Origin of the sequence: Salinarimonas rosea DSM 21201 (assembly GCF_000429045.1) — a bacterium.
Classification (GTDB): domain Bacteria; phylum Pseudomonadota; class Alphaproteobacteria; order Rhizobiales; family Beijerinckiaceae; genus Salinarimonas; species Salinarimonas rosea.
In genome coordinates this window covers 56,468-111,788 of sequence record NZ_AUBC01000014.1, presented here as the reverse complement: position 1 = coordinate 111,788, position 55,321 = coordinate 56,468, and the positions used below count along the sequence as shown (strand labels likewise).

The window sequence follows — 55,321 nt, the reverse complement described above, 5'->3', positions numbered from 1 at the left end:
GTCGCGTCGTCGATCGAGTCGTCGGCACGAGGTCCACTCCCCTCGACAGTCCGCACAACAACAGCTGCATTGACCCGGCGCATGAGCAGATTTGCCGCAGCGAAGATCAGAATCAGATCCACCAGATTGTAATTTTTGAGCAGTCTCACATAAGTAAATTCGCTGATATCCGACAAATTATACGAGAGATAGTAGTATAGATAATGTAACCGGTCAAGATTTAGACTTATTTGCTAAACCTCGGTCGGGGAAAATTTTGAATATACGTTGGCTTCTTGAATAAGTGCTCATCTCCTGCAGATCGTGTCTATACCGCCGAACTACGGCGGAAACACAAAACTTGCCGGAGCGTGCACAGAAGACCGTCGCAACTTTCATTCAGACGTGAGCGTCCATTCCGCCACCGGAACAACACGCTTCTTCGGCCCGCCGCGCCTTCGGATTCCGGGCCTCCTCGCCCGACGCACCCGCGGAACTCGTTCCCCCGCGACAAGCGTCTGCGCGCGCGCTAGAACCGTCGCCGGTTCGTCGGCAAGGACGTGGAAGATGCCATGCGCGTGATCGGGCTCGCCGGATGGAGCGGTGCGGGCAAGACGACGCTTCTCGCGAAGCTCATCCCGGCCCTCGTCGCCCGCGGCGTCGAGGTGTCGACGGTGAAGCACGCCCACCACGCCTTCGACATCGACCGGCCGGGGAAGGACAGCCACACGCATCGCGCCGCCGGGGCGCGGGAGGTGCTCGTCGCCTCCGGGCGACGCTTCGCCCTGATGCGGGAATACGCGCCGGGCGAGGAGGAGCCGCCGCTCGGGGCGCTGCTCGCGCGGCTCGCGCCGGTCGATCTCGTCGTCGTCGAGGGGTTCAAGGCCTGGGGGCACCCGAAGATCGAGGTCTTCCGGGCGGCGAACGGCAAGCCGCATCTCTACGGGCAGGCGCCTGCCGTGCGCGCGATCGCGAGCGACGTCGCTCTGGCGGATGCGCCCGTGCCGGTGGTGCCGCTCGACGACGTGGAGGCGATCGCCGACATCGCCCTGCGCGAGGCGGTCGATCGCGACGCGCTGTGCGTCGCCCTCGCCGAGGTGCCGCCACCCGCCCGGCTGAAACCGGCCCGCGGCTGAAGGAGCGAGATCGATGGCCCAGCTCTCCGACGATTGCTTCGCCTTCGGCGGCGCGCCGATGCGGGTCGACGAGGCACGCGCGCTCATCGCCGCGCGGATCGCGCCGGTGGCGCGCGTCGAGCGCGTCCCCCTCGTCGCGGCGGACGGCCGCGTGCTCGCCGACGACCTGTCGGCGCCGATCCCGCTGCCGCCCTTCTTCAACGCGGCGGTCGACGGCTACGCCGTGTGCCATGCCGACCTCGCGCCCGGCGGCGAGACGCGCCTGCCGGTGGCGGGGCGCCTGCCCGCCGGCGCGGCGCCCGGCGGGGGCGAATCCGGCGGGACGGCCCTGCGCATCTTCACCGGCGCGGCGATGCCCGACGGCTTCGACACGGTCTTCATGCAGGAGGACACCGTGCGCGAGGAAGGCGACGTGGTGCTGCCGGCGGGCCTGAAGCCCGGCGCCAACGCGCGCCCCGCCGGCGAGGACATCGAGGCCGGCGCGCTGGCGCTGCCGGCCGGCCACCGCATCGGCCCGCGCGACCTCGCGCTCCTCGCCGGGCTCGGGATCGCCGAGGTGGCCGTGCGCGCGCCGCTGACGCTCGGCGTGTTCTCCACGGGCGACGAACTCGTGGCGCCCGGCGAGCCGCTCGGCCCGGCCGCGCTCTACGACGCCAACCGCTTCATGCTGATGGCACTCGCACGCCGCGCCGGCTGCGTCGTGCGCGACCTCGGCATCCTGCCGGACCGGCGCGAGGCGGTCTCTTCGGCGCTGGCCGCGGCGGCGGAGGAGGTCGACATGCTGATCACCTCCGGCGGCGTCTCCACCGGCGAGGAGGACCACGTGAAGGCGGCGGTGGAGGCGGCCGGCGCGCTCACCTTCTGGCGGGTTGGCATCAAGCCGGGCCGGCCGGTGGCGCTGGGCGTGGTCGAGGGCAAGGCCTTCATCGGCCTGCCCGGGAACCCGGCGGCGGTGTTCGTGACCTTCGCGGTGCTGGCGCGCCCGCTGATCGCGCGGCTCGCCGGGGAGGCCTGGCGGCCGCCGACGTCCTTCCCCGTGCGCGCCGGCTTCGCCTACGCCAAGAAGGCGGGCCGGCGCGAGTACGTGCGCTGCACGCTCGCGCCGGACGCGACGGGCGGCCTCGTCGCCCGCAAGCACCCGCGCGAGGGCGCGGGCGTGATCACCTCGCTGACGCAGACGAGCGGGCTCGTCGAGCTCCCCGAGGAGGTGACGCGCGTCGCGCAGGGCGAGACGGTGGCGTTCCTGCCCTACGCCACGCTGGCGTGAGCGTCCTCAGCTGCGGGACGAGTACCAGTCCGTGCCGACGAGGTTGTGGCCCGGATCGCCGACGCGCGCACCGGTCGTCGCATAGGCGTCCGCGGCGGTGGACTGATAGGTAGTCTCGAGCAGCCAGGCGGCGCCGACGGCGACGACGAGGGCGACGACGAGCGAGGAGAGGAAGGCTTTCATCGGGGTGTCCTCCCGGACTTTTTCGGTCCGCCATCCATGCCGCGAAACGGCACCGCTTTCAAGATCTTGCGCCGCCTTTCGGAGCCGTTCCGGCCTGGCCCGCCGCGGCGAGGAGCCGCTCCGCCTCGGCGATGTCCTCGGGAGTGTTGGCGTTGAAGAACGGGTCGATCGGCTCGGCCGACCAGGACGCGTGGGCGATGCCGTGGCGCGCCGTCCAGCGGTCGATCTTGCGCATGTCCTCGACGACGAGCGCATGGCGCAGGTCCTCGCGCAGGTCCACCCGCCAGAGCGCGTTCGTCGGATGCGTGCGCCCGCCGCTCTCGGCGCAGGCGAGCGGCGTGCCCGCGGCCTCCCGCGCCGCGTGGAGCCGCGAGACGAAATCGTGCGGGACGAAGGGCGTATCGGCGGCGAGCGTCGCGACGTAGGCGATCTCCGGCCGGTGCGCCGCCGCCCAGTCGAGCCCGGCGAGCACGCCCGCGAGTGGCCCGGCGAAGCCCTCCACCGTATCTGCCACCACTGTCAGGCCGGTGCCGGCGAAGCGCGCCGGGTCGCCGTTGGCGTTGAGCACGAGCCCGTCGCATTGCGGCGCCAGCCGCTCGATGGCGCGATCGAGGATCGTGCGCCCGCCGATCGTCCGCAGCGGCTTGTCGCCGCCGCCCATGCGCCGCGCCAGCCCGCCGGCGAGGAGGACGCCGAGCGTCGGGGGATGCGTCTCAATCGTCACCGCCGGCTCCCTTGCGCCGCGACTTCGCGCTCTCCTCGCCGACATAGGCGAGGTCCTGGTCGAACACGATCCGCTCCTCGCCCGCGAGCGCCACGAAGCGCTTGCCGCGCGCACGCCCGATCAGTGTCAGACCCGTGCGCCGGGCGAGCTCGACGCCCCAGGCGGTGAAGCCCGAGCGCGAGACCAGGATGGGGATGCCCATGCGCACGGTCTTGATCACCATTTCCGAGGTGAGCCGGCCGGTCGTGTAGAAGATCTTGTCGACGCCGTTCTCGCCTTCGCGGAACATCCAGCCGGCGATCTTGTCCACGGCGTTGTGGCGGCCGACGTCCTCCATGTAGACCAGCGGCTGGTCCTCCCGCGCGAGCACGCAGCCGTGGATCGCCCCCGCCTCGAGGTAGAGCGAGGGCGTCGTGTTGATGGCGTGGGTGAGCCGGTAGAGCCAGGAGGTGCGCAGGGTCGCCTGCGGCAGCACGATCTCGTCGAGCGCCTCCATCAGGTCCCCGAAGGCGGTGCCCTGGGCGCAGCCGGAGGTCTGGGTGCGCTTGCGCAGCTTGTCCTCGAAATCGGTCTCGCGCTCGGTGCGCACGACGACGACCTCGAGATCCTCGTCGTACTCCACCTGCGTGACCACGTCGTCGGGGTGGAGCATGTTCTGGTTGAGAAGGTAGCCGATCGCCAGGTACTCGGGATAGTCGCCGATCGTCATCATCGTGACGATCTCCTGGGCGTTGAGGTACAGCGTCAGCCCGCGCTCCACGGTGACGGCGGTCTCGACCGGGCGGCCGGCCTCGTCGACGCCGGTCACCCTGCGGGTGAGACGCGGGTCGGCGGGGTCGGGGACGATGCGCAGGGGGTGGCTCATCGGGTGCGGATGCTCATGGGGGCTCTATGCCGGTCCCGACGTAAAAGGACCGAACGCTCACGTCCACCGTGTCTATCACCGCCTGCGGCCCTTCGAAATGGCCCTCGAAGCGGGCGGGGAATGCGTCAGTCTCCTCGAACGGATCGTCACCATGCACCTTGAGGATGACGTAGATGTTCATGATGCCGCTGAAGCGATCGCCCTTCAGGATGACGGAGTCGGGGTTTCCGCGAACGCTGTCGACGACCGTTTCCTCGGACAGCTCCGCCAGCTTGGGCCACTCCGGCGTTCCCTCGACACGGTAGGTCTCGGCCGCGTCCAGGATGGCCTCGATCCGGGCGTGCTTCTGCTTGGCCGATCTCAGCGACATGTGCGACACCTCAGTAATTGAACGCGCCGACCGCAACCCCGTTCGTGAACTGCCAGGCCAGGGTGCCGCCGATGCCATCCAGATCGGCCTCGACCGCGCTCGATTCGATCGCGAGCTGGAAGAGCTTACGCTCGAAATATTGCCTGAAGGCGGCATCGATGTCGAAGTGGTCGATCCGCGCGATCGAAGAGGAACGCCTGACCCACGGACGCGTCGGGTCGGGGTGGATCGTGAAGAGACCTCGCTGAGCCACGATCCGTGGCGTGACGGCCGGAGGCACGAAGGTCCGCACGCGCTGCACCAGGAACGGGTCCGGCTCGGTCGCGATGTCGACGAGTCGCGGCGCCTGAGCCGCATAGACCCGGGCAGTCGTGCTTTTCGGATGGCTCGTCACGGCGAAATAGGCGCCGACCAGCGGGTTCGTCGTCCAATCGAGCAGTCTGGTGGGCAGACCGTGGTGCTGCCCGAGGGCGAGGACGTCCCAGTCCGTGAGAACCGAGACGCCGACGAACTGATGGGCACGACGCTTGAAGTTGCGGAAGATCGCGAGCTCCTTCTCTTCCGCGTAGGCGACCGGTTCACGACCGACCTTCGGAACGAGCCGATGCGTCGCCGCATCCGCGACGCCGCGAAAGATCCAGTGATCCTGCCGATGCATGTCGACGAACGCGAGGAACGCCGTCCAGGCCTCGCGCCGCTCGCGCAGCAGCAACGCGGATTGCGTCAATGCCATCGTAGCCCGCTCCCATTGCGAGGCTTCTCGCACGACCGCGATGGCTTCACAAGGCAAACGCTGCCCGTTCGGCGATACGCCGGATGCGCACCCTCACTCCCACACGATCTTCGGCGCGACCCGCGCCCGTCCTCCGGCGAGCCCCGCCCACACCTTCTCCGCGATGCCGCGATAGACCCGCCCGTGCGGCCCGTCCGGGTCGAGCGCCGTCACCGGGCGGCCCGCGTCCGAGGTCTCGCGGATGGTCATGTTCAGCGGCACCTCGCCGAGGAACGGTACGCCGAGCTTGGCCGCTTCCGCCGCGGCGCCGCCGTGGCCGAAGATGTGGCTCGTCTCGCCGCAATGCGGGCAGACGAAGGTCGCCATGTTCTCGACGATGCCGAGGATCGGGATCTGCGTGCGCTGGAACATCGCCACGCCGCGCCGGGCGTCGATCAGCGCCAGGTCCTGCGGCGTCGAGACGATCACGGCGCCCGAGAGCGGTGTGGCCTGCGCCATGGTCAGCTGCGCGTCGCCGGTGCCCGGCGGCATGTCGACGACGAGCACGTCGAGCGAACCCCAGGCGACCTCGCGCAGCATCTGGGTGATGGCCGACATCACCATCGGCCCGCGCCAGATCATCGGCGTCTCCTCCTCGACCATGAAGCCGATCGACATCACCTTGACGCCGTAGCCGTCGAGCGGCTCGAGGATGCGGCCCGAGAGCACGCGGGGCTTGCCGTGCAGGCCGAACAGCTTGGGCATCGAGGGGCCGTAGATGTCGGCGTCGAGGATGCCGACCTTCAGGCCGAGCGCGCGCAGGCCGAGCGCGAGGTTGCAGGCTGTCGTCGACTTGCCGACGCCGCCCTTGCCGGAGGCGACCGCGATGACGTGCGCGACGCCGGGGATCCCTTGCGCCTTCGGCTGCGGCGGGCTCGCGGGACGGCCGGGCTGGACCCCGGCGCGGGAGGGCGGCGTCGCGGAGGGGCCCTTCGGCACGGGACGATCGGCGGTGAGGGTCGCGAGCACGGTCGCGCCGCCGGCGACGGAGCGCGCGGCGTCCTCGGCGGCCTTGCGCACGCCCGCCATCGCCTGCGCCTCGGTCGCGTCGACGGCGATCGAGAACATCACCCGCCCGCCCTCGACGACGACGTCTGAGAGGCGGCCCGACGCCACGAGGCTGCCCCCGCTCGCGGGCAGCGTGACGGCGGCGAGCGCCTGCAGGACCTGTTCTCTCGTCGTCACGGGCGTGCCTCCGGAACTCGTTCGTCTCGGGTTCGTCTCGGGTTCATCTAGTGCGTTCCGCCCCGTCCCCGCAATCGCCGCGGCGCGGCTCAGCGGGCGGCCTCGGCGAGGAACTCGACGAGCGCCTGCCGGTCCTCGGCCGCGAGGATGCGCTGCTCGGGCATCTTCGAGCCCGGCGTGTAGGCCGTCGGGCCATGCTCGAACAGCGCGGCCACCGTCTCCGGCGTCCAGACGATGTCCATCGCCACCAGGGCGGGCGAGTAGTCGTATCCCGCCGCCGTGCCGATGCGCCGCCCGAAGATGCCGGCGAGCGTCGGCCCGGCGCGCTCGCCTTCGGTCGCCGACAGCGTGTGGCAGGCGGCGCAGGCGCGGAACACCTCCGCCCCGCGCGAGCCGGCGAAGCGCGCGAGCGGGTCCTCGGCCGCGTCGAGGATCGGCCCGCCGACCGGCTCGCCGGTACGCGCGTCCCACGCCCGCACCACGGCGTCGCCGCCCCCCGTGTAGAGCGTCTCGCCGTCCGGGGCGAAGGCGGCCGACCAGACCGGAAGACCGGGGCCGACGAGGGTGAACAGCACCGATCGCGCCGCGACGTCGATGATGGCCACCGACCCGCGGATCGTCGCCGCCGCGAGGCGCGTCCCGTCCGGCGACAGGACGAGCGCGATGATCGGCAGCGGCTGCGTCCCGATCTCGGCGCGCGTCTCGCCCGCGGGCGAGAGGAGGCGCACGACGCCGTCGGCGCCGCCCGCCGCGATGGTGCCGTCCGGGGCGATGGCGAGCGCGTTGAGCGGCGTCGGCAGCTGGATCGCCCGCTCCGGGCCGCCATCGTCCGGCCAGATCCGCAGCGTCGCGTCGTAGCCCGCGCTGACGAGCGTGCCGTCCGGCGCGAAGGCGACGGCGTTGACCGGGCCGCCGTGGCCCGCGAGCACGCGTGCGGCACCGTCCGCGAGCGACGTGAGGCGCACGACCCCGTCCCATCCCGCCGAGGCGAGCGTCGCGCCGTCGGGCGAGACCGCGAGGCCGGCGACCGGCGCCTCGTGCGCGCTCTCGACGCGCACCGGGTCCGGCGCGCCGAGGCGCCAGAGGGCGATCCGCCCGTCGGCGCCGCCGGTGGCGATGCCGCCGTCGGGGAGGACCGCGACCGCGTTCACCGAGCCGTCGTGGTGACGCAGCACCTGCGCCGCCGACGCGCGCCCGAGGTCCCAGACGATGGCTCGGTTGTCGAACGAGCCCGACACCGCGAGATCGCCCGCGGGCGCGACCGCGAGGGCGCGGACCGGCCCGCCGTGGCCGCGCATCTCGGCGGACGCGCCGCCGGCGGCGAGGATCAGCGTGAGAGCGACGGCGGCGAGACGCATGGGCGGGTCAGCTCCTCGGAGCGGCGGTGAAGCCGAGCGCGCGCAGGGCGGCGTGCGTCTCGGGCGCATCCAGCGCCGCGAGGAAGGCCGCGACGCCCGGCCGGGTGCGCCGCGCGGCGACGAGGGCGAAGTCGTAGTGCTCTTCCGCGAGCGGCAGGAAGCCGAGCCCGTAGGCCTCCGCGACCGGCGCGATGGCGAGCCCCCAGTCGGCCCGGCCCTGCGCCACGGCGGCGGCGACGGCGTTGTGGGTGTTCGGCTGGTTCCAGTACCCGTCCGGCCGCGCGCCGGCGAGGAGCCCGTCGAGCAGGATGCGCGTCCCGGCGCCCTGGTTGCGGCCCACCATCAGGCAGGCGGGGTCGTCCTTCACGGCCGCCACGGCGTCCCGCGCGTCCGCGCCCTCGAAGCGGGCGTCGCCCACGCGGAAGACGAGTCCCTGCATGCGCCGCCAGCCGGGAACGAGCTCGAGCCCGTCGGCCAGGAAGGGCGTGTTGTAGGTGCCGCTCCTCGGGTCGAGGACGTGGATCGGCGCGAGGTCGCACTCCCCGCGCTTCGCCGCCGCGAGACCGCCGAGGCTGCCGACGGCGATCACGCGGGCCGACATGCCCGGCAGGCGCGCGACGACGGCGTCGAGCCCGGTGCAATGGCTCCCGGCGATCACGAGATCGGGCACCCGCACCTGCGGCGTCAGCAGGCGCACGTCGACCTCGGCCCCCGCGGGGAGGGCGTCCGCCAGAGCCTCGATGGCGAAGAAGCCGTCCGCCCGCGCGAAGGTCGTCACCGAGCCGGAGCCCTTGCCCGTCGGGTAGGCGACGAGCCCACCCTCCCCCGCGACGAGCGCGCTCATGACGTACTCGGTGCGGCCGAGCTCCGAGGGAATGCGCACCGGCACGCGAGCGCGCACCGACGCCTCCGTCCGCGACGGAAGCCCGGCGAGGGTGCGCAGGACCGGCGCGACCATGTCGTGGAAGGTGAACATCGCCGAGGTGGGGAATCCCGGCAGCACCACGACGGCCTTGCCGTCGCACACCGCGAGGCAGAGCGGCTTGCCCGGCTTCAACGCGACGCCGTGCGCGACGATGCCCGGTGCGCCGAGGCCGGCGACGGCGCGGTAGGTCAGATCGCCGGCGCCCTTGGAGGTACCGCCGGAGAGGATCACCGCGTCGCACGCGGCGTGCGCCCGGCGCAGGGCCGCCTCGAGCGCCGCCGCATCGTCGCCGACGATGCCCCAGGGCACGGGCTCGCAGCCGCATTCGGCGACCGCGGCGGCGATCACCGGGCCGTTGGCGTCGTAGATCCGCGCCGGCGCGAGGGGCTCGCCGGGCGCCACGAGCTCGTCGCCCGTGGAGAGCACGGCGACCCGCGGCCTGGCGAAGACGGGCACACGCGCGATGCCGACGGCGGCGAGCATCCCGATCTCGCGCGCGCCGACCACCACACCGGCCCGCAGCAGCATCTCGCCCCGCGCGATGTCGGAGCCCGCGAAGGCGACGAACTGGCCCGGGTTCGCGGCGCGCCGCACGGCGACGGCCGGCCCGTCCGGCGCGTCGAGGGGGCGGGTGTGCTCGATCATCACGACCGCGTCCGCCCCGCGGGGGATCGGCCCGCCGGTGGCGATCGGCGTGGCGCGGCCGGGCGTCACCGCGATCGTGGGCGCCACGCCGCAGGCGATGGTCTCGGCGTTCAGGAGAAGCCGCACCGGCGCCGCCTCGGAGGCGCTCGCGATATCCGCCGCGCGCACGGCGAAGCCGTCGACGCCGGAACGGTCGAAGGGCGGCGCGTCGATGGGGGCGTGCACGTCCGCCGCGAGCGGCAGGCCGATTGCGTCCGCGAGCGCGACCTCGCTCCGCCGCAGGGGCGCGGGGCGAAGCGCCTCGGCGAAGCGCGCGGCGGCGTCCTCGCGCGAGCGCACGGTCAGGAACTGCTCCTGGGAACGGCTCGGGTCGGCGCGGCTCGGGTCGTGCGCGGGGGGGGCGGGCGTATCGGTCATGGCAGCGGCCGGGCGTCGAGGATCGCGCCGCCGGCATAGCCTTCCGCGTCGGGGGGCACCAGCGCATAGGCGTCGGCGCGCGCAAACGCCGCGAGCGTCAGCTCGCCGACGGCGAGTGGGACCCGGCGGCCGTCGCCCTCCGCCGCGAGGAGGACGATCTCCGTGAGACCGACGGTGGAGGTGAGCGGCGCGGCGAGCCGCACGGGGGCCGGCGCGACGGGCACGGCGCCGGCCAGCGCGGCGAGCGCCCCGGGAAGCAGCGCCAGCGCTGCGCCGAGCGCGTCGCTCTCCAGCGCCGGGAGGTGGGCGACGAGCGTGCCCCGCGCGTCGCGGGCGAGACGCGTCGTCGCCCCGGGGCGCAGCGCGAGCCCGTCGGCGACGACCGCCTCCCCTCCCCCGGGCGCGTCCGCTCCGCGCACGAGCACGAGATCCGCCTCGCCGGAGACCACCGCCCCGCCGAGCGCCGAGACGAGCGGCGCCAGCAGTCCCGGGCCGTCGAGCCGCACCCGCGGCCGGCGGATGGCCACGTTCGCGACGCCGATCGCGGCGAGACCGGACGCATCGCTCGCCCGCAGGCGATGCCCCGCGGGCAGGACCACCGCGCCGGCCCGCGCGTCCTCGCCGGCCCGGCGCACGTCGGTGCCGGGCGCGACCTCGGCGAGAACCTCGGGAATCGGCCCCTCCGAGAGCGCCCCCTCGGGCAGGATCGCATCGCATCCGGGCGGCAGCGCCGCGCCCGCAGCGACCCGCGCGGGCGCCGCCGCGCAGGCGGCGGGGGCGTAGGGCGAGGCGCCGATCGTGTCCGCCGCCGCGACGGCGAAGCCGGCTCGCCCGGCGCGCGCCGTCTCCGGCACGTCCGCCGGCGCGACGACGTCCTGCGCGAGCGCGGCGCCGACCGCGTCGCCCGGCGCGCAGGCGATCGGCGCCACCGGGCGCACGCCGGCGAGCCAGCGCGCGAGGGCGACGTCGAGCGGCACGAGCGGGGCTGGCGATGCGGTCGTGGTCACGGCGGATCCGGGCGCCGACGATCGATGCGGCATCCGTATCTCTACAGAGCGTAGCGCTCGAGCGGAAGGGGCGCCGCCGCGCAGGCACGGAGAGCAGCGCGTCCGTCGATGCCGCTGGACTCCCGCCTCGAACGTTGATATCAACCTATATCGGCCGCCTCGTCGAGCGGGACGCCGACCGGCGTCGGGTGCAGACGACGGGGCCGAGGCGGCCTGCGGCTGTCCGACGGATGCCGGGGGCCTGTCCCGGCGGATCGTCCCACGCCGTCCGCCGGCGATGCCGGCGAGCGGCGACCACGCGTCGTCCGCGCTGCAGCGGACGACGACGACCGACATCGCCGCCCTCGAGGCGGCCTGCTTTATCCGAACGGAGGATCGCTCATGTACGTCGATGGTTTCGTCGCCGCCGTCCCGACCGCCAACCGGGAAGCGTATCGCGCCCATGCGCAGGCTGCTTCGGTCGTGTTCCAGGAGCACGGCGCGCTCTCTCTGGTCGAATGCTGGGGCGACGACGTCCCCGAGGGCAAGATCAACTCGCTGCACACGGCGGTGCTGCGCAAGCCCGACGAGACCGTCGTGTTCTCCTGGATCACCTGGCCGGACAAGGCCACCCGCGACGCCGGCCTGCAGAAGGTGTTCGCGGATCCGCGCATGGCGCCGGAGGCGAACCCGATGCCCTTCGACGGATCGCGGATGATCTTCGGCGGGTTCGAGATGATCGTGGGGCCGTGAGATGGTCGGTGAACGAGGAGACGGCCAGATGATCCGGCCGGGCAGGAACATCGCCATCAAGGCACCGCTCTGGCGCTGGGAGGAGACGGTGGCCTTCTACCGCGACCGCGCCGGGCTCGCGGTGGTGAAGGAGCTCGAGAACAGCGTCGCGTTCGCCTTCGGCGAGATGACGCTGTGGGTCGATCGTGTCGCGACGCAGAGCCAGGTCGACGTGTGGCTCGAGCTGTTCACGGACGATCCGGGCTCGGCGCTGGAGACGCTCGGCGGGCCGCGTCGCGACGAGCTGGAGCCGCTGGAGGGCGTGACCGGCCATTGGACATCCGACCCCGCCGGTGTGATTCTCCTGGTGCGCAAGCCGTGAGCATCGCACGGGGCGCCGCCCGCGAGGACACTCCGGCGCGAGCCGTCCCGGGGGGACTCGCGGGCGGCCGAGGCGGCCCCGCTAACGGGAGGCTCGAAGGAGACGTGACCTCATGCCGAAGATCGACGTCCGCTCCGTACCCGAGCGTGTCGGCGTGGGCTACCCGGACCCGTTCGAGTCGACCAGCGCAGGGCGGGGCCGCCGACGCCTCGGCGATGCGGCGGGGCTGACGGCCTTCGGGGTGAACCTGACGCGGCTCCCGCCGGGGCAATGGTCGAGCCAGCGGCATTGGCATTCGCACGAGGACGAGTTCGTCATGGTGCTCGCGGGCGAGCTGGTGCTCGTCGAGGACGGCGGCGAGACCGTTCTGCGTGCGGGCGATTGCGCCGCCTTCCCGAAGGGCTCCGGCGACGGCCACCACATGATCAACCGGTCGGACGCCGAGGCGGTCTACCTCGAGGTCGGCTCGCGCCATCCCGACGACCTGACGACCTGCTCGGATGTCGACATGACGAGCAGCAATGCCGACGGACGGTTCTTCCGCAAGGACGGCACGCCGTATTCCCGCTGACGAGCGGGCCGGCGTCAACGCGAGGGAGCTCGAAGACCATGCTGATCGGCACATGCCACTGCCGGGCGACCGGGTGGGAGCTCGAGGGCGATCCCGGCTCGATCACGGTCTGCAACTGCACGCTCTGCCGACGCTGGGGCGTGCTGTGGGCCTACGACTGGGAGGGCGAGCGCATGCACCTCACGGGCGAGAGCGCGACCTACACGCGGGCGGACCGGAGCGATCCGCATCTCGAGTTCCGCTTCTGCCCGACCTGCGCCTGCGTCCTCGCCTGGCGGGCGCGCCGACCCGACGCCGACGGCCGCCGGCGCATGGCGGTCAACGTGCGGCTCGCGCCGCCCGAGGCCGTCGCGGACCTGAGGATCGACTATTTCGACGGGCTCGACAGCTTCGAGGACCTCCCCGTCGATGGCCGCTGTGTTCGCCACTTCTGGTTTCGCGTCGACGATCCGGAGGCGAGCCGAGCCGCACCCGACGCTCCGACGAAAGGACCCTGACCATGGAACCGACGATCTACCTGTTCTTCGACGGCGACTGCCACGCGGCGATGAGCCGGTACGCGGACGTGCTCGGCGGCCGCATCGAGGGCGTCGTCCGCAACGCCGACGCACCCGATGCGCAGAGCCGGATGCCGGGCGGCGACGATCTCGTGATGAACATGAGCCTGCGGCTCGGCTCCGCCACGATCATGGCGTCGACGCACCGGGCGCCTGGTACGAGGTGCCGCGGGGCTTCCGCGTGCACATCGAGGCGACGTCGCGCGCCGAGTTCGACCGCGTCTACGATGCGCTGAGCGCCGACGCGCGCGAGGTCGCCATGCCACCGGGCGAGACGTTCTGGGCCGAGCGCTTCGCGATGTTCACCGACGGGCACGGCACGCCCTGGATGCTGAGCTACATGGGGGCGAAGGCCCACCGGGGGGCGGGATGATCGGGGCTGGCGACGTGAGGCGATGACGCTCCACGATCCGCAGCGGCGCACCCGACCACGACGCCCGGTCACCCGAACAGCAGGTTCCGCTGGAGCGGCTCGGCCCGGCGACGGACGCCTGATCACCGCGCGACCGCGACGGGCTCGAGCCGGCTCCCCGCCCCGTCGACCACCAGCGCCGCGCCGGCGAAGACGTCGAGCCCCTCGCGGGCGTAGCGCTCCGCGCGGGCGGTGTGGAAGGCGAGGTTGCCGAGCCCCAGCGCCGCGACGCCGCCGGCTTCGCCGGTGAGCAGGCCATGGGCGACGGGCGGCCCGTGGGCGGCGACGACGTCCGCGCCGAGCGCGAGAAGGCGGGCGGCGATCCCGTCGAGCCATTCGGGCGGGCGCGTCCAGTCCGGCGCCCAGTGGTGATGGTGCAGCGAGACGAGGGCGCGGTCGGCCTCGCGCCGCGCGGCGCCGATCGCCGCGGCGAGGCGGTCGACGTCGGCGGGATCGATCGCGTGCTCCTCGCGGGGGCCGTCGCCGGCCACGAGGGCGAGGCCGTAGAAGCTCGCCCCGCCGGGCGGCGCGTCGTAGCCGATCGCGACGCGCCGGGCGGCGCGCTCCGCCTCGCCGGTGGCGCGGGCGATGGCGGCGAAACGGGCGACGTCGGCCGGCGGCAGCACGAGGCGGCGGTGCACCCTCAGCGGGTTGACGCCCGGCCCGTCCCCCGCGATCGCCCAATCCGGGGTCGGCCCGCAATCGGCGGCGATCAGCGCGACGCCCGCCCGGATCGCCGGGCGCGCGGCCTCCGCGGCGTCGCGCCCGGCACCGGCGACCGCGAAGCCCGCCGCCCGCGCGGCATCGCGGGTCGCGACGATGCCGGGATGGCCGTAGTCCCAGACGTGGTTGTTGGCGATCGAGACGTGTGTCACCCCGAGCGCGGCGAGCGCGGCGAGCGCCTCCGGCGGGGCGGGATGCACGGTCTTCGTCTTCATCCGCGTCGCGCCCGGCGGCGGCAGGCAGCCCTCGAGGTTGCAGAACACCGCCGCGGCGCCCCGCGCCAGCGCCAGAGTCGACTCCGGCCAGGCGAGCGGGCGGCGGATCAGCGCCTGCCCGAAGGCGACGAGACGGCTCACGACGCGACGCTCAGGACGAGCCGCGGCGGGCTGCTCGCGCCGCCGAGATGGAACGTCGTCGTCGCGATCCGCCGGCCGAGCGCCCGCCCCTCGGGCTCTCCGGTCTGCGGGTTGACGTCGAAGCGCGGGAAGCTCGAGCCCGCGATGTCGAGGCGGATGCGGTGGCCGGCGCGGAACAGGTTCGCCACCGGCGGCGCCGTGACCACGATGTCGGCGACCTCGCCGGGCGCCATCAGCCGCGGCTCGGCGAAGGAGCGGCGGTAGCGCAGGCGCAGGATGCCGTCCGTCAGGTTCATGGCGAAGCCCTGCGGGTAGTCCGCGGAGGGCGGCGCCCAGTCGACGAGCTTGATGGTGACGTCGATGTCCGGCGCGTCGGTCGAGAGCCGCAGGTGGACGCGTACCGGCCCGGCGATTTCGAGATCGTGCGCCAGCGGCGGCGTGGCGAAGACGAGGACGTCGCGCCGCGCCGCCAGCGGCAGGAAGGGCGCGCGCGCGCCGAAGGTCTCCGGCCCGGGCACCTGGTCGTAGGCGCCGCCCTCCATGATCGGCGCGCCCGAGGTGATCGCGCCGCCGAGGGAGGGCACCGGGTCCGCCGGGTCCGTCTGGATCGTGATCGCGCCCTCCGGCGCGGGATCGGCGGCGAGGAGGCCTCGGGCGTCGAGGAAGAACGGCGTCTCGACGGCGTCCGGCGGCGGGAAGGAGGCCGCCTCGCGCCAGGCGCCGCCGTGCGCGCGCCGGCCGTTCGCGTCGCGTCGCCCGCTGCCGCCGCCCATGCAGAACCAGCGGGCGGCGGGCGGGGACGCGCCGCGCGCGGGACGCGGCCCCATCCAGCGGTCGAACCAGGCCCGGCGCAGGCTCGCGTAGTCCGCCGCGATCGCCGCGTCGAGGGTCGAGCCTTCGCCGAAGTCGACGTCGCCCGCATGCGTCTGGCTGCGCCGACCGTGGAGCCACGGCCCCATCACAATCTCGGCGCGCCCGCCCGCGGCGGTGATGCCGCGGAAGTGCTCGCAGATCGTCTCGGCATAGGGGTCGTACCAGCCGCAGATCAGGAAGGTCGGCACCCGCGCGATGGCGTCGTAGTGGTCGGCCGCGTGGAGCTCCGGCCGGCGCCAGAAGCCGTCGAAGGCGCCGCGCTCCCATTGCTCGAAGAGGTAGTCCTCGTATTCCGGCACGTACCGCAGCGGCGAGTGCCCGCGCTTCCACGGCAGCGCCGCGAACCAGGCCGCGATGTCCTCCGCGTCGAGGGCGGCGGCGACGACGGGATCCGCCATGGCGGCGGGCGAGAGGCGGGCGTGCTTGAAGGCCCAGGTCGCCTGCTTGAGCTCGAAGGCGCCCCCCTTGCGCACGCCTCCCTGGTAGGCGTTCCAGAAGCCGCCGGAATCGAGGAACATCGCGGCGAGCCCGGGCGGGCGCAGCGCCGCCAGCGCGGTCTGGACGTGGGCGGAGTAGGACAGCCCGAACGTGCCGATCCGCCCGTCCGACCAGGGCTGCGCCCCGATCCAGGCGAGCGTGTCGACCCCGTCCTCGCCCTCGCCGAGATATTTGCGGAACACGCCCTCCGATCCGTACCGCCCGCGGCAATCCTGCATCACGACGGCGTAGCCCGCCCGCGCCAGGTCGGCCGCGATCAGGCCGTTGGGGCGCGGGACGGGGTCGGCGACGCTGATCTCGGAGAGCCGCGCCTCCGCCTTGCCGTAGGGCGTGCGGTGCAGGAGCGTCGGGTGCGGCCCGGGGAGCTGCACGCCGTCCCGGGCCGGAAGGGTCACGTCGGTCGAAAGCCGCACGCCGTCGCGCATCGGCACCATGACGTCCGAAAGGACGACGACGTCGCCAGCGGTGCCGTGCGTCTCGGGCGTGCGCGCGTCCATGGCGTCACTCGGCCTCCCGCGCGCCCATGGCGAGCGTGCGCTCGTCGCGCCGCGGCTCGAAGACGATGCCGTCGCGCGCCGCCCAGGCGAGGGACTGGAAGTAGAGCGGCACGAGGCCCGACTCCCCGAAGGCGATCGCCGCCGCCTCCTGCAGCGCCGCCTCGCGCTCCGCAGGATCGAAGATCTGCTTCGCCGCGGTGATGGCCGCGTCGAAATCCGGGTTCGCGTAGCGGAAGCGGTTGAGCGTGCCGCGGTCGTTCTCCTTGTCGTAGGAGTGCAGCACGCTCTCCAGGCCACGCGAGGCCTCGCCCGTGGAGTTGCCGTAGGAGAACAGGAAGGCGCCGTACTGGTTGTCGCCCGCCGCCTTGGCGAAGACGCTGTAGGGCAGCGTCTCGACACCGTTCACGGTGAGCCCGCCCCGTGCGAGGAGCTGGCCCACCGCCTGGGCCACGTCCCCGTCCTGGCTGAAGCGGTCGTTCGAGCCGTGGATGGTGATGCCGAACCCGTCCGGGTAGCCGGCCTCGGCGAGGAGCGCGCGCGCCGCCTCGAGATCCGGCTGCGGCACCCCGATCGCCGGGTTGAAGCCGAAGACGCCCTCGGGCACGATCTGGCTCGCCGGACCGCCGGAGCCGTAGAGCACCCGATCGACCAGCGCCTCGCGGTCGATCATCATCGAGATCGCGTTGCGCACCCGCGCGTCCTGCAGCGGGTTCTCCGGCAGCGGCGCGCCGGCATTGTCCGTGAGGTAGGGCGCGTCCTCGCGCTGGTTGAGCGCGAGATAGACGAGGCGCACGGTCGCCGTCTCGAACACGTCGATGCTCTCGTTGGCGCGCAGCGCCGGCAGGTCGGCGGGCGGGACGAGATCGATCAGGTCCACCGCGCCCGACAGGAGCGCCGCGACGCGGGCGGCGTCGTTGTCGATGAAGCGCATGGTGACGTTGGCGAAATGCGGCTTCTCGCCCCAGTAGTCGTCGTTGCGGGTGAGCTCGAGCCGGTCGCCGGGCGTCCAGGACACGAACTCGTACGGCCCTGTGCCGATCGCGGCCGCGCCGGAATTGAAGTCGGCGCTCTCGCGGCCTTCCGTCGCCGCCTTCGAGACGATGTAGATCGTGCCGATCGTCTCCATGAAGAGCGGCGTCGGCGCCTTGGTGGTGAAGCGGATCGTATGGTCGTCGACGATCTCCATCGCCTCGATGTCCGCCACCGACTGGGCGAAGGAGGCGGGCGAGTTCGGCACGTTCGGCGCGCGCTCGAGCGAGTAGACGACGTCGGCGGCCGTGAAGGGTGATCCGTCGTGGAAGCTGACGCCCTCGCGCAGCTTCACCTCCCAGGTGAGGTCGTCGATCGCCTCCCAGCCGACGGCGAGGCCCGGCCGGGCACGCACGTTGGCGTCCGTCAGCAGCAGCCGGTCGAAGACGTGCAGCGCCGTCATCTGGTTGGGGCCGGTGCGGGAGAATTGCGGGTCGATCGACTGGGGCTCGTTGCCGCGGCCGATGGTGAGGTCCTGCGCGAGCGCGGGCAGGCTCGCGGCGGCCAGCGCGGCCGCCAGGAGCAGGCTGGAAAGGGGCTTCATCCGTTCCTCCGTTATGCTTGGTCGTCGAGGTGGCACGCGGCGGCGCGCCCGGGCGCGACGTCGTCGAGCACGGGGGCCTCCTCCCGGCAGCGGGCGAAGGCGCGGGGGCAGCGCGTGTGGAAGGCGCAGCCCGGGGGCGGCGCCAGCGGAGAGGGGATCTCCCCCGTCAGCGGCGCGTAGACGCGCCGGCCCTGCCCGACCCGCGGCGCCTCGGCGAGGAGGGCGCGGGTATAGGGATGCGCGGGCGCGGCGAAGATCTCGGGCGTCGGACCGATCTCGACGATGCGGCCGAGATACATGATGGCGACCCGGTCGGTGATGTGCTCGACGACGCCGAGGTCGTGCGAGATGAACAGGTAGGTGAGCCCGCGCCGCTCGCGCAGATCCATGAACAGGTTGAGGATCTGCGCCTGGATGGAGACGTCGAGCGCCGCCACCGCCTCGTCGCAGACGAGGGCGGCGGGCGAGACCGCGAGCGCACGGGCGATGCCGATGCGCTGGCGCTGGCCGCCGGAGAACTGGTGCGGGTAGCGGCGCATGTAGCTCGGGTCGAGCCCGACCTCGCGCATCAGCCCCGCCACCAGCTCGTCGCGTTCCCTGCGCGAGACGAGCCCGTGCGCGACCGGCGCCTCGCCGATGGCGGCACCGACGCGCTTCCTCGGGTTGAGGGAGGACATCGGGTCCTGGAAGATCATCTGGACCTCGAGCCGGGCGCGCTTCGCCCGCGCCGCGTCCCAGCGCGCCTCCTCCATGCCCTCGAACAGGAAGTCCCCCGCGGTCTTCTCGTGCACGCCGGCGAGGAGGCGGCCGAGCGTGGACTTGCCGCAGCCCGATTCACCCACGAGCCCGAGCGCCTCGCCCCGCGCCACCGCGAAGGAGACGCCGTCCACGGCCCGCAGGACCGGCGGCGGAGGCAGGAGGCCGAGCGCGATCGCGGCGCGCTCGACGACGTCGGGCTTGCGCACGAAGTGCTTGGTGACGCCGCGCACCTCGAGATGCGGAGCCTGCACCTGCGCGAAGGGCGCGGCGGCGGGGGTGCTCGCGAGCGCGGTCATGCCGCCTCCTGCCGCACGAGAGGCGCGTGGCAGCGCACGCTGCGCCCCGGCGCGATCGCGACGATGGGCGGCTCGCTCGCGCAGGCGGCGGTGGCGATCGGGCAGCGCGGGGCGAAGGGGCATCCCGGCGGGAGGTCCAGCAGCGAGGGCGTCATGCCCGGGATCTGCCGCAGGCGTGCGCCCGCGAGCGCCCCACCGGGAAGCGAGTCGAGGAGCCCGCGGGTGTACGGATGCGCCGGGGCGGCGACCACCTCCTCCGCCGGCCCCTCCTCCACGATGCGGCCGGCGTACATCACGCAGACCCGGTCGGCGAGGCTCTCGACCACGGCGAGGTCGTGGCTGACCCAGACCAGGGCCGCGCCGGTCTCGGCGACGAGGCGCTGCATCTCGTAGAGGATCTGACCCTGGATGGTGACGTCGAGCGCCGTCGTCGGCTCGTCGGCGAGGATCAGCGCCGGGCTGTGCAGCAGCGCGATGGCGATCGCCACGCGCTGGCGCATGCCGCCCGAGAACTGGTGCGGATAGGCGCGGATGCGCTCCGCCGGCGCCGGGATGCCGACGCGCGCCAGCGCCTCGATCGCCCGCGCCCGCGCGGCCTTGGCGGAGACCCGCTCGTGGGCGCGGATCGCCTCCACCATCTGCGTCTCGATGCGCAGGACGGGGGTGAGCGTCATCAGCGGATCCTGGAAGATCATGGCGATCTCCCGGCCGCGCAGGCGCCGCAGCCGCGCCGGGTCGGCGCCGACGAGCTCCTCGCCGCGAAAGCGGATCGAGCCCGCGACGATGCGCCCGGGCGGGTCGACGAGGCCGAGCACCGAGAAGCTCGCCACAGACTTGCCCGAGCCGCTCTCGCCGACGATGCCGACGATCTCGCCCGCGCGCACCGCGAGGTCGAGCCCGTCGACGGCGCGCACCACGCCCGCGCGGGTGTGGAAATGGGTCTCGAGCCCGGTGATCTCGAGGAGCGCGCTCATGCCACGGCCCGCGGGTTGAGCACGTCGCGCAGCCGGTCGCCGACGACGTTGATGGCGAAGATGAGCGCGAGCAGCAGCAGGCCCGGGAAGACGCTGATCCAGTAGAGCCCCGCCAGCATCACGTTGAAGCCGTTGGAGATGAGGAGGCCCAGCGACGGCTCGGTGATCGGCAGGCCGAGCCCGAGGAACGACAGCGTCGCCTCGGCCGAGATCGCGCTCGCCACCTGCATCGTCGCGATCACGATGATCGGCGGCAGGCAATTGGGCGCGAGGTGGCCGAAGACGATGCGCGTGTGCGAGAGCCCGAGCGAGCGCGCCGCCTCGACGTATTCCTTCGCCCGCTCGGAGAGCGCGGTGGCGCGCACGGCACGGGCGAAATAGGCCCATTGCACCAGCACGAGGGCGAACACCACCTTCTCGACGCCCTGGCCGAGGATGGCGAGCACCATCAGCGCGACGAGGATCGTCGGGAAGCCCAGCATGAAGTCGACGAGCCGCATGATCGCGGCGTCCACCACGCCCCCGGCATAGGCGGCGACGAGGCCGAGCGAGACGCCCACCGCGATCGCCAGCGCGCCGGAGAAGACGCCGACGAACAGGCTCGTGCGCAGGCCGTAGATCATCGCCGAGAGCATGTCGCGGCCCTGCCCGTCGGTGCCGAGCAGGTAGAGCGTGCCCTCGGGGGTGACGGTCAGCGGCGGCAGGCGCGAGTCGAAGAAGCTGATGGCGCGCAGGTCGTAGGGGTCCTGCGGCGCGATCCAAGGGCCGACGACGGCGAGGAGCAGGAAGAGGACGCAAACGCCGAGCGCCACGACCGCCGAGCGCTTCTCTGCGAACTCCTCCCACACCGCCCCGAGCGGCGAGGGTGCGGGCCTCGGCGCGGGTGCCGGCGGCGCGGCGGTCTTCTCGGGCGAGAGCGCCGTCATGCCCGCCTCCCCAGCCGCACCCGCGGGTCGAGCAGGGAATAGAGCACGTCGACGACGAGGTTGATGACGATGAACAGGAAGGTGACGACCAGCAGGTAGGCGGCGACCACCGGACGATCGAGGTTGTTGATCGAGTCGATGATCAGCTTGCCCATGCCCGGCCAGGCGAAGATCGACTCCGTGATCACCGCGAAGGCGATCACCGAGCCGAGCTCCATCCCGAGCACCGTGACGATCGGCGCCGCGATGGTCTTGCCGACGTGCAGCCCGACGATCCGGCTCTCGCCCATGCCCTTGGCGCGGGCGAACTTGACGAAGTCGAGCGGCATCGTCTCGCGCACCTGCGCGCGCGTCAGCCGGATCATCAGCGCGACCTTGAACAGCGCGAGGTTCGTCGCCGGCAGGATCAGGTGCCGGATCCCGTCCCAGGTCGCGAGGCTCGTCTCAATGCCGAGGATCGTCCCCGTCTCCCCGCGGCCGCTCGACGGCAGCCAGCCGAGGAAGATCGAGAAGACCAGGATGAGCATCAGCCCCTGCCAGAAGTTCGGCAGGGAGAAGCCCAGGATCGAGCCCGTCACGATCGCCGAATCCGCCCGCGAGCCGGGCTTGAGGCCGGCGTAGAGGCCGAGCGGCACGCCGATCACCAGCGCGATCAGCATGGCGCACAAGGCGAGCTCGAGCGTCGCCGGCATGCGCTGGAAGATCAGCGTGATCGAGGGGATGTTGAAGACGAACGAGGTGCCGAGGTCGCCCTGGAGCGCGTTGGCGAGGAAGATGCCGTATTGGGTCCAGATCGGCCGGTCGAGGCCGAGCGCCACGATGGCGGCTTCGCGCTCCGCGGCGGTCGCGTCGTCCGGGAGCAGGATGTCGGCGGGGTCGCCGACCGCATAGAGGCCGGTGAAGACGACGAGCGAGACCGCGAGGAGCACGAGCCCCGCCTGCAGCGCCCGCCTGACGATGAACAGGACCATGGACCGGCTCGCTCCCCTTCCCGGGCGCTTGGTGCGCCACCTGCGCGTCTTCGCGTCGCTTGTCAAAAGAACCGTGCGTCGGGCTTCCCCAGCGCGCAATCTTATTGTCTGATGCCCGCCGGCCATAAGTGGAGCTTATGCGAATGACGCCTGCGATCCTGCGCCGTCTCGAGATCTTCTGTGCCGTGATCGAGGCCGGCGGGGCCACGCAGGCGGCGGCGCGGCTGTCGCTGTCGCAGCCCGCCGTGAGCCAGCAGATCGCCCGGCTCGAGGACGAGCTCGGCCTCGCCCTGTTCGCCCGCGCCAACGGGCGGCTGTCGCCCACCGAGAGCGCGCTGGTGCTCTACGAGGAGGCGAGCCACGCCTTCGACGGGCTGGAGCGCGTCGTCAACCTCGCCCGCGACATCCGCGGGCTGGAGCGCGGCCTCCTGCGCATCGCCGCGCCGCACTCTACGGCGGGCACGCTGCTGCCGCTGGCGCTGAAGCGGCTCGCCGCGGGGCGCGACCGCCTGCGCTTCGACGTGCGGCTCGGGCGCTACGAGAGCATCGTCGGCATGGTGGCGGCGCGCGAGGTCGATCTCGGCATCGCCAAGGCGCCGCTGCTGGCGCCGGGGGTGGAGGCGGTGGAGATCGGCGCGAGCGGCCTCGTCGCCGTGGCGGCGGCGGGCTCGCCGCTCGCGGCGCAGCCGGTGCTGCGGCTCTCGGACCTCGCGGGTGAGCCCCTGATCATGATCGGCCGCGGCCGGCCATGGCGCGACGAGATCGACGTCGCCTTCCGCCGCCGGCGCCTGCCCGTCCGCGTCGCCGTCGAGACGCAGTCCGTCGCCTCGGCGATCGGCTTCGCGGCGGCCGGCTTCGGCATCGCACTGACGCCGGACTGGTTCGCCGACGCGATGGCGCGCACGGACGTGGTGATCCGCCCGGTCGACATCGGCATCTCCCACCGCTTCCTCGTCGTGCACCCCGCCCGCGCCGGCTCCCGCGCGCTGGCGGAGGCCTTCGCCGAGGCGATCCGCGCCGTGCGCGCGCAGATGGTCGGGCCGACCGGAACGGAGGCGGTGGAAACGCCGCCGCGCATCCGCTAGCGTTTATCCGAGGTTGTCGCGCGCGCAGCGCCCCCCGGAGGACCGATGCCGTCTGGATATGTGATCCTTGCTTCCCGTGCCATGCATCCGGACCTCGACGCATGAAGGTGCTCGCCGTCTCCGACATCCACATCGACTATGCCGAGAACCTCGCCTGGCTGCGGGGCCTGTCGCGGGTCGACCACCGCGAGGACGTGCTGATCCTGGCCGGCGACGTCTCGAGCGCGCTGCCGCTCGTCGGCACCGGCCTCGCGCTCCTGGCCGAGCGCTTCCGCGTGGTCCTGTTCGTGCCGGGCAACCACGACCTCTGGGTCGGCCCCGATCCCGCCGACGGCGATTCCTTCGCCAAGTACCGCGCCGTCGAGCGGGTCGCCCGCGAGAGCGGCGCGACGCTGGGCGAATGGCGCGAGGGGGCGCTGCGGATCGTGCCCCTGCTCGGCTGGTACGACTTCAGCTTCGGCGAGCCCGAACCGAAGCTGCTCGCGTCCTGGGCCGACTTCCGCGCCTGCCGCTGGCCCGCCGGCTTCGGCGCGCCGGAGGTCGCCTCGGAATTCCTGCGGCGCAACGAGCCGCTGCGTCCCGCCACGGACGCGGTGACGCTGACCTTCTCCCACTTCCTGCCGCGCATCGACGTGATGTCGCGGCGCATTCCCGACACCTACGGCTTCCTCCACCCGGTGCTCGGCAGCCGGCGCCTGGACGAGCAGGTGCGCGCGCTCGGCGGCCGCCTGCACGTCTACGGCCACAGCCACGTCAACCAGCGCACGGAGCGCGACGGGGTCACCTACGTCAACAACGCCTTCGGCTATCCGCGGGAGCGGCGGATCGCGCGCAAGCAGCTCGTGTGCGTGTACGAGACATGAGCGCGCCGCCGGCCGACGCACGGGACCGGCCGGGGGACGGCGTCGATCTCTGGATCAGCCGGATCGGCGACGTGCGCGCCACGCACGGCCTCGTCGACGCCTATCGCGACCTGATGACGGAGGAGGAGCGCGCACGCGAGCGGCGCTTCCACTTCGAGGCCGACCGGCTGCGCTACGCGACCGCCCGCGCGCTCGTGCGCACGACGCTCTCCCGCTACGGGGCGCGCGAGGCGCGGGCGTGGCGCTTCACGGCGGATCGCTTCGGCAAGCCGCATCTCGACGCCGACGGGGCCGCTGCCGTGCCGGGGCTCTCCTTCAACCTCTCGCATTCCGGCGATCTCGTGGTGCTCGCGGTGGCCGCCGGGTGCACCGTGGGCGTCGACGTCGAGCGGATCCGTGACCGGGGCAATCTCCCCGGCCTCGCCGCTCACGTCTTCGCGCCCGAGGAGGCGCAGGCGCTCGCACGGGTCGACCCGGTGGCGCGCGCGTACAGGTTCTTCGAGCACTGGACCTTGAAGGAAGCCTACATCAAGGCGCGCGGGATGGGGCTCTCGCTCTCCCTGTCGTCCTTCGGGTTCGACCTCGACACGCCCGGCGCGATCCGCTTCTCGACCCGAGAGCCCGACCAGGACGCCGCCGCCTGGAGCTTCTGGCGCGGCGACCCGGACCCGGAGCATCCGCTCGCCCTGTGCATCGGCGCCGCTGCGCTCCCGGCGATCCGCACCACGGCGGTCACGCCGCTGGTCGGCACGCGCCGCTCGCCGCTCGCGGCGGGACGCACGAGTGCGCCACCATGAGCCGGCGCGAACGGTGGCCGGCTCCAGGAGGCCCACGAGCGGAAGGACGCCCGGCCCCGAGGGTGTCCGGCCATGCGTGAATGTGATGAACCCGGGCGTTCCGGGAGCCCGCACCGACGCCCGTCGTGCGCCTCGACCTGGAGATCCGGGAAGATGGTGGGCGCGACAGGGATTGAACCTGTGACCCCTACGATGTCAACCTATGCGCAGAGCAGCGCGCAACCGGCTTTACCTTGGAATCACAGGCACTTAGCGCAAACACAGATCGGGCGTGAACTCCAGTTCGTGGGCGATTTGGGCCCGATTTGGTGGCGGTGTTGGCAACAGTTGGCAACGAAGCCGTAGCTTCGCGCGCGCCCAAACACGTCATCCCGATCCCATCGCAACACCCGCTGGCTGGCGAGTGCGGCATCTGCGTTGCTGAGGCCCACCTTACAGGCCAGCCTCCTTCGGCCACGGTCGGCCAGCGGATATGTCGGGGTGACGAGGCTCGTCGTTCAATCGCCCATTCTCGTCCCGAAGCAGATCGAGCGTCACAAGGCACTTTTCGGCAAGCGTTCCAGCCGCATCACCGGCCATAAGCATGCTGAACAGACGCATGCGAAGCTCCGGGAGCGGGGTCCCATACTCCTCGAAGAGTACATCACTTTCATCGACTGGCCGCCTATTGATTGCCAGGCCGCGCAGCGCTCGAACGAGCCGCGACTCCGAATAATGCCCCTGCAAGCAGGAATCGAAAAGGATCATAAATTGCTCCTCTCCGCGGACTTCTTCGATTGCTGATATCAACAAAGCACGCGAATCCTCCTTTTGGACCATCTGCAAACCTCCGGTCAGCAACGACCTGACCTCAACTGATCGGCTTGCGTGGTTAGCCAGGAATTTGGCCAAAAAGCTATGCTCAAGCGGCTGCATCTCTCCTGAAACTACTTGCTCTATCAAAAACACAGCAGCTTCGGATGTATCAAGTTTTGTGATCGCAATCTGCCAATCCCGGCAGCGTTTTAGAGAAGGAACTTGTACAGCTAGCTGCTCAAGTAGAGCCAGCCCTTGCCTTGTCGGACCGTAAGGAATTACGTGAAGCAGCCGCTTGAACGTACTCGCGTGTTGGTACGGCCCCGGTAGCCCCTGGACGATTTTGATTAGCGCGAAAGGATCGTCTGCAAAAGGAAACAGAACCATCCAGTCCAGTAGCTCTCCTCGATCTCGATCCAGCCGCCATGGCGATTGATCTGCCGCCGTGAGCAGCTCCTTCACTCCCGCAACAAGCAAGGCAGAAGGGATGACCTCTCCTGAACGGGCTGCTGCCGCGAGCATCCGACGCATAAGCGGCGCCTGTTCTTGCGCATCGAAGAAATGCTCTAAGTCAGCTCGCTTGTTTCCGTGAGGAAGAGCAAGCCCAACGGAAGCTAAAGAGACTGCGTGCGTCCAGCCCGCAGGTCCAGGTTTCGACCGAACGATTTGGCGAATAACATCGAATATTGCCTCACCAAATTCAGACGTCGGCATCAATCCTTTTTCTCGGGTGCCCCGCCGCTTCATATGCTGAGAGTAGTCGTCGATCCAGACTGAACGGCGAGCGCTCTCCTTATCGCGCGACTTGTCCCATATGGTGAAAAGCGCCACCGCAGCGTCATGGCCCCAGAGATGGTCTGCAAGGTTCGCCTTGAGGATATCAACTGCTCGCCCACTGCCCATTGCTGCGAATGCGCTCGTGTACGATAGTGTATATCCAGTGATGTCGATATCACTCCGCAACTTTGCAGCGTTCCGAGCGGCTCGTGCTTCTTGCAACTTTTCGAGGTCTTGCCTCAGAAGCGCAAGGAGAACATCCGCAAGCGCTGGGTCTCCAAGCCGACCAACTGCACGCGCCAGGTTCGCCGCCAAATGCCTCGGGCCAGGCGACTTGGTAAGTAATTCGGCCCACCGTTCAAGCTTCATGCGCAGAAGTGCCTGGTATAAGTCGGGTATTGGCCTACACGATTCGCCGTCGCACCCGTGCCGCGCAACCAATTCTGAAACAACGCCGATCCGGACAAGATCGTCATCTTCAGCCAACTCGAGTATCACCGGGAAGAAGGCATCATCACGGGTTTGAGCTATTCTATCGATCAGCGCTCGCTCTTCTGCATAACGGGCAGCGTCGGCTCTGCCGCGGCTGAGAGCCTCTTGACGTGTTATAATGAGCCGCTCAACGAGTCGGTCGACGACGGCAGCTCCAACCATGCAAGCGGCAGCCTCCGACCGCCTGGGGTCACTGGAGAGGTCGAGAACTAGTTCAGCGATCTGACCGGTCTCAACGGTAGTGGCGTCGTTCAGAAAATCACGAACGCGGTACGGGATTGAGAACCCATTGGCGAGGCGCACGGCTAGAGCCTCTGCGACTTCCGATCCAAAATTCGCGTGGACCTCAACAATCAGATTTTGAACGTAAGCGTTATGCATGTTCAATTTTGGGTCGACCAGCAGCTTTCGAAGCGTAGCCACATCTGTCGCTCTCGACGAGACAAAGTATGCCAGCTGGCGATCGACCCTGGTCTCGGCGGCACGGAGCTTTTCACGTTCGTGTTCGATACGCGCTTGCAGCCGCGGGTCAGAAAAATCCAATGGATATCCGCTGTCAGCTAAAAGCCGCCAGACATCATCCGATGCGTTTTTGAGAATTTGAGCTACGTGATGACCAGCTCGCCGGAACTCAAGAGCCTGTATAACTTCAACGATAACTTCTGCTTCCTCCTCAGCGCCAGTAACCTCGACAACAAAATCTAAAGCTTCTAGATCGCCATACGCTGCAATCTCGACAAGAGCAATTTCTCGCTGCCGCTTCCCCAAATCTCGGAGCCTATTTTTCCTGCTGTCACCCAAAACACCAACCCGAAAGTGTTCCGCAGCACGAAACGTGGCGTACTGCACCTGGTCATCGACATTTCCCGCGAGCGGCCAGACGATCTCCGCAAACTCTGGCTTTCCGGACGTGATCACAAACCGGATGGCACGATCTATCTGGCCGGGAGAATGCCACTTTTCCACAAAGCGGAGAATGCTTGCACCAACGCGAGACCAAACGTCGCTGGATGCCCGCGCAATCATCTCCGCCGCAAAAACCGGATCGATGCCCAATGTTTCCAGAATGCAAACTTCGACGGCGGCCGCGCCCTCCTGATCACTGCGTGACAGACGTTCACAGGCGAACAAAACTGCCTCCTGCCAACTATAAAAATTGATTATCTTCTCACGCAACTCTATTCTTAGATCGTTCTGGTTAATTGCCGACCTCATCACTTCTTCTACGTGCCTAGACGCGTACCACTCCTGAAAGAGATGGTGCTGAAATGCGACGACCTTTGTGTCTCCGGCGGGCCGCACCAGAGCATGTGCGCCAACGAGGCCATCGACGACATCACCGGGGTTTGGCAGTTGACCGATTTGTCCTTCCTCTGCGAGACGCTTCATCGTCGTACTGATGATCCGATTCGCAGTCTCCTCGGACAGGACCGTACTGGCAGTCGAGTTCGCGTATGCAGCGAGGTTCTGTAAAATCAAGCTTTGGTGCCCGAGAGCGTCCCGATGCAGTCGCCCAGCTAGGTCCGATTGGCTTTCATGAACTTCAATGAAAGCGCTCAGGACTGCCTCTTTGGTTTCTGGAAACGACTGACTACCCGTCGTGGAAAGGAGGGCGTGAAGAAAGAGGGGATTCGCGACGATCTCACGAAGGCCCTTCGTCCGCCGCGCTCGGTCTAGAATTTGAACGCCAGCCTGTCCTCCAGCTGAAACGGCGATTTGCTCCTGAGCCTCGAACGTTAGCTCATCGAGAGACACAACTCGGCCCTTTATCGGGAGCTGCTGACGACGGGAGCTTATTAGAAGGCCTGTGGTTGGATAATCGCGCCGCAACCCCTTGAGTTCACTTTGCGCTCGCATCCGCGCTCCGGGTGACAACTCGTTCCACCCGTCAAGCAGCAACGCTAAGCCGCCGCGATACGCGATATGCATGAGATGCTCTCGTCGAAATGACGCAAAGGCAAACCGCCGCAACGTGAATTCAAAAATACTCTCACTGAATTCTGACCATTCGCTGAGTGGCACTAAAACGGGTATTTGAGGACAAGCCTCTAACATGTGTTCACCGACAGAAAGCAAAAATGTTGATTTTCCCACTCCGCCGGGCGCGACAAGGATGACCGGCTCAGCCATTGCGAGAAGCTGAGATACGCTTGCAGTATCCGCCTGTTCTGAATGCGGGCCTTCCGTGCTCACTGTTCGCGGCACACTAGGCCCAGGCCACGTGCTTGCCGAGCGGAAGGCGGCAAAATCTCTTCTCGTAGCTTCCCGAAGTTTGTGCTCGACGTGTTCGATCGTCTCCCCCGTTGGGAGGCCTAATCCGCTGAGGAAGCTGACATCGACGTCATCGAGTTCGTGCGACGGCACGACGCGGCCCATGGGACGTCCGGTCGCGACCGCCTGAAATGCACGTTCGATCGCTTCCGCTTTCCAGCGTCGCAAGACATCAAGCGTATATCTCTGATCATCCGAGTCGACGAGCTTGTGGCATGTTTGGCAGAGCCAGATACCGTTCGCTGGGCCTTTCCGCTCTGCTGACGTCATGGCAGCGACGTATCTTTTTCCGCCTGGCGCTGCGGCCGCGATGTGTGCTCCTTCGCCCAAGTTTACAGCGGCATTCTCAGCGACGGCAGGCCCGGATGTGGAACGTGTGCAGCTCGGATTGGAGCAGTGGTGCCCAACCTGGGCCGCAAGGATGCGAAGAGTGGCGGCGGAAAAATTGTCCCGCATTTGCTAAGCTTCTCTCCAGGCTGTTTGGGGCCTTGCATCGTCAGTCTAGGCGTCGGGCGCGAAGTGCTCAAGGACAAGACTGCGACGCGGCGTGCGCATGGCGCGACGCCCACGATTGGCGGCGATCTAAGAGAGTTTCACAGTCGAGGGAAGACTGTTGGTTCAGCGGGCCACGTCCGCTTCGCATCAGGCCATGACGCCAGATAATGCGCAAGCCTCCTCACGCTTGCCTGCCTGCCATGCAAGGCCCGTCGAACGCGACAGGTTAGGGTGCTTGGTGATCCAAGCGGTCTATGACCCGCTTGACCTGAACCGCGGTCCAGGCCCTTCCGCGCGGGGTCGGAATGCCTCGCGCATTCAGGCCCGCGGCGAGGTCCCGTAGGGACGAGCGCCCGGTGGCACGAAGCTCAGCGAGGATAGGCGAAAGATCGGTGGCGCGGCGGTCGGCGAGGGCGGTGCGGACGAGGCGGCCGGCAACGCGGCCGGCTTCCTGGTTCGACAGGTTCTCTGGCTTGCCGAGCCGGGCCCCTCGGGCCTTTGCCGCCGCGAGCGCCGCCTTCGTGCGCGCCGAGATCATCTTGCGCTCGGCTTGGGCGACCACGGCCATGATGCCGACCACCATCTCGTTGGCCTCGGGCATGTCGGCCGCCACGAAGCTGACGCCGGCCTTTTGCAGCCCGAGTAGGAAGTGCGCGTCTCGGGAGAGACGGTCGAGCTTTGCGATCACGAGCGTGGCCCCATGCATCCGACACAGGCGAAGCGCCTCCTCAAGCTTGGGGCGATCGTCGCGCTTGCCGCTCTCGATCTCCACGACCTCTGCGACGAGCTGCCAGTTCCCGCCGTTCAGGAAATCCTCAACCGCCTTCCGCTGCGCCTCCAGCCCCAGACCCGAGCGACCCTGCCGATCGGTCGAGACGCGCAGGTACGAGACGAACCGACCGCGAGCCATCTTCCCCTCCTCAGGCCGGTGCACCCCGTTGCAGAGGGCCGTTTCAATCCATCGAACCAACGTTGAACATAATGTAACAGACAGCACTTACGGCGGCAACCCCCTACTACCCCTTTCCATGTTTTTTGTTTTCAAGGGTACTTGACCCGCAGTACGGGACTATGGTACTAGTATGTCCATCGCAGTCAGGTGCTGCCGCAGCAATGGAGACGAACCATGCGCTTCTATCATGAGTATATTCCGACCGCAGAAATGTCCCGTAAGGAGAAGGCGACCGCGCAGGCCCGTCGGCGTTCCATCCTGACCGACTTCGCCAAGGAGGCGATGATCGCTCAGGGGTATCAGCTGGGGGCCTCTCTCGGCGTCCCCGGCGCGCACGGCTTCGAGGCCACGATCGACGGCCAGCGCGTGCGCGTCGGGGTGAAAACCGCAGCAGATCGCTGGCTGAGCATCCCGAGGAACGACGCCGGCGAGTTCGGACTTCTCGACAAGATCGACGTGCTCTTCACGGTGACGTTCGATCGCTGGCCGGACGCACGGAAGGTGCAGGTCTACGAGATCGATCCCGCCGCGCTGATCGAGAAGGCGCGGATCGCTTACGACAAAGCCGAAGAGCTCAACCACCACGGCCTCCAGTTCCTCCCGTTCGACGAGGAGCTCACGCGCAAGACGGCGACGGCGCAGGCAGCGGGGCACCTGCTTGAGATTGCCCGGCTCTTTACCGAGGAGGACATCGAGTGGGACGGGGAGGCCTTCTCTACGCCGAGCGAGCCGTCGCCTGAGACCGAAATCGAGATCGAGCAGGTGACCGCGCCGTCTCGCCGGCTGACCATCCAGGAGGCGAAGGAAGGCTTGGCACTGACGTTCGGTGTCGATCCGTCCGCAATTAAGATTAGCATCGAAGCTTAGTTTTTCGACAAGCAACGTATCCGGACCGTCCGGTAAACTTATCTGATCCAGAGCTTTGATGGAGTATTGGACGATGCCGAAGATTCACCTTATCTGCAAGGATCGCAATCTTATTTGGGCTTCATGCCACCCAGAATACAAGAGCGGGAACTGGGATTTAACCGAGAATGAAGCTTCAACGTTAGTAGGCGGTCTTATTCTATTCCATCAGAGTAAAAAACAAGTCTCATATTTTGGCGGTATCATCACTTCGTATGAGGTCCTATATGATGACAAGAAGAAAATCGTTTTCACGCTTACGTCCGTACACGAGGCTAAAAATGTTACCTGGGAAGGAAATTTGCACCACCGAAGCAGAAAAAGTTTGATCGTGTAGCATTTATCCCTAGTTGTCTTGATCCAGGAGGTGAATCAATGTGGATTTGCTTTAATGACGCCTTCATTTCGGCCGTCCAGGATCGCAGCGATCTGAGCGTACTTGTTATAAGAGGGCGTAAGCGCGCTCACTTGAAGATATTGTTTCCTGATTACGACATTATCGACACGCCGAACGCCGACTACGCATGCCGAGTTTTTGTCCCCAAGTCCCGATTTGCCAAATTAATCGCTGACCGCATCGAGGAAATCGACTACCCGAACTTTAAGTACAGCGTCGAAGATGACGCGCTACACGATCTCTATGCAGGTTTCTGGCAGGATCACTGGCGGTACCAGCACAGGCCGGATTGATCGTACACGAGACGAGGAAGGCTTACATAAATCCAGCGCTCCACGCTCCTGGCTGGGGCACCCCGCCGTCCGCACGAGCCGGCGGCGGGGACAGCCGATCCGATCATCGCGGCCCTGATGGCCGGACGCAATGGGGGTCCTCGAAGCTTCCACTTCCAGACGACGCCCAAGGAAGCGGACCGATCCGCTTGAAAACACCCGAGGCGGAAGCGGACCGAACCGGGCCGGTCCGCTTCGGCTGATCTGCGGCGGCTACGCGGATGGGACGGTGGCCGCGTAAGCAGCCCATACGCCGGCCATGAAGCCTGCGTAGGAGGCGAGCACGCAAATGATGGCGACGACCTTGAAGAAGTCACCCCAGCCTACGAGCCGCTTCGACGCCTTGGTCTCGTGAACGAACGGGTGCGTGAGATCGCGCGTCATTTCCGCCTTGGCGCTCACATAGAGATGGTTCGTGAGGTAGGTCGCGCCGGCGGCGAAGGCGGCGAGCGCCGCGCCCAGAGAGAAGAGCACCGCAGCCCAGAACAAGTCGCCGGCGGTCTCGGTCCCAGCGTTCCGGCCGAGAAAGGTGAGCAGGGCGATACAGGCTCCGCCATTGAGCAGGAAGGCGGCGCGGACCGCCTGGACGCCTGACTCAGCGGTGGCCTTGTTCGCCTCCGCGTAATCCTCGTCGAAGCGCTCATGCCTGCGCTTGGCCCAGTAATGCGGGTCGTCCTTCTCGCTCATCTCGCCCCCCGTTCATCGTGCAGGATGCTACAGCGAGAGAGCCGGATGCGCATCCTCGGTCCGCTTCGACGGGGCTGGTCACGCCGGGTCGCTCGCGGAGCGCCAGCCCTCGGTCTCGCCGGCCTCATGCTTGATGAGGCATGCTTCCCAGTCGGGTCGGACGGGGCTCCCCGAGAAGATGGCGGCGATCTCCGCTAGGCTCTCCTGGATGAAGCGGGCCGACTGAGCCCCGGGCGCGTCATCGCTGGCTGCGCCGGCGCGCCTGAACCTGTCGAAGGCTCCGACGGTGTGGACCCTGTCGAAGGTGGCGTGCTCGTCCTCTCTGAGCTGGCGCAGCGCCGCGAGGGCTGCACGCAGGTCGCCATCGGCCTTCGCTCGATCGGCGATGTGGTAGATGTCCCGGGCGCGCTGGTCGTGGGAACCGATGATCCGGGCAACAAGGGTCTCGGCGGTTTCGGCGCGCACGCGGGCGATCTGTTCGTCTCGGGCCTCGGCCCACCATTCCCTCACGGTCCGGTCGGAGACGTCGAGCGCCCGGGCGATCGCCACGGCGCTGATACCTCGGGCGCGCATCATGAGAGCCTTGCTGCGCCGCTGGTCGAGGAGGAAGGCGGCAGTGGCCTCGTCGATCGGCTCGCTGGCCGGGGAGGTCGGCACGGTGGGGGCCGCGCCTTCGAGGAAGAGCGGCGCAGGCTCCGGCGTTCGTGCACCCCGTTGCACCGGCTCGGCAGCCATGTGGCGATCGCGGTGGCGCAGCAGGGAGGTCTTGCTGAGCCCGTAGGCGGCCGCGAGCTTCGAGAGGGAGCGGGTCTCGTCGCGCAGCTCCTGCTCGATCGCGAGCCGGTCGAGGCTTGCGCAGATGGTGCACCGGCGAGCCATGGCTACACGGTCTCCGGCTCGGGCACGTCGACGAGCGCCATGATCAGAAGCTCATGCTCGTGCGTGTCCAAGCCCTTCTTCTCCTTGGCGGCCTCATCCTCCAGCCGCCCGAAGGCGCGCCATCCTCCGGCCTCGGCGGCCGCGAGCGCATCGGCGAGAAGCTGCTCGGCACGTTGCCGGGTGGCCCGGAAGACGGCGCTGAGAAGGAAGAGGGTATGGGGCGCGGAGCCGGGAACGCGGTCGAAGCCGAGGTTCACAGCGTCGCCGCCTCGCTGCTGGATGAGGAGAGCGGCGTCGGAGAGGGCCTGCCAAGCGCGGCCGCTCCTCTCGATGAGAGGCGTCATGATGGGACCTCGTAGTGCTGGGGGAGGAGAGAAGGGTGGCCCCCGCCCGCGAACGTGAAGGCGGGGCAGGCGGGGGCGCGCGGCGCTCTCGGTGACCCCTCCGAGGCGCGCCGATCGGGGATAGGGTCAGACGATCAGGCGGAAGTACGGGACGGTGCCGGCTGTCGCATGCCGGCGGAGCACGCCCGCCTGCGTCAGGCGATCGATGATGGCCTCGGCGCGGTCGGCGCTGACACCGATCGCCCGCCCGAGAGCACCCCGTTGGACCGGGATGGGCTGCTCACCGCCGGCCCGGTAGTCGCGGCGCAGGACAACGACGGCCTCCAGGTCGCTGAGGTCGAGCCCTCGGCGCGACAGCTCACGAATGTCGGCCGGGATGGCGTCAAGCCGCCGCTCCGCCTCGGCCCGCTGAGCGGCCGCATGGGGCACCACCTCGCCGTAGAGATCGAGCGTCGAAGCCATGCCCGAGGGCCGAACCGTGCCGGCGCTTGGCTGGGAGAAGTCGAGGCCGCGCCCTGAGACGCGAGCGGAGCCGCCGAAGAGCTTTGTCGCCTCGGCCGCGCGCTGGCGCATCTCGCGGTCCTTGGGCGTGTCTTGTGCGGGCAGATCGATGAACGACGTCGGGATCATCGGGCGGCCTCCTGCGCAACGGGTTGCACGGCTCCGACGCCGGCTCGCACGAGGTCGAGCACGACCCCGGCGCGGCTTGCGCCCCGCTCTCCCCGGCTGCGCCGGTCCTGAACCGCGCGATCCAGCTTCTCCAACAGGGGCGCGGGTACGCGAACCCCTACAGTAGTCGTCTGCGTTTTCATAACGATGCCTTCCGCTTTCGATCCGGTGAAATTCACGCTATTCCGACGTCTACATGGTGTCAATAGTCGTACCCGGGCTCCATCAAGCCTCGTACACTGTCTTCGCCACTCGTTCTTGTGCGGGTGATCTTGTGTCCCTGAACCTGTTCTCCCGGATAATCCGGTAGGCGCGGCGCGCTACGGACCAAGTTTGCTTCCTCAGGCGCTGCGGCGATTGCAACGCGGTGCAAGACCTCGAAACTCTGTCCCTGTTTGCTTCGAGAGAGGGAAGTGACCTGGATGTCGGGGGCAGGAGGATGCCGGAGCACAGGGGGCTGTTCCGTGCTGTCAAAGGTCGCCTCGGACGCAAACGCGGCTGGGGTGCGCGTGCGGTCGACAGCGAGCGGCGAGCCGGCGGAAGCGGTCTCGGCCAATCTGCCCGCGCGACAACCTTCCCTAGCTCCGCGCTCAGCGATTGAGGTCGGACGCTGGCGAACTCGAAGCCGCGAAGTCGGCGAATTCGGCGGTTGAGAGTTGGCGGAAGCCTTCTCGCTCCCTTCGCCTTGGCCCCCCTCGGCCGTCCGAGCCGAAGGCGAGGATCTTTCCTCTAATATCTCTTCTAGGTTCTCTTCTAATAGGGGATAAGGATTGCCTTCCCCCTGCGCGCCGGATTTCCTTACGTCACCCCCCCGCTTTTCCGGAGGGGGTGGGCACCGCTTAGCCGGTGGCGGCAGTACAGCTGGACTCCACTGTAGATTTGGTTTGATAGTCTGCCCATCTCTCTTGTTGCTACCGATGATGATCGCACCTTTCTCGGCCAGCGCCCGCAGCGTTTCGCGGACCTGCGGCTTCGATCGGCTCAGTCCCTGACTGTGGTAGGTCCCCTCGTCGAAGCTGCGGTAGGTGAAGAGGAAGTGATCACGTCCCCACCCGCATGTATGGTCGAGAATGAAGGAGAACACCGCAAATTCTCGGTCCGACAGTGCAGCGCGCCACTCTCGAAAGAGCTTCCTGGTGTAGTAAAGCTGCCTTGTCGGACTTTTCGGGTCGTGTTCGCTCCAGCGCAGAGTGTCGTCGCCCGCACTGCCGCACGCGTCGGCTTCGATTTCTAGATCCAAGGTTTTGCTCCGCTGCTAGTCAGGATCCAAGCGAACTACTGCACCACGCTGGAGCATTCACTCGCTGGTCGAGATTTCTGGGCAGGCGACAGTGATCGCCAGAGAGAAAGGCGATAGAAGATGGCTAGCAGCCCGTCAAACGAAACATTTTGCACCCCGTTGCAAATTCGACTTTTCCTCTGTGTCGATCAATTTTCGTTCACCTACAAAACCCTCACACCGACAGAATTTGCAACGGGTTGCAAAATGCCTTCCACTTGACTGACTTGAGATCAAACGCTATCGAAATTTCACATGTAGACAGCAGTAAAGCGAGTCGAGGATAAGTCTGTGGCGAACCGTATCTTGACGACGGCAACGCGCTTGGCGCACGAACACCGACGCCGTCATCCCCACTGGTATGCAGACCCCGATCTTCTTTTCGTCGAGAACGTGGCGACAGCCCTCGGCTGCTCTGTCGACCATGTCCGGCGCATTCCGCGCAATGAGCTTCCGGCAGCGCGGGTTGGGCAGCGCGTCATCTATCGCCGCATCGACGTCGCGACATACGTGGCCGCCAAGCTCGACCGGGGCGCACCGGCAATCAAAGGAAAGCCGCTCGGGGTGCAGCCCGCCAGGGCGGTGTCGTTCGACCCGGTACGGCAAGTCAGGACGCTTCTCAAGGAGGATCAAGGTTGACAACGAGCATCAAGGTCGGGCCGTTTCGGCTCGCACCTTTCGTCAGGAACGGGACGCCCACCGGCCAGTGGCAAATCGACGTTCCGGCCCGCTTTGCACCCGGTTGCAAGCGCAAGCGCATTCTGGCGGAAAGCCGGAAGCTCGCTGAGGCCGAAGCCAAGCGCCTGCTCCGGCAAATTCAGCTACAGGGCCGCATCGCAGCCGAAGCGGCGGAGAACGCGGGGGTCACCCTGGCAGAGGCGAGCGAGGCTTGGCTGACGGAACAGGCGCGGCGCGTCGAGACACAGAAAAAGCGCGCTGCCTCGCTGGAGACGAACGCGTATCACCTTCGCGCTCTGATGCCCGTCCTCGGCCCGCGCGACCTCGCCGGCATCACCGACGACGACATCTCGGAATACCAGCGCCTGAGGCTCTCAGCGGGCCGCAAGGCGCGGACGGTGAACTCCGAGACGGCGACCCTGCTTCAGGTGCTGAACTGGGCGAAGCGCAAGGGGCTGATGCAGCGGCTGCCCGAGGTCGAGGCGATCCCCTACCGTGCGCCGCTGCTCGACCTACCCTCCCAGGAGGAGATGGCGCGCATCCTCGACGCCCTGCCGGAGCGGGAGCGGGCCCTGGTCAGGTTCTTTGCCGAGACCGGCTGCCGGAAGGGCGAGGTGTTTCACCTCACATGGGACGACGTCGACCTCCAGGCGGCGCTCGTCGCCATCAGGCAAAAGGAAGGCTTCACGCCGAAGACGGCCCATTCGGAGCGGCGCATTCCGATCGGGCCGGGTCTGGTGGAGAGCCTGTCGGCGCTGCCGCGCGAGGGGCAGCTCGTTTTCCCGGGGCGCGGCGGCGTGGTTCGTACCAGTGTGGGTAAGGCGCTCGCGACCGCCATCCGGACTGCGCGAATCACGCGCGGCGGAAAGCCGATGAAGCTGACCCTGCACATGCTCCGGAAGGCGCACGCGACGTGGCAGAAGGAGCGCGGCATCGAGGAGACGGTGCTCCAGTCCAGGCTCGGGCATGCCAGAGGCTCGCGGGTGACCAACGCCGTTTATGTGCACATGAGCACCGAGGCGCAGCGCAACGCGATTCTCAATCTGCCGGCGGCCGGCTCGGGACAGTTGGCAACAGTTGGCAACGCCCTATCGGGCGGAAGGAGCCAATTTCGCGCTAAGTCCTTGGAAACAATGGTGGGCGCGACAGGGATTGAACCTGTGACCCCTACGATGTCAACGTAGTGCTCTCCCGCTGAGCTACGCGCCCTGAGACCGGCGACTTCGGGTGGGCGCCGCCGGTGAGGAGGGCCGTATAGCCGAGGGATTCGCGGGATGCAAGCGGTAAGATGCACCGCATTCGACCCCGCTTCGAGCCCGGCCCGGGACGGCCCGGTCCCGCCGCCCTCAGGCGGCGAGCAGCTTCTCCACCTCGTTGACGAGGTCCTTGAGATGGAAGGGCTTGGAGAGGACCTTGGCGTCCTTGGGAGCCTGCGTGTCCGGGTTGAGGGCGACCGCGGCGAAGCCGGTGATGAACATCACCTTGATGTCCGGGTCGAGCTCGGTGGCGCGGCGCGCGAGCTCGATGCCGTCCATCTCGGGCATGACGATGTCGGTGAGGAGCAGCTCGAAGGGCTCCTCCCGCAGGCGATTGTAGGCGGACAGCCCGTTGTCGAAGCTCGCCACGTCGTAGCCCGCGTTCTGCAGGGCCTTGGCGAGGAAGCGGCGCATGTCGTCGTCGTCTTCCGCGAGAAGGATCTTCATCTGTCGTCCGGATCGGCTCTGGTGCGAATCGGCTATCGTTGTTCCATAAAGCCGCCAGCCCGTAAACAGGCCATGAAGCGGGCCGTCGGATCCACCGGCCCGCGGTGATCTGCGCCATGGACAGACGGGGCGAGACGCCCCATCTTGGTAGGCTCGCGCGGGGCGCGGCCGCCTCGACGGCGCCGCCGCCCGCATCAGCTCGGAGACCCGGCAGGCCGCATGCCCGTCGCACAGGACACGGATCTCGGCGCGGACCTCGCGCGCGACGCCGATCTCGACCCGGACTTCACGCCCGCCTTCGTGGTGGACGCGCCGGGGCGGCAGAGCGCACCCGTCGTCTTCAACGCGCCGCACGCCGGCTCGGTCTACCCGCCCGCCTTCCTCGCCGCCGCCCGCCTGTCCGGGCTCGCGCTGCGCCGCTCGGAGGACGCGCACGTCGACGGTCTGTTCGCGGAGGCGCCGCTGCTGGGCGCACCGCTGCTGCGCGCGCGCTTTCCCCGCGCCTATCTCGACGTGAACCGCGAGCCCTACGAGCTCGACCCGCGGATGTTCGAGGGGCGGCTGCCGGGCTACGCCAACACCCGCTCGATGCGCGTCGCGGGCGGGCTCGGCACCATCCCCCGCCTCGTCGCGGACGGGCACGAGATCTACGCCCGCAAGCTCGGGGTCGAGGAGGGGCTCGCGCGGGTCGAGGCGCTCTACAAGCCCTATCACCGCACCCTGCGCCGGCTCGTGGAGCGCACCGTCTCGCTCTTCGGCGCCGCGGTCCTGATCGATTGCCATTCGATGCCCTCGTCCTCGCTGGCCCGCGAGGAGATGGGCGTCGCCGACATCGTGCTCGGCGATCGCTACGGCACGAGCTGCGCGGGGCCGATCACCGACCTCGTCGAGGAGGCGCTGCGCCGGCGCGGCTACGGGGTCGCCCGCAACAAGCCCTATGCCGGCGGCTTCATCACCGAGCACTACGGCGAGCCGGCGGCGCGGCGCCACGCGCTGCAGATCGAGATCAACCGCGCGCTCTACATGGACGAGCGCACGCTGGCGCGCGGCCCCGCCTTCGCGACGATCGCCCGCGACCTGATCGACGCCATGGCCGAGGTCCTGCCCGCCATCGCCGCCTGCATCGGCGCCGGGCCGGCCGAGGCGGGGCTCGCGGCGGAATGAGCGGGGCGGCGGCGCGCGCGCCCGCTCCCGGGACTCCCGCGGAGGAGCGCCCGACGGAGGCGCGGGCGCGCGGGTCGGAGACCCAGGCCCAGCAGGCCTACCGCCGGCTCGAGGAGATGATCGTCACCCTCGCGCTGGCGCCCGGCAGCCGCATCTCGGAGAACGCCATGGCCCAGCGGCTCGGGCTCGGGCGCACCCCCGTACGCGAGGCGATGCAGCGGCTCGCCGTCGAAGGCACGCTGAGGATCCTGCCGCGGGCGGGCGCCATCGTCTCCGAGATCGATCTCGCCGACCAGTTCAAGCTCATCGAGGTGCGCCGCGGGCTCGAGCGGATCATGGCCGGGCGCGCCGCACGCCTCGCAGACCGGGAGACGCGCGCGCGCTTCGCGGCCCTCGCCGCGCGCTTCGGCGAGGCCGAGGCGCAGGAGGCAGAGGCCGCCTTCATCGCGGCCGATCGCGACTTCAACGCGCTGCTCGCCGCGAGCGCGCAGAACAAGTACGCCGCCGCGGCGATGGCGCCGATCCAGGCGCAGACGCGGCGCTTCTGGTTCCTCGCCTTCGAGCGCTTCGGCGACATCCCGCGGGTCTCGCGCCTGCACGGCGCCATCTGCCGGGCGATCGCCGCCGGCGACGAGGCGGCGGCGCAGGCGGCCTCGGACGCGCTCGTCGACTACGTCGAGGACTATACCCGGCGCACGCTCGACGCGATGATGTGAGCCGCCGCCGGGCCGGCTCGGCACCGCCCCGGCGGGACGGCATCTGACATGTCAGTTCCATAGCAACTGCATACGAGCTGGGCAGGCCGGCGTCGCCTTTCGCGGCAGCCTCGCACCCACGCGCTGGCGCGAACGCCGGCCGGCGGGCCGTGCGCGGGATTGGCATCGCCCATGCAAGAGGAGGCTCCACACGAGAGACGACCTCCCCCAGCGGACGCCGCGAGGCGACGCGCGGGGAAGGGGTCGCGGGCCAGGGAGCGACGGCCGGGGACGGGCGCAGCGAGGCGAAACCGGAGGACCCCCGAGATGAACAGACGCGACTTCCTCACCCGCGGCGCCGCCGGCGGCGCCGTCGCGGTCGGCGCGAGCGTGGCCGCGCCCGCCGTCGTGCGGGCCCAGGAGAGCTTCACCTGGCGGATGACGAACGCCTACGGCCCGAACGCGCCCTTCTACACGACGGGCCCCGGCAGCCCGGACGCCTTCATCGCCAAGGTCGAGGCGATGTCCGGCGGTCGCCTCGCGATCCAGCACTTCGCCGCGGGCGAGCTCGTGCCGGCGCTCGAGGGCTTCGACGCGGTCGTCTCGGGCGTGGTCGAGGCCAACGCCGCGAACTCGTATTTCTGGGCCGGTCGCAGCTTCGCGGCGCAATACTTCACCACCGTGCCCTTCGGCATGAGCTTCCTCGGCCACATGGCCTGGCTCTACCACGGCGGCGGCCTCGAGCTGTGGGAGGAGGTCTACGAGCCCTTCGGCCTCGTCGCCTTCCCGCTCAACAACACCGGCGTCCAGATGACCGGCTGGTTCCGCGAGCCGATCGAGAGCGTGGAGGACCTGAATGGCCTGCGCATGCGCATCCCGGGCCTGGCGAGCCGGATCTACGGCGAGCTCGGCGTCGACGCGCGGCTCCTGCCCGGCGGCGAGATCTTCCCGGCGCTGGAGCGCGGGGTGATCGACGCGGCCGAGTTCGTCGGCCCCTACCAGGACCGCCGCCTCGGCCTCCAGAACGCGGCGAAGTTCTACCACACGACCGGCTGGCACGAGCCCGCCACCACCGGCGAGCTCGCCATCTCCCGCGCCGCCTGGGACGCGCTTCCCGACGACCTCAAGGCAATCGTGCGCACCGCCGCGCAGGCGACCGTGCTCGAGAGCGTCACCTGGTCGGAAGCGGTGAACGGCGAGGCTCTCACCGATCTCGTCACCAACCACGGCGTCACCGCCGCCGTCCTGCCGCAGGCGGTCGTCGAGCGCCTGCGCGAAGTGGCCGCTGACGTGCTCTCCACCGAATCGGCCAAGGATCCGCTCTCGCAGAAGGTCCACGAGGCCTACATGGCCTTCAAGGCCGACCACGACCGCTGGGCCGGCATCTCCGAAGGGCCGTGGCACGGCACGATCCTCGGCGGCTGACCCGTGATCGTGCTCGAACGCCTCGTCGAGGCCCTGGAGGGGGCGGTCGCGCTGCTCGGCCGCCTCGCCGCGCTCACCTGCATCGTGCTCGTGCTCGTCGTCGCGGGCAACGTGCTCGCGCGCTACTTCTTCAGCGCCGGCGCGATCTGGCTGCAGGAGCTCGAATGGCACCTGATCTCGCCGATCGCGCTGTTCGGCATGTCCTACGCGCTCCTCGCCGGCGAGCAGGTGCGCGTCGACGTGCTCTACGAGCGCTTCCCCGCCGGGCTGAAGCGGGCCGTGGAGGTGCTCACCGGCCTTCTGCTGGCGCTGTTCGCCGCCTGGATGGTGACGCTCTCCCTGCCCTTCGTGGCGCAGTCCTGGCGGCTCGGCGAGGGCTCGCCCAATCCCGGCGGGCTGCCCTTCCGCTTCGCGCTCAAGAGCCTGATCCCGCTCGGATTCGCGCTCCTGTCGGCGCAGGGGCTCTGCCACGCGCTGCGCCACGCCGTCCTCATGCGATCCAGGGGCTGAGCCATGTCGCCGAACGAGATGCTGGCGCTCGCCATGGTCGGCGCCTTCTTCTGCCTGATCATGATCGGCATCCCCGTCGGCATCGCCATCGCGACCGCGGCGATCGTGTTCGGCTATGCCGGCTTCGGGCCGATGCTGTTCAACCTCGTGCCGTCGCGCATCTACGGCGTGGTGACGAACTACACCCTGATGGCGATCCCGCTCTTCGTGTTCATGGGCGTGATGCTGGAGAAATCCCGCCTCGCCGAGGAGCTGATCGACGTCATCGGCCACCTGTTCGGGCGCGTCGGCGGCGGCATGGGGGTGGCGATCGTCGTCGTGGGCGTGCTGCTGGGCGCGGCGACGGGGATCGTCGGCGCGACCATCGTGACGCTGGGCCTGCTCACGCTCCCGGCGTTGATCCGGCGCGGCTACTCCACCCCGCTCGCCTGCGGCGTGATCTGCGCATCCGGCACGCTCGGCCAGATCATCCCGCCCTCGCTGGTGCTCATCCTGCTCGCCGAGGTGCTGGGGCTGTCGGTCGGCACGCTGTTCGCGGCGGCGATGATCCCCGGGCTGATGCTGGCCGGCCTCTACGTGATCGCGCTCCTCGTCACGGCCCGGCTGCGGCCGGACCTCGCCCCGGCGATTCCCGCCGACGAGCGTGCGGCGATGCCCGCCGGTGCGCTGGCGCGGAAGGCGCTCCTCGTCGTCGTGCCGCCGATCGGGCTCGTCCTCGCCGTGCTCGGCTCCATCGTCGGCGGCGTGGCGGCGCCGACGGAGGCCGCGTCGATGGGCGCCATCGGCGCGCTCGCGATGGTGCTCGTCGCCGGCAAGCTCTCGGGCCGCCTCCTGTGGGAGGTGGCGCGCACGACGCTGCTGATCTCGGCGATGGTCTTCTTCATCCTGATCTGCGCGCAGCTCTTCGCGCTCGCCTTCCGGGGGCTCGGCGGCGAGCACCTCGTCGAGCGCATGTTCGAGTGGGTGCCGGGCGGGGTGACCGGGAGCCTCGTCTTCCTGCTCGTCCTCGTCTTCCTGCTCGGCTTCTTCCTCGAGTGGATCGAGATCACCTAGGTCGCCCTGCCGCTGTTCCTGCCCTTCTTCGTGGGCGAGGGCGTCGACATGGTCTGGCTCGGCATCCTGATCTGCCTGAACCTGCAGACCTCCTTCCTCACGCCGCCCTTCGGCTGGGCGCTGTTCTTCCTCAAGGGCGTCGCGCCGCCGGGCGTGACGACGGGGGCGATCTATCGCGGCGTCGTGCCCTTCATCGCGCTCCAGCTCGCGGCGCTCGTCATCCTGTTCGCAGCGCCGGGCCTCGCCACCTGGCTGCCCGAGGCGATCGGCTGGTGAGGGCGGAACGCGGACGACGCCCTACTCCCCCGGCGTCGCGTGCTGCGGCTCCCAGAAGTGCTCGCGCGCGCCGGTCAGCAGGAAGGCGAGCTCGTCGATGTTGGCGACGACCCGGTCCGCCCCCGCGCGGGTGACCGAGCGGCGCGGCAGACGCTCGGCCGCATGCACGAGCGCCTTGCGCGCGTGCCCCAGCGTGAGGAGCAGCTCGGCCTGCTCGGCCTCGTCGAAGACCCGCCTGCGCACCACCATCGTTCGACCCCCGTTTCGCTTGGTTCCTCATTCGTTCTGATGCCGCGACTCCGCGCCCGAGGCAAGCGGAACCTGCTCCTCGGCGATGTCGCACGAGCGGTCGCAGGACGCGGCCGCGTGCCGATCGCGGGCGTGCGCGCTCGGCGCGATCGGTATAGGCTCGCGGTCGACGCGCAGGGAGACGCAAGATGACCGAGACGCCCGCGACCCCGATCCCCGTCACCGTCGTGTCGGACCCGATCTGCCCCTGGTGCTGGCTCGGCGCCGCGCGGCTGCGGCGGGGGGCGGCCGAGGCCGGCATCCCCGTCGCGCTGACCTGGCGCCCCTTCGAGCTCAACCCGGGCATGCCTCCGGAGGGCATGGACCGCGCCGCCTACCGCGCGGCGAAGATGGGCGCCGCGCGCTCCGACGCGCTCGACGCCGAGATGACCCGGCTCGGCGCGGAGGAAGGGCTCGACTACCGCTTCGCCGCGCAGACGCGCACGCCCAGCACCCGGCGCGCCCACGCGCTCCTCGCCTTCGCCGCGGCGCAGGGACGCGACGACGCCCTCGCCGAGGCACTCTTCCGGGCGTATTTCGCGAACGGCGCCGACCTGACCGACGACGCCGTCCTCCTCGCCTGCGCCGCCGACGCCGGGCTCGATCCCGCCCATGCCCGCGCGGCGCTCGACGACGCCGCGCTCGCCGATCTCGTGGCACGCGAGGAGGAGCGCGCGCGGGCGCTCGGCGTGACCGGCGTTCCGTTCTTCGTCGTCGCCGACCGCTGGGCGATCGCCGGCGCCCAGCCCGCCGAGCTGTGGCGCGCGGCGCTCGCGGAGATCGCGGCGACGCGGGCGACGGAAGAGGCGGGCCAGGGACCGGGCCAGGGGACGGGCCAAGCGTCGGGCGACGGCGCGGCCTGACGAGCCCGGCCCCGCCGGCCCCGCGTCTTGCCAACGCCCGCGGCGCCTGCGATGACCGGCGGCGTCGATCACCGGAGCGAGCCCCATGCAGCGCCTCCTAGGCGGGTCCCCCGCCGCCGTCCTCGTCAAGCTCGTCTTCCTGTCGCTCCTCGTGGGCGCGTTCATGGCGCTTCTCGGCATCACGCCGCAGGGCCTGTTCGAGGGCGCATTCGAGCTCGTGCGCGACCTCTGGGAGACCGGGTTCGAGGCCTTCGGCACGCTGGGGCGCTGGCTGGTCTACGGGGCGATGGTGGTCGTGCCCGTGTTCGTCGTGCTGCGCATCATCGCCGCGCTGCGCTGACGTGAGCGCCCCCGCCGAGACGGCGCCCGGATCGGCCGCCCCGCCGGAGGTCTCCCACCGGCGCATGTTCCTGATCGCGCTGCCGATGATGCTCTCGCACATCACGGTGCCGCTGCTCGGCTTCGTCGACACCACCGTGATCGGGCGCCTGGGCGACGCCGCGCTGCTCGGCGCCGTCGCCGTCGGTGCGGTGATCTTCGACTACATCTTCTGGAGCTTCGGCGCCCTGCGCATGGGCACGGCCGGCATGACGGCGCAGGCCGTGGGACGGCGGGACGACCGCGGCGTCGCAGAGACGCTCGCCCGGGCGCTCGCGGTGGGCGGCGCCGTCGGCCTCCTGATCGTCCTCCTGCAGATCCCCATCGGCTGGGCCGCCTTCGCGGCGATCGGCGCCTCGGACGCGGTCAACGCCGCACTCCTCGACTATTTCACGATCCGCATCTGGGCGGCGCCCGTCACCCTGTTGAACTACGCCCTGCTCGGCTCGCTCACGGGACGCGGACGCACCGACCTCGCCTTCCTGACCCAGGTCGCGACGAACGTCGCCAATATCGGGCTCACGATCCTCTTCGTCGTCGGGCTGGACATGGGCGTCGGCGGCGCGGCGCTGGGCACGGTGATCGCCGAGGCGCTCGGCCTCGTGCTCGGCTTCGTCGTGGTCCTGCGCCTGGGCGACAACCCGTTCGCGGTGCAGCGCGCCGCCCTCCTCGACCGCGCGGCGCTCGCGCGCATGCTCGCGGTGAACGGGGACATCGTCGTGCGCACCATGGCGCTCGGCGCGGCCTTCCTGATCTTCAACGCGCTCGGCGCGCGGGCCGGCGACGAGACGCTGGCGGCCAATGCCGTTCTCTACAACATGTTCGCCATCGGCGCCTATTTCCTCGACGGCTTCGCCACGGCGGCCGAGGCGGTGTGCGGGCAGGCCTACGGCGCGCGGCGCCCGCGGGACTTCCGCCGCGCGGCGGGCATCGCGGCGCTGTGGGCGCACGTCTTCGGGGTCGCGGTCGCCGCCGGCTTCTACGTCGGCGGGGGCGCCTTCATCGACTTCGTCTCGACCGACCCGCAGGTGCGCGAGACCGCGCGGCTCTACCTCGTCTTCGCCGCCCTCTCGCCGCTCGTGGGCGCGCTCGCCTTCGCGCACGACGGCGTCTACATCGGCGCGACCTGGACGGCGCCCCTGCGCAACCTGATGCTCGCGTCCTTCGCGTTCTACCTCGTGCTGCTCTACCTCCTGCGCGACCTCGGCAACACCGGGCTCTGGATCGCTTTCCTGGCGTTCCTGGCGTCGCGCGGCATCGGCCAGCAGCTCGCCTTTCCCGCGCTCGCGCGCCGCCACATCCCGCTCGACGGCTCCGACGCGCCGCTCCCCTCGCACGGCTGACGGCGCCCGTCCGCCAAAAAACGAGACGCCCCGGCCTCGTCGGAGGCCGGGGCGTCTCGCATCGTGGGGATCGGCGGGCCGATACGGCCCGCCTCACCGGATCCGGATCACTCGCGGTTGCCCATCAGGGCCAGGAGGAACTGGAACATGTTGATGAAGTTCAGGTACAGCGACAGGGCGCCCATCACGGAGACCCGGCCGGCGGTCTCGCCGTCGAAGTTCCCGTAGAGGTACATCTCCTTCAGGCGCTGCGTGTCCCACGCGGTGAGGCCCGCGAAGATCAGCACGCCGATGATCGAGATGGCGAAGGCCATCGCCGACGAGGCGAGGAAGATGTTCACCACCATGGCGATGATCAGGCCGATGAGGCCCATGATCAGGAACGAGCCCATGCCCGACAGCGAGCGCTTCGTCGTGTAGCCGTAGAGGCTCAGGCCGCCGAAGGCCGCGGCCGTGACGAAGAACACCTGCACGATCGACTCGCCGGTGAAGACGAGGAAGATCGTCGACAGCGACAGGCCCATCACCGCCGAGAACAGGAAGAACATCGACCGCGCCTTGGCGGCGCTCATGCTCTCGATCTTGAAGGTAAAGAAGAAGATGAAGGCCAGCGGCGCGAGCATCACCACCCAGCGCAGCGGGCTGCCGTAGAGCGCCGTGGCGACCGCCGGCGAGGCCGAGGCGACGAGATAGGTCGCGAAGGCCACGATGCCGGTGATGCCGAGGCCGAGCGCCATGTTGTTGTAGACGCCGAGCATGAACGCCCGCAGGCCCTGGTCGATCTCGGCTTGCGGACGCGCCACGCCGGTGCCGTAGGCGAAGCGGTTCTGGTCGTTCATCGGAACCCCATCCTCTCGAGAATTGAGCCACGGTCCGCGCGACGTCTCGAAGGCGTCGACGCTCCGTCGCCGCGCGAGGGCGGCGTTTCGGGTTGGAATATGTGGGGTCGCGCCACGCTTCGCAAGGCCTTCCCGCGCGCGAGACGTCGCATGGAAGAAGAATCGTGAACAGTTTCCGGCGCCATCGTGAAGAACGGCGGCGGGCGCGCGTATATCTCCATGCGTCGTATGTGTATTCGACGATCCATCCGCCCCGCCCTCTCCCTGCCGGGCTCGCGTATGCACATATCTCCTGCAGCCCCGGTCGACGTCGCGTTGGCGCCGGGAGCCGACACGGGCGTTCTCCTTCCCTGTAGGGGAAGGAGAAGGACCCGCTCGGTTTGCGAGCGTGCTCCGCGACGTCGCACCTGCGACGCCGCGCGTGCGAGACCGCGAGCGGCGAAGGACGATGCGTGGATCGACGAGCCCGCTCGGACGAGATCGGATCACAGCGTGCGCAGGTACGGCGCCGGCTTCTGCGAGAGGATGCGCCAGGTGCCCGCGAGGCCGAAGGTGACCGTGACGACGATGGCGATCGCCGCCGCGGCGAGCGGGCCGGCCCAGACCATGACGAACTCGAGGTTCATGATCTGCGTGACGATCACCCACCCCGCCAGAGCGCCGGCGACGAGCCCGAACACCGCGGTGGCGAGGCCGAGCAGGCCGTATTCGAGCGCGTAGGCGCCCACCAGCTTCGCCCGCGTCGCGCCGAGCGTCTTGAGCACGACGGCGTCGTAGAGCCGCGCCCGGTGCCCCGCCGCCAGCGCCCCGGCGAGCACCAGCACGCTCGCCGCGACGGCGATCGAGGAAGCGCCGCGGATCGCGAGCACGAGCTGCTCGACCACGGCGTTGACCGCCTCGAGCGCATCCTTCACCCGCACCGACGTGACCATCGGGTACGTCCGTGCGGCCTCGCGCAGGAGCGCGATCTCGGCCTCCTCGCCGGCGGCCTCGTCGGGGAGCGACAACGTGGCGATGTGCGCGTGCGGGGCGCCGGCGAAGGTGTTCGGCGAGAACACCATGACGAAGTTGATGCCGAGCGATTCCCACTCGACCCGGCGGAAGTTGGCGATCGTCGCGGTGATGTCGCGCCCGAGCACGTTCACCACGACCTCGTCGCCGATGGAGAGGCCGAGCCCGGCGGCGAGCTCGTCGTCGAAGGAGACGAGGTTCTCGGTGGGGTTCTCCCCCCACCATTCGCCGGCGACGATCTCGGAGCCCTCCGGCAGGTCGGCCTCGTAGGTGATGCCGCGATCCCCCTCGAGCACCCACGCGGCGTCCGGGTCGGCGGCGACCTGCTCCACCGGCACGCCGCCGAGCGAGACGAGGCGTCCGCGCAGCATCGGCACGCGCTGGATCTCGCCCTCGGGCGCCTGCGCGCGCAGGAAGCCGGCGAAGCCGTCGATCTCGGAGGAGGGAATGTCGACGAAGAAGAAGCTCGGCGCCTCGCCGGGGAGGCGCTCGGTGAGCTGGCGGCGCATGTTGCCGTCGATCACGGCGAGCGTGACGAGGAGCGTGATGCCGAGGCCGAGCGAGAGCACGAGGGAGGGCGTCAGCGCGCCCGGCCGGTGCACGTTGGCGAGCGCCAGCCGCGGGGCGGCGGCGCGCGGGCGCGGCAGGCGCCGCGCGAGCGCCATCATGCCGGTGGCGACGACCCGCAGCAGCACGAAGGCCGCCGCGGCCGCGCCGATGAAGATCAGCGCCACCCGCCGGTCGAAGGCGGCGAAGACGGAGAGCGCGAGCAGCGCCGCGATGGCGATCGCGACGCCCGCGACGTAGCGCTTGCGCGGCCAGCGCCGGTCCGGGTCGATCTGGTCGCGGAACAGGCCCGAGACCTGGATGTCGTGCGCCCGCCCGAGCGGCGCGAGCGAGAAGGCGAGCGCCGTGAGCAGCCCGTAGAGCGCGGCCAGCAGGAGCTCGACCGGAGCCAGCGTCGGCGCGATCGGGATCGGCAGGATCGAGCCCAGCGCGGCGGCGAGGGCGAAGGGCAGCGCCGCCCCCAGCACCAGCCCGATGGCGATGCCGATGCCGGCGATCAGCATGACCTGGGTGAGGTAGATCGCCACGACCCGCCCGCCCGGCGCGCCGAGGCTCTTGATGGTGGCGATCGACTCGCGCTTGCGGTCGACGAAGCCGCGCACCGCGTTGGCGACGCCGACGCCCCCGACGATGAGCGCCGTGAGCCCGACCAGCGTCAGGAACTGTGCGAAGCGCTCGATGTTGCGCTCCAGCCCCGGGTCGGCGTTGAGCCGCGAGCGCACCCGCCAGCCCGCCTGCGGCTGCGCCGCCTCGATCGCCTCCTGCGCGCGCAGGAGCAGCGCGTCGTCGTTCGCCGGGCCGGCGAGATCGAGACGGTAGGTGAAGCGCACGAGGCTTCCCGGCTGGACGAGCCCCGTCGCGTCGAGCGCCGCGCGCGAGACGAGCAGGCGCGGGCCGAAGTCGAAGCCGGCCTGGATCTTGTCGGGCTCGGAGCGCAGGGCGGTGCGGAGCAATATCTCCTGCGTGCCGATGCGTATCGTGTCGCCGATCTCGAGGTCGAGCCGGCCGAGCAGCACGGGATCGACCGCCGCGCCGAAGACGCCGTCCGCCTCGGCGAAGATCTCGGCGGGCGCCATCGGCGGCTCGGTGACGAGGTCTCCGGCGATCGGATAGGCCGCATCCACCGCCTTGATCTCGACGAGCGCCGCGCCGGTCTCGGCGACGGCCATGCCGCGCAGCGTCGCGACGAGGGAGACGTCGCCCCAGTCCTCGAGCGTCGCGATCTCGGCGGGCGTCGCCTCGCGGTGGATCAGGCGGAAGCTCAGGTCGCCGCCGAGCAGCGTGCGGCCCTCGCGGGCGAGGCCCTCGGTGAGCGCCCGCGACACCGACGAGACGCCGGCGATGGCGGCGACGCCCAGCGCGATGCAGGCGAGGAAGATGCCGAAGCCGCGCAGGCCCGAGCGCAGCTCGCGCAGCGCGAGCCGCAGGACGAGGGGGAGCGAGGAGGTGCCCGCGTCCCGCTTCGGGGCCGCGCCGGAAACTGTGCCGTGCATGGTCGCCTCGTCCCTCACGCCGCCGCCGCGTCCGCATCCGCCTCGATCCGCCCGGAGCGCAGGCGGATCGTGCGGTCGCAGGCCGTGGCGAGGCCGGTGTCGTGGGTGACGAGGACGAGCGTCGCGCCGCGTTCGCGCTTGAGCGCGAAGAGCAGGTCGACGATCGACCCGCCGGTGGTCTCGTCGAGATTCCCGGTGGGCTCGTCGGCCACGAGGATCGCCGGGTCGGGGGCGAGCGCGCGGGCGATGGCGACGCGCTGCTGCTCGCCGCCGGAGAGCTGGGCGGGATAGTGCGCGAGCCGCTCGCCGAGGCCCACCGCCCGCAGCTCCGCCGAGGCGCGGTCGAAGGCGTCCCCCTTGCCCGCGAGCTCCAGCGGCAGGGCGACGTTCTCGAGCGCCGTCATGGTCGGCACGAGGTGGAAGGACTGGAAGACGATGCCGATGCGCCGGCCGCGGAAGCGCGCGAGCGCGTCCTCGTCCATGGCGGTGAGCTCCTCGCCCTCGATCGTCACGCGCCCGGAATCGGGCCGCTCCAGCCCCGCCATCGTCATCAGCAGCGTCGACTTGCCCGACCCGGAAGGCCCGACGAGGCCGATCGCCTCGCCGCGGTCGACGCCGAGCGACACGCCCTTGAGGATGTGCACCCGCGCCGCGCCGCGCCCGAGGCTCAGCTCGACGTTTTCGAGGACGATGCTCTTGCCGCTCATGCGAACGATCCGATCTTCATGCGTTGACATGCCCGCCGGCATCGACCGGCGGAGACGGGCCGCCCGGCCCTTCCGCGACATCAGATATGGGGTAGAGATCGCCATGCGCCACATGCGCCCGCTCGCCACACGGCTCGCCGCCGCCTGCCTTCTCGCCTTCGGCCTCGCCGCCCCGGCGGCCGCCCAGGACGACGGGCCGGCGGAACGAGGCGCCGACGAGGTCCGCATCGTCGCGTTCGGCGACAGCCTCATGGCCGGCTATCAGCTCCCCGGCAGCGCCGCCTTCCCCGCGGTCCTCGACCGCGCCCTCGACGAGGCGGGCTTTTCCAATGTCGAGATCGTGAACGCCGGGGTCTCCGGCGACACCGCCGCGGCCGGCCTGGAGCGGCTCGACTGGTCGGTGCCGGAGGGGACGGACGGCGTCATCCTCGAGCTCGGCGCCAACGACATGCTGCGCGGGCTCGACCCCGCTCGCACCGAAGAGACGCTCGACGCGATCGTCGAACGCCTGTCCGAGCGCGACATCCCCGTCCTCCTCGCCGGCATGTACGCGGCGCGCAACATGGGGCCGGACTACGTCGCGGCCTTCGACGCGATCTATCCGCGTCTTGCCGAGGAGCACGACCTCGTGCTCTACCCCTTCTTCCTGGAGGGCGCGCTCGGGAACCCCGGGCTGATGCTCGAGGACGGCATCCACCCGAGCGTCGAAGGCGTCGAGGTGGTGGTGGAGCGCATGCTCCCCACCGTGATCCGCTTCCTCGAGGAGCGGGTCCTCCCCGGCGAGGGCTGATCACAGGCCCCTCGCGACGACGACACGACGAAGAAAAGGCACGAGAGACATGCACTACCGGCCGCTCGGGCGCACGGGCCTCGAGGTCAGCGCGCTGTGCCTCGGCACGATGACCTTCGGCGAGCAGAACAGCGAGGCCGAGGGCCACGCCCAGCTCGATTACGCGCGCGAGCGCGGCATGAACTTCATCGACACCGCCGAGCTCTACCCGATCCCGCCCAAGGCGCAGACGCAGGGCGAGACCGAGCGCATCGTCGGCACCTGGATGAAGGCCCGGCGCAATCGCGCGGACGTGGTCCTCGCCACCAAGGTCGTCGGCCGCTCGCAGAACACCTGGTTCCGCGACGACGGGTCGCCCGCCGAGCTCTCGCGCGCGCAGATCCTCGAGGCTGTCGACAAGAGCCTGGCGCGGCTGCAGACGGACTGGATCGACCTCTACCAGATCCACTGGCCCGACCGCGCCGTCTCCCAGTTCGGGGCGAACCCGATCGTCTACAAGCCGACGAGCGGGCCCGAGCACCCGATCGAGGAGACGCTCGCGGTGATGGACGAGCTCGTGAAGGCGGGCAAGGTCCGCCACGTCGGGCTCTCGAACGAGAGCGCCTGGGGCACGATGACGTTCCTCGCGCACGCCGAGGCGAAGGGCCTGCCGCGGGTCGCCTCGCTCCAGAACGCGTACTCCCTCGTCAACCGCACCTTCGAGGGCGGGCTCGCCGAGATCGCGCGGCGCGAGGACGTCGGGCTCCTCGCCTACTCGCCGCTGGCGCAGGGCTACCTCACCGGCAAGTACGAGGGTGGCGCCCGTCCGCCGGGGGCCCGGCGCACGCTGTTCGACCGCATGCAGCGCTACGAGACGCCGGGAGCGCCCGCGGCGATCTCGGCCTATGTGGCGCTCGCCCGCGAATGGGGGCTCGACCCGGCGCAGATGGCGCTCGCCTTCGCCGCCTCGCGGTCGTTCACGACGTCCGTCGTCATCGGCGCGACGACGATGGCGCAGCTCGAGACGAACATCGACGCGATGGACGTCGCGATCCCGCCCGAGCTCGAGGCGCGCATCGACGCCATCCACCTGCGCCACACCAACCCCTGCCCGTGAGGCTCGTCGAGTCCGCCTCCTTCCCCGTAGGGGACGGTCGATCCGCGCGCAGCGCCGAGACGGACGGGGCGCGCGGGACGCAGACGCGGGGCCCGTGAGGAGAGCCGACGGAGGGCGCGCTCGCGGCCTCCTCTCTCGGCTCCTCTTGCCGGCCCCGCTTCGCCGTGCGAGCGTCCGGCGCCACCGCCTCCGGGGCGTCGCCCCGGGAGCCTCGTCTTCGAGAGCCCGCCGCCTCCATGCCCGCCTCCTCTATGCCCGCCCCTCGCGTCCCCGTCTTCGACGGCCACAACGACTCCCTCCTGCGCCTGCTCCTCTCCGGCCATCCGAGTCCGGAGGAGGGGTTCCTCGCGGGCGAGCGGCTGTGCCACCTCGACCTGCCGCGGGCGCGCGCCGGCGGCTTCGTCGGCGGGCTCTTCGCGATCTACGTCCCGGACCCGAGCGGGGCCGGCGTCGAGGCGGACGCGCTGATGACGCGCCCGCGCTACGACGTGCCGCTGCCGCCTGCGCTCGATCCCGGCTACGCCCGCGATGCGACGCTCGCGATGCTCGCGATCCTGCTGCGGCTGGAGCGCGCCTCCGAGGGGGCGCTCGCGGTCTGCCGGAGCGTTCCCGACATCGAGGCGGCGATGGCGCGCGGCGCGGTCGCCATGGTGGCGCATCTCGAGGGCGCGGAGGCGATCGACCCGGACCTGCGCACGCTCGAGGTCCTCCACGCGGCGGGCCTGCGCTCGCTGGGGCCGGTGTGGAGCCGGCCGACGATCTTCGGGGAGGGCGTGCCCTTCCGCTTCCCGTCGGGCCCCGACATCGGCCGCGGGCTCACCCCGGCGGGCGAGGCGCTGGTGCGCGCCTGCAACCGTCTGCGGATCATGATCGACCTGTCGCACCTCAACGAGCGCGGCTTCTGGGACGTGGCGCGGCTCAGCCGCGCGCCGCTGGTCGCGACGCATTCGAACGCCCACGCGATCTGCCCGCACGCCCGCAACCTCACCGACGCGCAGCTCGCGGCGATCGGCGAGAGCCGCGGCATGGTGGGGCTCAACTTCGCCACATCCTTCATCCGGCCCGACGGGCGGCGCGACGCGGCGACGCCGCTGTCGATGATGGTCGACCACATCGACCACCTCGTCGCGCGTGTCGGCATCGACGGCGTCGGCCTCGGCTCGGACTTCGACGGCGCGACGATGCCGGACGCGATCGGCGACGCCCGCGGGCTGCCGAACCTCGTCGCGGCGCTCGCCGAGCGCGGCTATGCGGGCGAGGCGCTGGAGAAGATCTGCTGGCGCAACTGGCTGCGGGTGCTCGACGCGACCTGGCGGGCGTGATGCGCCGTCATTGCGCGGGCGGGGCGGCCGCCTCGTCGATCGCCAGCGCGCGACGGGCGGCGGGTCGCCCCATCGTCCGCTCGGCATAGGCCTCGAAGGCGGGCCGCCTCTCCACCGTGCCGAAGGCGAGACCCCAGCTCACCTGCGCGCCGAGCAGAACGTCCACGGCGCTGAAGCGCTCGCCCAGGATGAAGGGTCCCGCCGCGACGGCGCCCTCCAGCGCGTCGAGCATGCGCTCCCAGCTGCCGTAGCCCACCATCCGCGATCGTTCCGGCGGCGGCACGAAGCCGAGGGCGCGATTGGTCACCGCCGCCTCCATCGGTCCCGCCCCGAAGAAGAGCCACCGGTAGTACGTGCCGCGCTCCCGCGAGCCGTGCGCCGGTGCCAGCCCCGCCTCCGGGAAGACGTCGGCGAGATAGGCGCAGATGGCGGCGACCTCGGTGACGACCGTCTCGCCGTGCCGCAGCGCAGGGACCTTCGCCATCGGGTTGATCGCGCGGTAGGCCTCCCCCTGCATCTCGTCGCCGTACTGCACGATCCGCGTCTCGTAGGGCGTGCCGATCTCCTCCAGCATCCAGCGCGCGATGCGTCCGCGCGACATGGGGTTCGTGTAGAGAACGAGCTCGTCGGCCATGGTCGTTTCCTCCGCTCCGGGCGACGGCGGTATAGCGCGCGGCGAGACGCCGCGCGACCGTTCCGCGCGCCCCCCGCGGGGAACCGCGCCGCTCGCCCTCCTGTTGCCGGGGCAGGACTTCCTGCGACAGGATGGAGAGACGCCTCGTGACGAACCGCATCCCCCACCTCGCCGCCGCGAGCCTCGTCGCCCTCGCCGCCGCCGGGACGGCCCACGCGCAAGGCGGCGCCGCCGCGCCGGGCGAGGCCGCCGTCAGCCCCGCGATCCCCGCCTTCCAGGACCAGGAGATCGGCAAGCGCTTCCGGGTCGAGCCCGCCGACCTGCCGCCGCCGCAGCCCGACGAGGCGGTGCGCAACCCCGCGCTCACCATCGCCCGCGACGGGCGCACGCCCAACGTCCCCGAGGGCTTCGAGGCGGCGCTGTTCGCGGAGCTCGACGGCCCCCGCAAGCTCTTCGTGCTCGACAGCGGAGACCTCCTCGTCGCGCGCCAGGCGCAGGGCGACGTGATGTTCCTGCGCGATGGGGACGGCGACGGCACGGCCGAGACCGTGAGC

General features: G+C 70.0%; 53 protein-coding genes, 1 tRNA gene and 2 pseudogenes (1 of these 56 only partly in view). 27 read left to right on the top strand and 29 right to left on the bottom strand.

Translation table 11 applies throughout. From position 1 onward, the window contains the following. Window positions 1–551 precede the first annotated feature (551 nt). The gene (gene mobB / locus G407_RS27405) at window positions 552–1,115 is read left to right on the top strand and encodes a molybdopterin-guanine dinucleotide biosynthesis protein B (protein ID WP_052341296.1); all 564 of its coding nucleotides are present in this window, start codon (window positions 552–554) and stop codon (window positions 1,113–1,115) included. Window positions 1,116–1,128: 13 nt separating this feature from the next. Then, window positions 1,129–2,382 (top strand): molybdopterin molybdotransferase MoeA, encoded by a 1,254-nt coding sequence (locus G407_RS0112310; RefSeq protein ID WP_029031041.1) that lies wholly within the window; start codon window positions 1,129–1,131, stop codon window positions 2,380–2,382. 6 nt (window positions 2,383–2,388) lie between these two features. Here G407_RS0112310 and G407_RS32055 read toward each other — a convergent pair whose 3' ends face one another. The 9 genes from G407_RS32055 to G407_RS0112265 all read right to left on the bottom strand — a co-directional run bounded on the left by G407_RS32055 (window position 2,389) and on the right by G407_RS0112265 (window position 10,833). Then, window positions 2,389–2,565 carry a hypothetical protein gene (locus tag G407_RS32055; RefSeq protein WP_169728781.1) on the bottom strand — a complete coding sequence of 59 codons (177 nt, stop codon included), beginning with the start codon at window positions 2,563–2,565 and terminating at the stop codon, window positions 2,389–2,391. Window positions 2,566–2,623: 58 nt separating this feature from the next. Beyond that, the gene (mobA, locus tag G407_RS27400; RefSeq protein ID WP_052341295.1) at window positions 2,624–3,334 is read right to left on the bottom strand and encodes a molybdenum cofactor guanylyltransferase MobA; all 711 of its coding nucleotides are present in this window, start codon (window positions 3,332–3,334) and stop codon (window positions 2,624–2,626) included. Next, window positions 3,279–4,154: a formate dehydrogenase accessory sulfurtransferase FdhD gene (locus G407_RS0112295; RefSeq protein ID WP_029031040.1), complete on the bottom strand. Its 876-nt coding sequence runs from the start codon at window positions 4,152–4,154 to the stop codon at window positions 3,279–3,281. The genes mobA and G407_RS0112295 overlap by 56 nt, the downstream gene beginning before the upstream one ends. 13 nt (window positions 4,155–4,167) lie before the next feature. Next, window positions 4,168–4,524, bottom strand: a complete 357-nt coding sequence (locus G407_RS0112290) for a hypothetical protein (protein ID WP_029031039.1) — start codon at window positions 4,522–4,524, stop codon at window positions 4,168–4,170. A 10-nt stretch (window positions 4,525–4,534) separates the two neighbouring features. Next, complete coding sequence (locus G407_RS0112285) at window positions 4,535–5,257, bottom strand: FRG domain-containing protein (RefSeq protein WP_029031038.1); 723 nt, start codon at window positions 5,255–5,257, stop codon at window positions 4,535–4,537. 93 nt (window positions 5,258–5,350) lie between these two features. Then, complete coding sequence (locus G407_RS0112280; protein ID WP_029031037.1) at window positions 5,351–6,481, bottom strand: Mrp/NBP35 family ATP-binding protein; 1,131 nt, start codon at window positions 6,479–6,481, stop codon at window positions 5,351–5,353. 89 nt (window positions 6,482–6,570) lie between these two features. Beyond that, window positions 6,571–7,839 carry a c-type cytochrome gene (locus tag G407_RS0112275; RefSeq protein WP_029031036.1) on the bottom strand — a complete coding sequence of 423 codons (1,269 nt, stop codon included), beginning with the start codon at window positions 7,837–7,839 and terminating at the stop codon, window positions 6,571–6,573. Window positions 7,840–7,846: 7 nt separating this feature from the next. Further along, a complete protein-coding gene (locus G407_RS0112270; protein ID WP_029031035.1) occupies window positions 7,847–9,826 on the bottom strand; it encodes a molybdopterin biosynthesis protein in 1,980 nt (659 codons plus the stop codon). Continuing rightward, a complete protein-coding gene (locus G407_RS0112265) occupies window positions 9,823–10,833 on the bottom strand; it encodes a MoeA family protein (RefSeq protein ID WP_169728780.1) in 1,011 nt (336 codons plus the stop codon). Before G407_RS0112265 ends, G407_RS0112270 begins: the two co-directional genes overlap by 4 nt. 381 nt (window positions 10,834–11,214) lie before the next feature. Between G407_RS0112265 and G407_RS0112260 the strand changes: the two genes are divergently transcribed. The 6 genes and pseudogenes from G407_RS0112260 (at window position 11,215) to G407_RS32795 (ending at window position 13,427) form a co-directional block, all read left to right on the top strand. Further along, window positions 11,215–11,565: a DUF1428 domain-containing protein gene (locus G407_RS0112260; protein ID WP_043539652.1), complete on the top strand. Its 351-nt coding sequence runs from the start codon at window positions 11,215–11,217 to the stop codon at window positions 11,563–11,565. Between the two features lie 28 nt (window positions 11,566–11,593). Next, window positions 11,594–11,926 carry a hypothetical protein gene (locus tag G407_RS0112255; protein ID WP_029031032.1) on the top strand — a complete coding sequence of 111 codons (333 nt, stop codon included), beginning with the start codon at window positions 11,594–11,596 and terminating at the stop codon, window positions 11,924–11,926. A gap of 112 nt (window positions 11,927–12,038) precedes the next feature. After that, entirely contained in the window at window positions 12,039–12,497 is a 459-nt protein-coding gene (locus G407_RS0112250; RefSeq protein ID WP_029031031.1) for a cupin domain-containing protein, read from the top strand. A 38-nt stretch (window positions 12,498–12,535) separates the two neighbouring features. Then, window positions 12,536–12,934 (top strand): annotated as a pseudogene (locus tag G407_RS27395) (GFA family protein); the annotation flags it as partial. 62 nt (window positions 12,935–12,996) lie between these two features. Further along, window positions 12,997–13,290, top strand: coding sequence for a VOC family protein (locus tag G407_RS27390; RefSeq protein WP_210163112.1), 294 nt, complete (start codon window positions 12,997–12,999; stop codon window positions 13,288–13,290). Further along, entirely contained in the window at window positions 13,218–13,427 is a 210-nt protein-coding gene (locus G407_RS32795) for a VOC family protein (RefSeq protein WP_342418137.1), read from the top strand. Before G407_RS27390 ends, G407_RS32795 begins: the two co-directional genes overlap by 73 nt. Before the next feature lie 122 nt (window positions 13,428–13,549). On the opposite strand, the gene G407_RS0112235 is transcribed toward G407_RS32795, so the two are convergent. Genes G407_RS0112235 through G407_RS0112205 form a run of 7 tightly spaced genes read right to left on the bottom strand, consistent with a single transcriptional unit; the run spans window position 13,550 to window position 21,912 of the window. After that, a complete protein-coding gene (locus G407_RS0112235; protein WP_029031030.1) occupies window positions 13,550–14,545 on the bottom strand; it encodes a CapA family protein in 996 nt (331 codons plus the stop codon). After that, window positions 14,542–16,413, bottom strand: a complete 1,872-nt coding sequence (locus G407_RS27385) for a CocE/NonD family hydrolase (RefSeq protein WP_084327491.1) — start codon at window positions 16,411–16,413, stop codon at window positions 14,542–14,544. The genes G407_RS0112235 and G407_RS27385 overlap by 4 nt, the downstream gene beginning before the upstream one ends. Window positions 16,414–16,417: 4 nt before the next feature. Continuing rightward, window positions 16,418–17,986, bottom strand: a complete 1,569-nt coding sequence (locus tag G407_RS0112225) for an ABC transporter substrate-binding protein (protein WP_029031029.1) — start codon at window positions 17,984–17,986, stop codon at window positions 16,418–16,420. An 11-nt stretch (window positions 17,987–17,997) separates the two neighbouring features. Further along, entirely contained in the window at window positions 17,998–19,041 is a 1,044-nt protein-coding gene (locus G407_RS0112220; RefSeq protein ID WP_052341292.1) for an ABC transporter ATP-binding protein, read from the bottom strand. Then, window positions 19,038–20,015 (bottom strand): ABC transporter ATP-binding protein, encoded by a 978-nt coding sequence (locus G407_RS0112215; RefSeq protein WP_029031027.1) that lies wholly within the window; start codon window positions 20,013–20,015, stop codon window positions 19,038–19,040. Before G407_RS0112215 ends, G407_RS0112220 begins: the two co-directional genes overlap by 4 nt. Then, window positions 20,012–20,941 carry an ABC transporter permease gene (locus tag G407_RS0112210; protein WP_029031026.1) on the bottom strand — a complete coding sequence of 310 codons (930 nt, stop codon included), beginning with the start codon at window positions 20,939–20,941 and terminating at the stop codon, window positions 20,012–20,014. Before G407_RS0112210 ends, G407_RS0112215 begins: the two co-directional genes overlap by 4 nt. After that, window positions 20,938–21,912, bottom strand: coding sequence for an ABC transporter permease (locus tag G407_RS0112205; protein WP_029031025.1), 975 nt, complete (start codon window positions 21,910–21,912; stop codon window positions 20,938–20,940). The genes G407_RS0112210 and G407_RS0112205 overlap by 4 nt, the downstream gene beginning before the upstream one ends. 143 nt (window positions 21,913–22,055) lie before the next feature. Here G407_RS0112205 and G407_RS27380 point away from each other — a divergent pair, with 143 nt between their 5' ends. The 3 genes from G407_RS27380 to G407_RS27375 all read left to right on the top strand — a co-directional run bounded on the left by G407_RS27380 (window position 22,056) and on the right by G407_RS27375 (window position 24,657). Beyond that, complete coding sequence (locus tag G407_RS27380) at window positions 22,056–22,997, top strand: LysR substrate-binding domain-containing protein (protein WP_052341291.1); 942 nt, start codon at window positions 22,056–22,058, stop codon at window positions 22,995–22,997. A 101-nt stretch (window positions 22,998–23,098) separates the two neighbouring features. Then, window positions 23,099–23,860, top strand: coding sequence for a metallophosphoesterase (locus tag G407_RS0112195; RefSeq protein WP_029031024.1), 762 nt, complete (start codon window positions 23,099–23,101; stop codon window positions 23,858–23,860). Continuing rightward, the gene (locus tag G407_RS27375; protein WP_052341290.1) at window positions 23,857–24,657 is read left to right on the top strand and encodes a 4'-phosphopantetheinyl transferase family protein; all 801 of its coding nucleotides are present in this window, start codon (window positions 23,857–23,859) and stop codon (window positions 24,655–24,657) included. Before G407_RS0112195 ends, G407_RS27375 begins: the two co-directional genes overlap by 4 nt. Window positions 24,658–25,089: 432 nt before the next feature. Here G407_RS27375 and G407_RS31745 read toward each other — a convergent pair whose 3' ends face one another. Both G407_RS31745 and G407_RS0112180 read right to left on the bottom strand, forming a co-directional pair. After that, window positions 25,090–29,262, bottom strand: a complete 4,173-nt coding sequence (locus G407_RS31745) for an NACHT domain-containing protein (RefSeq protein WP_156917568.1) — start codon at window positions 29,260–29,262, stop codon at window positions 25,090–25,092. A gap of 451 nt (window positions 29,263–29,713) precedes the next feature. After that, complete coding sequence (locus G407_RS0112180; protein WP_043539649.1) at window positions 29,714–30,397, bottom strand: recombinase family protein; 684 nt, start codon at window positions 30,395–30,397, stop codon at window positions 29,714–29,716. A gap of 216 nt (window positions 30,398–30,613) precedes the next feature. Here G407_RS0112180 and G407_RS0112175 point away from each other — a divergent pair, with 216 nt between their 5' ends. Further along, window positions 30,614–31,306, top strand: coding sequence for a hypothetical protein (locus G407_RS0112175; protein ID WP_029031021.1), 693 nt, complete (start codon window positions 30,614–30,616; stop codon window positions 31,304–31,306). 414 nt (window positions 31,307–31,720) lie between these two features. Continuing rightward, complete coding sequence (locus G407_RS30450; protein ID WP_052341289.1) at window positions 31,721–32,035, top strand: hypothetical protein; 315 nt, start codon at window positions 31,721–31,723, stop codon at window positions 32,033–32,035. A gap of 252 nt (window positions 32,036–32,287) precedes the next feature. Here the strand turns inward: G407_RS30450 and G407_RS0112165 are convergent, their stop codons facing one another. From G407_RS0112165 to G407_RS0112150, 4 genes are all read right to left on the bottom strand, one after another. Further along, window positions 32,288–32,761 (bottom strand): hypothetical protein, encoded by a 474-nt coding sequence (locus tag G407_RS0112165; RefSeq protein ID WP_029031020.1) that lies wholly within the window; start codon window positions 32,759–32,761, stop codon window positions 32,288–32,290. A gap of 78 nt (window positions 32,762–32,839) precedes the next feature. Next, a complete protein-coding gene (locus G407_RS0112160) occupies window positions 32,840–33,640 on the bottom strand; it encodes a helix-turn-helix domain-containing protein (protein ID WP_029031019.1) in 801 nt (266 codons plus the stop codon). Between the two features lie 2 nt (window positions 33,641–33,642). Continuing rightward, window positions 33,643–33,984, bottom strand: coding sequence for a hypothetical protein (locus tag G407_RS0112155; RefSeq protein WP_029031018.1), 342 nt, complete (start codon window positions 33,982–33,984; stop codon window positions 33,643–33,645). Window positions 33,985–34,110: 126 nt separating this feature from the next. Further along, window positions 34,111–34,614, bottom strand: a complete 504-nt coding sequence (locus G407_RS0112150) for a hypothetical protein (protein ID WP_029031017.1) — start codon at window positions 34,612–34,614, stop codon at window positions 34,111–34,113. Window positions 34,615–36,223: 1,609 nt separating this feature from the next. Here G407_RS0112150 and G407_RS31740 point away from each other — a divergent pair. Together G407_RS31740 and G407_RS32870 are read left to right on the top strand one after the other, a co-directional pair. After that, the gene (locus G407_RS31740; RefSeq protein WP_156917566.1) at window positions 36,224–36,571 is read left to right on the top strand and encodes a helix-turn-helix domain-containing protein; all 348 of its coding nucleotides are present in this window, start codon (window positions 36,224–36,226) and stop codon (window positions 36,569–36,571) included. A 338-nt stretch (window positions 36,572–36,909) separates the two neighbouring features. Continuing rightward, window positions 36,910–37,794 (top strand): tyrosine-type recombinase/integrase, encoded by an 885-nt coding sequence (locus tag G407_RS32870; RefSeq protein WP_084327499.1) that lies wholly within the window; start codon window positions 36,910–36,912, stop codon window positions 37,792–37,794. Here the strand turns inward: G407_RS32870 and G407_RS0112145 are convergent. After that, a tRNA-Val gene (locus tag G407_RS0112145) sits at window positions 37,745–37,819 on the bottom strand. The two genes, G407_RS32870 and G407_RS0112145, sit on opposite strands and share 50 nt — an antisense overlap. Before the next feature lie 137 nt (window positions 37,820–37,956). Continuing rightward, window positions 37,957–38,313: a cell cycle two-component system response regulator CpdR gene (gene cpdR / locus G407_RS0112140; protein WP_029031016.1), complete on the bottom strand. Its 357-nt coding sequence runs from the start codon at window positions 38,311–38,313 to the stop codon at window positions 37,957–37,959. A 303-nt stretch (window positions 38,314–38,616) separates the two neighbouring features. Here cpdR and G407_RS0112135 point away from each other — a divergent pair, with 303 nt between their 5' ends. The 5 genes and pseudogenes from G407_RS0112135 (at window position 38,617) to G407_RS27360 (ending at window position 43,436) form a co-directional block, all read left to right on the top strand. Beyond that, on the top strand, window positions 38,617–39,477 hold the full coding sequence (locus G407_RS0112135) for an N-formylglutamate amidohydrolase (protein ID WP_029031015.1): 861 nt from the start codon (window positions 38,617–38,619) through the stop codon (window positions 39,475–39,477). Continuing rightward, window positions 39,474–40,193, top strand: a complete 720-nt coding sequence (locus G407_RS27365; protein WP_052341287.1) for a GntR family transcriptional regulator — start codon at window positions 39,474–39,476, stop codon at window positions 40,191–40,193. Before G407_RS0112135 ends, G407_RS27365 begins: the two co-directional genes overlap by 4 nt. A gap of 306 nt (window positions 40,194–40,499) precedes the next feature. Continuing rightward, window positions 40,500–41,597 (top strand): TRAP transporter substrate-binding protein, encoded by a 1,098-nt coding sequence (locus G407_RS0112125; protein ID WP_029031014.1) that lies wholly within the window; start codon window positions 40,500–40,502, stop codon window positions 41,595–41,597. Between the two features lie 3 nt (window positions 41,598–41,600). Further along, window positions 41,601–42,107 carry a TRAP transporter small permease subunit gene (locus tag G407_RS0112120; RefSeq protein ID WP_043539647.1) on the top strand — a complete coding sequence of 169 codons (507 nt, stop codon included), beginning with the start codon at window positions 41,601–41,603 and terminating at the stop codon, window positions 42,105–42,107. Between the two features lie 3 nt (window positions 42,108–42,110). Next, window positions 42,111–43,436: pseudogene (locus G407_RS27360) on the top strand (TRAP transporter large permease). A 21-nt stretch (window positions 43,437–43,457) separates the two neighbouring features. Here the strand turns inward: G407_RS27360 and G407_RS0112110 are convergent. Next, the gene (locus G407_RS0112110) at window positions 43,458–43,685 is read right to left on the bottom strand and encodes a hypothetical protein (RefSeq protein ID WP_029031012.1); all 228 of its coding nucleotides are present in this window, start codon (window positions 43,683–43,685) and stop codon (window positions 43,458–43,460) included. Window positions 43,686–43,873: 188 nt separating this feature from the next. Between G407_RS0112110 and G407_RS27355 the strand changes: the two genes are divergently transcribed. The 3 genes from G407_RS27355 to G407_RS0112095 all read left to right on the top strand — a co-directional run bounded on the left by G407_RS27355 (window position 43,874) and on the right by G407_RS0112095 (window position 46,308). Beyond that, window positions 43,874–44,587 carry a DsbA family oxidoreductase gene (locus G407_RS27355; protein WP_084327489.1) on the top strand — a complete coding sequence of 238 codons (714 nt, stop codon included), beginning with the start codon at window positions 43,874–43,876 and terminating at the stop codon, window positions 44,585–44,587. Between the two features lie 85 nt (window positions 44,588–44,672). After that, the gene (locus G407_RS0112100) at window positions 44,673–44,927 is read left to right on the top strand and encodes a DUF6460 domain-containing protein (protein WP_043539646.1); all 255 of its coding nucleotides are present in this window, start codon (window positions 44,673–44,675) and stop codon (window positions 44,925–44,927) included. Window position 44,928: 1 nt separating this feature from the next. Continuing rightward, window positions 44,929–46,308 carry an MATE family efflux transporter gene (locus tag G407_RS0112095; protein WP_029031010.1) on the top strand — a complete coding sequence of 460 codons (1,380 nt, stop codon included), beginning with the start codon at window positions 44,929–44,931 and terminating at the stop codon, window positions 46,306–46,308. 107 nt (window positions 46,309–46,415) lie between these two features. On the opposite strand, the gene G407_RS0112090 is transcribed toward G407_RS0112095, so the two are convergent. From G407_RS0112090 to G407_RS0112080, 3 genes are all read right to left on the bottom strand, one after another. Further along, entirely contained in the window at window positions 46,416–47,147 is a 732-nt protein-coding gene (locus G407_RS0112090) for a Bax inhibitor-1/YccA family protein (RefSeq protein WP_029031009.1), read from the bottom strand. 485 nt (window positions 47,148–47,632) lie between these two features. After that, on the bottom strand, window positions 47,633–50,218 hold the full coding sequence (locus G407_RS0112085; protein ID WP_029031008.1) for an ABC transporter permease: 2,586 nt from the start codon (window positions 50,216–50,218) through the stop codon (window positions 47,633–47,635). A 14-nt stretch (window positions 50,219–50,232) separates the two neighbouring features. Then, a complete protein-coding gene (locus tag G407_RS0112080; protein WP_029031007.1) occupies window positions 50,233–50,925 on the bottom strand; it encodes an ABC transporter ATP-binding protein in 693 nt (230 codons plus the stop codon). A gap of 103 nt (window positions 50,926–51,028) precedes the next feature. Between G407_RS0112080 and G407_RS27350 the strand changes: the two genes are divergently transcribed. The 3 genes from G407_RS27350 (at window position 51,029) to G407_RS0112065 (ending at window position 54,133) form a co-directional block, all read left to right on the top strand. Continuing rightward, window positions 51,029–51,715 (top strand): arylesterase, encoded by a 687-nt coding sequence (locus tag G407_RS27350; RefSeq protein ID WP_084327488.1) that lies wholly within the window; start codon window positions 51,029–51,031, stop codon window positions 51,713–51,715. A 49-nt stretch (window positions 51,716–51,764) separates the two neighbouring features. Then, window positions 51,765–52,811 (top strand): aldo/keto reductase, encoded by a 1,047-nt coding sequence (locus tag G407_RS0112070; RefSeq protein ID WP_029031006.1) that lies wholly within the window; start codon window positions 51,765–51,767, stop codon window positions 52,809–52,811. 236 nt (window positions 52,812–53,047) lie between these two features. Beyond that, the gene (locus tag G407_RS0112065; RefSeq protein WP_156917565.1) at window positions 53,048–54,133 is read left to right on the top strand and encodes a dipeptidase; all 1,086 of its coding nucleotides are present in this window, start codon (window positions 53,048–53,050) and stop codon (window positions 54,131–54,133) included. A 7-nt stretch (window positions 54,134–54,140) separates the two neighbouring features. Here G407_RS0112065 and G407_RS0112060 read toward each other — a convergent pair whose 3' ends face one another. Next, the gene (locus G407_RS0112060; RefSeq protein ID WP_029031004.1) at window positions 54,141–54,767 is read right to left on the bottom strand and encodes a glutathione S-transferase family protein; all 627 of its coding nucleotides are present in this window, start codon (window positions 54,765–54,767) and stop codon (window positions 54,141–54,143) included. 146 nt (window positions 54,768–54,913) lie between these two features. Between G407_RS0112060 and G407_RS27345 the strand changes: the two genes are divergently transcribed. Beyond that, window positions 54,914–55,321: the beginning of a PQQ-dependent sugar dehydrogenase gene (locus G407_RS27345; protein ID WP_169728779.1), read on the top strand. The gene runs 1,017 nt beyond the window's last position; only the first 408 of its 1,425 coding nucleotides appear in the window; the start codon lies at window positions 54,914–54,916; the stop codon falls past the right edge of the window.

Bases quoted from the DNA above. Each gene is read 5' to 3' on its own strand.
- G407_RS0112065 (WP_156917565.1), top strand. From the start codon at position 53,048: ATGCCCGCCTCCTCTATGCCCGCCCCTCGCGTCCCCGTCTTCGACGGC.
- G407_RS0112255 (WP_029031032.1), top strand. From the start codon at position 11,594: ATGATCCGGCCGGGCAGGAACATCGCCATCAAGGCACCGCTCTGGCGC.
- G407_RS0112125 (WP_029031014.1), top strand. From the start codon at position 40,500: ATGAACAGACGCGACTTCCTCACCCGCGGCGCCGCCGGCGGCGCCGTC.
- G407_RS32055 (WP_169728781.1), bottom strand. From the start codon at position 2,565: ATGAAAGCCTTCCTCTCCTCGCTCGTCGTCGCCCTCGTCGTCGCCGTC.
- G407_RS27350 (WP_084327488.1), top strand. From the start codon at position 51,029: ATGCGCCACATGCGCCCGCTCGCCACACGGCTCGCCGCCGCCTGCCTT.
- G407_RS0112195 (WP_029031024.1), top strand. From the start codon at position 23,099: ATGAAGGTGCTCGCCGTCTCCGACATCCACATCGACTATGCCGAGAAC.
- G407_RS0112260 (WP_043539652.1), top strand. From the start codon at position 11,215: ATGTACGTCGATGGTTTCGTCGCCGCCGTCCCGACCGCCAACCGGGAA.
- G407_RS27355 (WP_084327489.1), top strand. From the start codon at position 43,874: ATGACCGAGACGCCCGCGACCCCGATCCCCGTCACCGTCGTGTCGGAC.
- mobA (WP_052341295.1), bottom strand. From the start codon at position 3,334: ATGTCGGCGAGGAGAGCGCGAAGTCGCGGCGCAAGGGAGCCGGCGGTG.
- G407_RS0112295 (WP_029031040.1), bottom strand. From the start codon at position 4,154: ATGAGCCACCCCCTGCGCATCGTCCCCGACCCCGCCGACCCGCGTCTC.
- G407_RS0112225 (WP_029031029.1), bottom strand. From the start codon at position 17,986: ATGAAGCCCCTTTCCAGCCTGCTCCTGGCGGCCGCGCTGGCCGCCGCG.
- G407_RS0112100 (WP_043539646.1), top strand. From the start codon at position 44,673: ATGCAGCGCCTCCTAGGCGGGTCCCCCGCCGCCGTCCTCGTCAAGCTC.
- G407_RS27380 (WP_052341291.1), top strand. From the start codon at position 22,056: ATGACGCCTGCGATCCTGCGCCGTCTCGAGATCTTCTGTGCCGTGATC.
- G407_RS0112310 (WP_029031041.1), top strand. From the start codon at position 1,129: ATGGCCCAGCTCTCCGACGATTGCTTCGCCTTCGGCGGCGCGCCGATG.
- G407_RS0112110 (WP_029031012.1), bottom strand. From the start codon at position 43,685: ATGGTGGTGCGCAGGCGGGTCTTCGACGAGGCCGAGCAGGCCGAGCTG.
- cpdR (WP_029031016.1), bottom strand. From the start codon at position 38,313: ATGAAGATCCTTCTCGCGGAAGACGACGACGACATGCGCCGCTTCCTC.
- G407_RS0112220 (WP_052341292.1), bottom strand. From the start codon at position 19,041: ATGACCGCGCTCGCGAGCACCCCCGCCGCCGCGCCCTTCGCGCAGGTG.
- G407_RS0112090 (WP_029031009.1), bottom strand. From the start codon at position 47,147: ATGAACGACCAGAACCGCTTCGCCTACGGCACCGGCGTGGCGCGTCCG.
- G407_RS0112250 (WP_029031031.1), top strand. From the start codon at position 12,039: ATGCCGAAGATCGACGTCCGCTCCGTACCCGAGCGTGTCGGCGTGGGC.
- G407_RS0112060 (WP_029031004.1), bottom strand. From the start codon at position 54,767: ATGGCCGACGAGCTCGTTCTCTACACGAACCCCATGTCGCGCGGACGC.
- G407_RS0112165 (WP_029031020.1), bottom strand. From the start codon at position 32,761: ATGAGCGAGAAGGACGACCCGCATTACTGGGCCAAGCGCAGGCATGAG.
- G407_RS30450 (WP_052341289.1), top strand. From the start codon at position 31,721: ATGTGGATTTGCTTTAATGACGCCTTCATTTCGGCCGTCCAGGATCGC.
- G407_RS0112155 (WP_029031018.1), bottom strand. From the start codon at position 33,984: ATGACGCCTCTCATCGAGAGGAGCGGCCGCGCTTGGCAGGCCCTCTCC.
- G407_RS0112160 (WP_029031019.1), bottom strand. From the start codon at position 33,640: ATGGCTCGCCGGTGCACCATCTGCGCAAGCCTCGACCGGCTCGCGATC.
- G407_RS0112285 (WP_029031038.1), bottom strand. From the start codon at position 5,257: ATGGCATTGACGCAATCCGCGTTGCTGCTGCGCGAGCGGCGCGAGGCC.
- G407_RS0112290 (WP_029031039.1), bottom strand. From the start codon at position 4,524: ATGTCGCTGAGATCGGCCAAGCAGAAGCACGCCCGGATCGAGGCCATC.
- G407_RS0112210 (WP_029031026.1), bottom strand. From the start codon at position 20,941: ATGACGGCGCTCTCGCCCGAGAAGACCGCCGCGCCGCCGGCACCCGCG.
- G407_RS0112270 (WP_029031035.1), bottom strand. From the start codon at position 9,826: ATGACCGATACGCCCGCCCCCCCCGCGCACGACCCGAGCCGCGCCGAC.
- G407_RS0112205 (WP_029031025.1), bottom strand. From the start codon at position 21,912: ATGGTCCTGTTCATCGTCAGGCGGGCGCTGCAGGCGGGGCTCGTGCTC.
- G407_RS31745 (WP_156917568.1), bottom strand. From the start codon at position 29,262: ATGACGTCAGCAGAGCGGAAAGGCCCAGCGAACGGTATCTGGCTCTGC.
- mobB (WP_052341296.1), top strand. From the start codon at position 552: ATGCGCGTGATCGGGCTCGCCGGATGGAGCGGTGCGGGCAAGACGACG.
- G407_RS27375 (WP_052341290.1), top strand. From the start codon at position 23,857: ATGAGCGCGCCGCCGGCCGACGCACGGGACCGGCCGGGGGACGGCGTC.
- G407_RS0112180 (WP_043539649.1), bottom strand. From the start codon at position 30,397: ATGGCTCGCGGTCGGTTCGTCTCGTACCTGCGCGTCTCGACCGATCGG.
- G407_RS0112080 (WP_029031007.1), bottom strand. From the start codon at position 50,925: ATGAGCGGCAAGAGCATCGTCCTCGAAAACGTCGAGCTGAGCCTCGGG.
- G407_RS0112215 (WP_029031027.1), bottom strand. From the start codon at position 20,015: ATGAGCGCGCTCCTCGAGATCACCGGGCTCGAGACCCATTTCCACACC.
- G407_RS0112150 (WP_029031017.1), bottom strand. From the start codon at position 34,614: ATGATCCCGACGTCGTTCATCGATCTGCCCGCACAAGACACGCCCAAG.
- G407_RS27385 (WP_084327491.1), bottom strand. From the start codon at position 16,413: ATGGACGCGCGCACGCCCGAGACGCACGGCACCGCTGGCGACGTCGTC.
- G407_RS32870 (WP_084327499.1), top strand. From the start codon at position 36,910: ATGCCCGTCCTCGGCCCGCGCGACCTCGCCGGCATCACCGACGACGAC.
- G407_RS0112070 (WP_029031006.1), top strand. From the start codon at position 51,765: ATGCACTACCGGCCGCTCGGGCGCACGGGCCTCGAGGTCAGCGCGCTG.
- G407_RS0112085 (WP_029031008.1), bottom strand. From the start codon at position 50,218: ATGCACGGCACAGTTTCCGGCGCGGCCCCGAAGCGGGACGCGGGCACC.
- G407_RS0112175 (WP_029031021.1), top strand. From the start codon at position 30,614: ATGCGCTTCTATCATGAGTATATTCCGACCGCAGAAATGTCCCGTAAG.
- G407_RS0112275 (WP_029031036.1), bottom strand. From the start codon at position 7,839: ATGCGTCTCGCCGCCGTCGCTCTCACGCTGATCCTCGCCGCCGGCGGC.
- G407_RS27365 (WP_052341287.1), top strand. From the start codon at position 39,474: ATGAGCGGGGCGGCGGCGCGCGCGCCCGCTCCCGGGACTCCCGCGGAG.
- G407_RS27390 (WP_210163112.1), top strand. From the start codon at position 12,997: ATGGAACCGACGATCTACCTGTTCTTCGACGGCGACTGCCACGCGGCG.